This is a genomic window from Cupriavidus sp. FW305-27, from assembly GCF_058787995.1.
This window is the reverse complement of the sequence record NZ_JBYTAG010000016.1, coordinates 56072-104504: the sequence shown is the minus strand read 5'-3', so window position 1 is coordinate 104504 and position 48433 is coordinate 56072. Positions and strand designations below refer to the sequence as shown.

The window sequence follows — 48433 nt, the reverse complement described above, 5'->3', positions numbered from 1 at the left end:
GAGGAAGCGCGCAAGACGCAGATCATCGAGACCTCCTCGGGCGACTTCTACGGCAAGGGCTACCAGGACGTGCAGCACCGCGTGCCGAAGATCGGCAACACCGTCGACGAGCTGGGGTGGGAACCGAGGATAGGGATGGAGGCGTCGCTGCGGCGGATCTTCGAGGCGTATCGCACGCACGTGACGGAGGCAAGGACGTTGGTGAACCAGGGATGAGTTTCGACACGTGTCGCAGGCCCGAGGCACTTGCCTGACCGTGAGTGCTCCCTCTCCCGCAAGCGGGAGAGGGAGCACTCACGCAGCGTGCCCAAGCACCAGGCACGCGCGCAGCCTCAGCCGGCCGACACCTCGATCCGCCGCGGCCTCGCTTCTTCCCTGCGCGGGATCGTAAGCTTCAGCACGCCGTCCTGCAGGTTGGCTTCGATACGCGAAGCGTCGAGATCCGGGCTGAGCGTAAACGTACGCGCATAGCGAGGCTGCCGAATCTCGGCAAGCTGCACGCGCAGGCTCGCGGGCGTCGGCACGACGGCTTCGCCTTCGATGCGCAGGCTGCTGTCGTGCACGTTGACCTCGAGGTTCTCGCGCGGCACGCCGGGCAAATCCGCCCAAAGCGTGACCCCGGCGGGAGTCTCGTAGATATCGACCGCGGGCACCAGCGTCATGGCCTGGGTTTCCGCGCGGCGTTGCGCGACAGCGCCGCCCTGGTCACCCTGGCCGCTTGTGTTCTGGTCGCGCTGGACGACCTGGTTCGAATCGCTCATGGCTTTCTCCTCACGTTAGCTGACGGTGATCGCGCGCGGACGCGACGCTTCGCGCTTGCCTACGCTGATCGACAGGCAGCCGTTGGTATAGCGTGCCTGCACCTTGTCGGGATCAGCCGACTGCGGCAATTCGATCACGCGGCGGAAGCTGCCGAAGAAGCGCTCCTGCGCATAGGGCCGCACCTCGGCTGCGCCTTCCGGCTGCACCTGGGCACGCTCGCCGCTGATGGTCAGCAGGCCCTTGTCGATCGATACCTCGAGCTGGTCCGTCTTGATGCCGGGTGCGAATACCACGATCTCGATCGAGTCATCGGTCGTGCCGATATTCAGCGGAGGGAACCCCCCGAAACGCCCGGAGCGCAGGCTGGTTGGAAACCCGCCGAAGAGATTCGCCATCTGCCGTTGCATCCGGTCGAATTCACTGAACGGGTCGGTCCCGAAAAAGAAGTCACTCATGGTTAGATCCTCCTTCTATGCAGCGGGGAGGCGCAGGACCCTGATGTAGTGCACCTGGTCTCCTGCCAGGCCGCTGCAAACCAACGGAAAACACGCAGTGCCGCGTCGCCGCGACGACTGGGCAATCCATAATTAGTGCTGTCCCGCGCGGATTTCAAGGGGGGCGGATAGCGGGAAAATCGGACGCTGGCAGGTATCGGCCGCGTCACAGCCATCGGTCCGGGATTTCAGGCGCCAGCGCGGTCGAAGCCGGCCTTGCGCGCCAGCACGATCGCCTGCGCGCGGTTTTCCACTTCCAGCTTGGCGAAGATGCTGGTGATGTGGTTGCGCACGGTCTTCTCGCACAGGTCCAGGTGCGCGGCGATCTGGGCGTTGTCGCGGCCCTGCGCGATCAGTTCGACGATATCGCGCTCGCGCCGGGTCAGTGCACTGAAGGCGGGATCTCGCACCGGTTCCGTGGCCGGCAGGAAGGCGCGCACCTCGTCCAGCCAGCGCAGCCATGCGGGCTCGGTTTCCAGCAACAGGTGATTGCCGCTTTCCAGCGGCACGAAGCGCGCGCCGGGAATCTCGCTGGCGATCAGGCGTCCTTCGTCGAACGGCACACGCGCATCGCGCACCGCGTGCAGCACCAGTGTCGGGCACGATACCCGCGGCAGCAGCTTCACCACGTCGATCTCATTGAAGACGCGCATGAAGCGTGCGGCATTCAGCGGCGAGGTAGAGACCCGCTCAAGCTCGTTGAACCATGCATGCTGCTCGGCCGTGCCGCCGGGGATGAACTGGGTGGTAAAGAACTGGCGGAAGGCCGGATTCTCCTGGCCCCAGCCAAGCTCGGCGAGCTTGTTCATCAGCTCGGCCTCTTCCAGCAGGCGCTGGCTCAGGTTGTCGCGCTTCAGGCGCCCGCGCGCGTAACCGCCGTGCAGCACCAGGTGGCTGACACGTTCGGGATGCGCGACCGCGTAGGCGACGGCAATCGATGCGCCCTGCGAGATACCGAGCAGCGGAAAATGGTTGACCCCGGTGGCGTCGACGATGGTCTCCAGGTCGCGCAGCCAGGCATCGAAGGACAGGTCCTCGATCTCCCGGTCAGAGAGCCCGCAGCCGCGTTCGTCATAGCGGATCAGCGTATGCGTGGCGGACAGCGCCGTGATCATGTGGCTCCACACCGGGCTGCCCACGTCGAACTCCAGGTGGCTCATCCAGTTGGCCGCCTTGACCAGCGGTGCACCGCAGCCCGTGATGGCGTACGCAAGGCGAACGCCATCACGGCTGGTGCACAGGCGGAGCTGCTGCTTGAACATCGGCATGTCGGGGCCGCGCGGCACTGGGACGGCCGGCCGGCAGCCGCGGGCCGCGGCCGCCATGCGGGCGCACCGCGTGACTTCCCTAGCTTAGGCAAAGGATGGGCGGCGCAAAAGCGCCGTCGATCGCTCAGGACAGGCATTCCCCGCTGCCGCGTGCATCGCTGCGCGCGCCGTCGCTGAAACCATCGCGGGAACTGGTTCGCGCCCCCTCGGTAAAGGTATCAAAGCGTCCCATGCGCGCGCCATCCATGTAAGGATCAGGCTTGCGCATCGCATCCCGGTTCGGATCAAAGCCACGGACCACGCACACTGACATGCTGCCGCGCGCCACCACGGGCCGCATCGCGGCCTCGGCGGCAGGACTGCGCGCGCCCTCCGTGAAGGCGTCGCGCTGCGCGTTGTGGCGCGGCGCGGCAGCGGCCAGTGCTTCGCCATAGGCACCCGCATGGGCGGCATGACTGAAGCCGGCGGCGAGTGCGGCAGTGGCAAGCAGGGTCTTGGCAAGATTCTTATGCATTGCTATCTCCAACAGGGATGCCGGCGGCATTGCCGCGACGGCACTCCTCATGCAGGCGATCGGCTACGAAACGGCACGGGCCGCACGGGATCGCCTCGACCGTGCCAGCCGTTGCCTGGCGCAAGCCGCTGCCATCCCATCATGGGGCTGCGGCGCAGCGCCTGACTCCTGTATCAGTGGTATGCGGATGCGGGGAAGCGGCCGCCGTGCCTCAGTGCAGCCATGCGAGCATCGCGAACAGCGGTGCCAGCGACGGCAGCAGCCGCGCCGGACTGTGCCCGAGTGCCGCCAGGCACGCCGACCCGCGGTCGGCGGCCAGCAGCACCGCGGCGTGCCAGGCAACCGGATCCGTTGCCTGGCGTCCGCGCAGGGAGCGCGCCAGCGACAACGCGCGTCCCAGCTCGCGCGCCGGCGTGCCGTGATCGTGATTCAGCTCACGCAGTGAGGCGAGGCACGATTCCCAGTTCGCATGTGAATGACAGAGGACGTAGAGCAGCAGGAGCGCCGGCAGCAGCGATGGCAGCCACGGCGGCAACGCCCGTTGCAGTCGACGGATGCGACGGGTACCGTCGGCATGCCGGCTGGACTGGCGAGACCACTGCTGCAACGCGCACATGGCACAGGCTCCTTCTGGAAGGGACCGCCATGAAGGCGGTCAGTGACAAGCTGAGGGTTGCATTGTGTGGCGAGGGGCGGTGCGTACGCATGAGGCCGGTGTCCCGGGTCAGCGTCAGCAATGCGCGACTTCCCGGGACAAGCGCCCCGAGGGACGGGCTGCGGGTGGCGCATGGCAGGCAGGCGGCGCAAGCCGGGCAAAAGCAAAACCCCCGGATCGCCTGGCGGCGTGTCCGGGGGTCGCTGAGGCTCGACGGGAGCGGGCGCCGGGGCCCGCGCGTTCAGATCTCGACCTTGGTGCCCAGCTCCACCACCCGGTTGGCCGGGATCTGGAAGAAGTCCGACGGCTTGGCGCCGTTCTGGTGCATCCAGGCGAACAGGCTCTCGCGCCACATCGGCATGCCCGGCAGCTTGGACGGAATCACCGATTCGCGCGCGATGAAGAATGAGGTCTCCATCAGCTCGAAGTGCATGCCAAGCTTGCGGTCGGCCAGGTCCAGCACCCTCTGCACATCGGGCGTTTCCTTGAAGCCGTATTCGGACTTCAGGATAAAGACGCCGCCGCCAACGTCCTTGCAGCTCAGGCGATGGTCGTCGTCAACGTAGGGGATGTCGCGCGTGACGAAGGTCAGGAACACCACGCGCTCATGCAGCACGCGGTTGTGCTTCAGGTTATGCAGCAGCGACACCGGCACGGACTCGGTATTGCCGGTCAGGAACACCGCGGTGCCCTCAACCCGGTGCGGCGGATGCGCCAGCAGCCCGGCGATAAAGGGCTCGAGCGGGATGCCGTCTTCCAGGCTGCGCGCGCGCAGCAGCTTGCGGCCGCTGTACCAGGTCATCAGCAGGAAGAACGCGGCGCTGCCCAGCAGCAACGGGAACCAGCCGCCTTCGGCAACCTTGAGCAGGTTGGCGGCAAAGAACGACAGGTCCACCACGATGAAGGCCAGCCCGACCACGGCAACCAGCGCGGGGTTCCACTTCCAGACGCTGCGCATGCACACCGCGGCCAGGATGGTGGTGATGACCATGGTGGTGGTCACGGCGATGCCGTAGGCAGCGGCCAGGTTCTCTGACTTCTTGAACGAGATCACCACGCCGATCACCAGCACCAGCAGCAGCCAGTTGATCACCGGCAGGTAGATCTGGCCGATCTCTGCGGCCGAGGTGTAGCGCACGCGCATGCGCGGCAGGAAGCCCAGCTGGATCGCCTGGCTGGTCAGCGAAAACGCGCCGGAGATCACCGCCTGCGAGGCGATCACGGTGGCGCAGGTGGCCAGCAGCACCATCGGGATCTGCAGCAGATCAGGCACCATCAGGTAGAACGGGTTCTCGGCGCCGGCCGGGTTGTGCAGCAGCATCGCGCCCTGGCCGAAGTAGTTCAGCATCAGGCAGGGCATCACCAGCACAAACCAGCCGATGCGGATCGGGCGCGCGCCGAAGTGGCCCATATCGACGTACAGCGCCTCGGCACCGGTCAGCACCAGGAATACCGAGCCCAGCACGATAAAGGCCTGCAGCGCGTGCTCCACCAGGAAGGTGATGGCGTAGTACGGGTTGATCGCCTTCAGGATCTCCGGCGCCTGCACCAGGTGGAGAATCCCCAACCCCCCCAGCGCCAGGAACCAGGCGGTCATGATCGGCCCGAACAGCTTGCCCATGGTCGCAGTGCCATGGCGCTGGATCAGGAACAGCGCCGCCAGGATCATCAGCGTGATCGGTATCACGAACTGCGACAGCTGCGGCGCGGCGATCTCCAGCCCTTCCACCGCCGACAGCACCGAGATTGCCGGCGTGATGACCGCGTCGCCGTAGAACATGCAGGCGCCGAAGATGCCCAGCATCATCAGCACCCTGGCCCTGCCCGAGCGTGGCGCCACGGTGCGCAGCACCAGCGCCATCAGCGCCAGCACGCCGCCTTCGCCGTCGTTGTCGGCCCGCATCACGAAGACCACGTACTTGATCGAGACCACGATGATCATGGCCCAGAACAGCATCGAGATGACGCCCAGCACGGCCTCCGGGCTGAACATGATGCCGTGCTCCTTGCTGAAGCACTCCTTGAGGGCATACAGCGGGCTGGTGCCGATGTCGCCGAAGACGACGCCTACCGCGCCGAGCACCAGGGCGCGCGTGCTCGGGCTCTCGACAAAATAATGGCTGGTTGTGGACTGGGTCATGAAATTGGGTCTGCTCGACCAGGTCGCCGGCAGGTTTGTTGGCTCTGCCGCGGCCCGGTCCCATCCAGCGCAACAGCTTGCTGCGCCCGTTTCCGGTTCTGCTTGCGGTTCTTATTGCATTGCACAAACGCGCGCAATTCTAGATGAACTGTCGACTATCGACCACTGCGGCAAACAGGGATGCCGCTTTCGTGACTTCGCAAGGATGGGAGGGAAGCGGCGGATGGTCAAGCCCTGGAAGAGCAAAACAGAGTGTCCTTGCGCCCGCAAGCGGCGTTGCGGCAGGACAACATGAGCGCCTTATGCGGCGCTTTTCATCTCAAACGCCCAGGTAGCGGTCCAGGGCTTCGGGCTTGCCGGCAAGGTCCGACGCGGGGCCGGCCATCACCACCCGGCCCTTCTCCAGCACCACGGCACGGTCGGCATGCGCCAGCACCGAGCGGAAATTGCGGTCGACCACAACCGAGGCGATGCCAGTGCCACGCACGGTGGCGATGACCTCCCAGATCTCGCGCACGATGCGCGGGGCCAGCCCTTCGGTGGCCTCGTCCAGCACCAGGCAGTCGGGATTGGTCATCAGCGCGCGGCCGATGGACAGCATCTGCTGTTCGCCGCCGGACAGCTGCTGGCCGCCATGGGACAGGCGTTCCTTGAGCCGCGGGAACAGGTCGAGCACGCGCGCCTCGTCCCAGTCGTTGCGGCCACTGCAGCCCTTGCGCGCGGCCATCAGCAGGTTTTCGCGCACCGACAGGCTGGGGAAGATGCCGCGGCCCTCCGGCACGTAGGCCACGCCCAGGCGCGCCACCTCGAACGGCTGCGCGCGCGAGACGTCGCGGCCGGCCACGCGGATCTGCCCCTGGCGCTGGCGCACATGTCCCAGCAGCGTGCGCAGCAGCGTGCTCTTGCCCATGCCGTTGCGGCCCAGCAGCCCGACCGTTTCGCCCACGCCCACGGTAAAGTCGACGTCGCGCAGCACGTGGCTTGAGCCATACCAGGCGTTGATGCCGGTGGCCTCGATCATCGGTGAATTGATCGGTGCGTTCATGCGGCCTCGCTCTCTTCCTCGCCCAGGTAGGCGACCTGGACCTCGTGGTTGGTCCGGATCGCCTCGGGGCTGCCCGTGGCAATCACGGCGCCGTTGACCATCACGGTGATGCGGTCGGCAACCGAGAACACCGCGTCCATGTCATGCTCGACCAGCAGGATGGCGTGGCCCTCGCGCAGGCCGCGCAGCAGCGCCAGCATCCGCGCCGACTCTTCCGCGCCCATGCCGGCCAGCGGCTCGTCCAGCAGCAGCGCGACCGGCTGCGTGGCCAGGCACATTGCCACCTCCAGCTGCCGCTTCTGGCCATGGGCCAGGTCGCTGGCAAGCCGGTCCGCCAGCGGCGCCAGGCCGGCCCGCTCCAGCGCCTCGTCGGCCAGCGTGGCGCTGGTGCGGCAGCCCTGGGCGCTTTCCCACAGCCGCCACGCCCGCTGCGCGCGCGATTGCGCGGCCAGCCGGCAGTTTTCGCGCACCGTCAGCGGCAGGAAGATATTGTTGCGCTGGTAGCTGCGCCCCACCCCATGGCGCGCCAGCCGCGGCTGCGACCAGCCGGTCACGTCCTCGCCCTTCAGGTGCAGGCGGCCGGACGACGGCGCCAATTCGCCGGACAACATATTGATCAGCGTGGACTTGCCCGCGCCGTTGGTGCCGATCACGGCATGGATCTCATGCAGTGACAGCGACAGGTCGACGCCCGCCACGGCGGTCAGGCCGCCGAAGCGCCGGGTCAGTTGCTGCGCCTGCAGGATCGGCGTTCCTTGCGATATCATGCGGCCTCCGTATTGCGGCGTCCTTCGCTGCGGCTGTCCGCAGTGACCGCGGCCTCATCCGTGCCGGTGCCGGCATCGCCATTGCGGCGCCCGCGGCGGCCGTGCCGCAACACCGACGGCAGGCTGACCAGCCCGCGCGGCAGCAGCGCCACCGCGACGATGATGAAGCCGCCCATCAGCAGCTGCCAGTGCTTGGTCAGCGTACTGAACCACTCGGCCAGCAGCACGAACGAGAACGCGCCCAGCACCGCGCCGGCCAGGCTGCCCACGCCGCCCAGGATCACCATCAGCATGGCGTTGCCGGACTGGTGCCACGACGCGATCTCCGGATTGACGAAGCCAAACTGGATCGCATACAGAAACCCAGCCAGTCCCGCCAGCATCCCGCCCGCGACAAAGGCGCCAAGCTGGTAGCGGTAAGTGGCATAGCCCGCCGCGCGCATGCGCTGTTCGTTGTGGCGGATGCCGACCAGCGCGTGCCCGAAGCGCGAGCGCAGCACCAGCGCCAGCACCGCCACCGTCAGCACCAGCCCGAGCCATACCAGCCAGTAGAAATGCGTGGGATCGTTGACCGTCAGCAGGTGCTCGCCGGGCACCGGGAATTCCGGCCGGAAGTAGATATAGGTGCCATCGCTGCCGCCCGCGATGTTGGTGTCGTGGAAGACGAAATACACCATCTGCGCGAACGCCAGCGTCACCATGATGAAATACACGCCGCGGGTGCGCAGCACCAGCGCCCCCACCACCAGCGCCAGCAGCGCCGATGCCGTCAGCGCACCAGCCAGCAGCAGCCAGCCGTTGCCCGGGCCGGCCTGCGGCGCCAGGATTGCGGTGGCATACGCCGCCATGGCGAAGTACGCGGCATGGCCCAGGCTGACCAGCCCGGTGTAGCCGATCAGCAGCTGCAGCGACAGCGCGAAGATCGCCATGATCATCACCTTGCTGAGCAGCTCGATGTAGAACTTGTTGCTGTCCGCGGTCAGCAGCAGCGGCAGTGCCGCCAGCACCGCGAACGCCGCCAGCCAGCCCAGCCCGGTGGCCAGCGTGGCGTTGCGCGAGGAGTGCCGGCGCGCCGGCAATGTCGTCGGAGTCATGTCATCCTGCCTTGAACAGTCCCTGCGGCTTCCACAGCAGGATCACCGCCATCAGCAGGTAGATCAACACGCCGGCCGCCTCCTGCCAGAACACCTTGCCGAAGGTATCGACGAAGCCCAGCAGCAGCGACGCCACCAGCGCGCCCTTGACCGAGCCGATGCCGCCGATCACCACCACCACGAAGCAGACGATCAGCACCTGCGCCCCCATGCCCGGATAGACCGACGACACCGGCGCGGCGATCATGCCGGCCAGCACCGCCAGCGCCACGCCCAGCGCGAACACGAAGCGGTACAGCACCGTGATGTTGATGCCCAGCGACTGCACCATCTCGCGGTTGGTGGCGCCGGCGCGGATCATCATGCCCAGCCGGGTGCGCCGGATCACGTAGTACATCGCCAGCGCCACCACCAGGCATACCGCGGAGATAAAGAGGCGGTACACCGGATAAGTCATGTCGTTGCCGATCGCCAACGCGCCGTCCAGCAGCGCAGGCACCTGCACGCCGTGCACGTCATCGCCGACCAGGATGCTGCGCAACTCCTCGAACACCAGGATCAGCCCGTAGGTCATCAGCACCTGCTGCAGGTGGTCGCGTTCATACAGGTAGCTGAAGAAGGCCCATTCCAGCACGTAGCCGAATGCCACCGCCAGCACGATGCCGAGCGGGATGGCGATAAACAGGTTGCCGGTCAGGCCGGCAAGCGTGAAGGCCAGGTAGGCGCCCAGCATGTAGAAGCTGCCGTGGGCGAGATTGATCACGCCCATGATGCCGAAGATCAGCGTCAGGCCGCTGGCCACCAGGAACAGCAGCAGGCCGTACTGGACACTGTTCAGGCACTGGATCAGGAAGGAGACGATATCCATGCGGGGTAATGCATCAAATTACCTACAGCGCCACACATGCCGGTGGCAGGCCCCCCTCTCCCGCGCGCGGGTGAGGGGTTGGGGAGAGGGCCGGGCTTGCGGGATGCGAAGGCCTTCACTTCGTGGGGACTCCTGCCCTCTCCCCCGCCCTCTCCCGCAGGCGGGAGAGGGGAGCAAACCGACTGGCCGGGATGGCCTTACAGCCGGCAACCGCGCGCAGGATCAGCCAGCGCCTTCACCGCCACCGAGCTGACCTTGTTCTCGCGTCCGTCGACCTTGCGCAGGTAGAAGTCCTGCACCGGGTTATGCGCCTTGGACAGCGTGAAGGCGCCGCGCGGGCTGTCGATCCTGGCGGCGCCCATGGCCTTGTACAGGTCGGCCTTGCGCGTCATGTCGCCCTTCACCGCCGTGGCGCCGGCCGCCAGCAGCTGGGCGGCATCGTAGCCCTGCACTGCGTACACGTCGGGCTGCAGCTTGTAGGTCTTGGCGTAGTCCAGGCGGAAATTCTTGTCGCGCGGGTTGGTCAGGCCATCGGCGTAATGCAGCGTGGTTTCCAGGCCCTGCGCGGCAGTGCCCTGTGCTTCGAGCGTGCCGTCGGTCAGGAAGCCCGAGCCGTACAGCGGGATCTTGTCCTTGAGCCCGGCCGCCGCCCAGTCCTTGACGAACTTGACCGCGCCGCCGCCGGCAAAGAACACGAACACGGCGTCAGGCTTGAGCGACGCCACTTCGGTGATCAGCGCCTGGAACTCGACATTGGGGAACGGCAGGTTCAGTTCCTTCACCACCTTGCCGCCCTTGGCCTCGAACGCCTCCTTGAAGCCCTTTACCGACTGTTCGCCTGCGGCGTACTTCCAGGTCAGCGTCACCACCTTCTTCAGGCCGCGCTCGCCCAGCACCTGGCCCATGGCGTAACCCGGCTGCCAGTTCGAGAACGAAGTGCGGAAGATATTGGGGCCGCACAGCGGACCGGTGGCCTCGTCCACGCCGGCATTAGGAATGATCAGCAGCGTGTTGTTCTCCTTGGCCACCTTGACGATGCCCATCTGCACGCCCGAATGCACCGTGCCGACCACCACGTCGACCTGGTCGCGCTTGACCAGCTTGGTGGCGTTCTCCGGCGCCTTGGCCGGATCGGATTCATCGTCGACCTTGAAGTACTCGATGTCGCGTCCGCCGAGCTTGCCGCCCTGCTGCTGCACGTACATGCGGAAGCCGTTTTCGATGGCCGTACCCAGGGCCGCGTAGGTGCCGGTGTACGGCAGCATGAAGCCGACCTTGATCTTGCCCCCCGGCGCAGCGGGTGCGGGGGCCGCCGGCTGCGCGGACGCGCCGGCCATGGCAAAGACGGTGGCGACGGCAAGGCAGGCAGGCGCAAGCCTGCGCGAGGTGAAGCGACGCATGGTGTCTCCTGGTGGTCAAGCCGGTGGCTCGCTGGACCGTTGCCGGTCACCCCTGCCCTTGCCGTGTCCCGCGCCGGCGCATGCACCGTGAGGACCCTTCGCAACAGGCGGGAAGCCGAATTATTTTAGGTTTGAAGTATATGCGTTTATATGCCGAACCGCGGCCAACGTCAACGGATCTTTTTGGTCGCGATGTGGCGAATGTCCACATCGCGCGAGTTTAAGCAAGGTGGTCTGGGGGGCATATCGATGGATACCCTCGATCTGCGCCATGGTGCCGTATTCGTCGTCCTCGCCCTGCACCGCCAGTACCGGGCAGCGCAGCCCGGACAGCAGCGGACGCAGGTCCCACTGACGGAATTCGGGGTCGAGCCAGATATTGTTCCAGCCCCAGAAGGCCGAATCGACGTCGTCATGATGGCGCGCCAGCCGCTGGCGCAAGTCGGTTTCCAGGTAAGCCTGGCGCGTGCCCGCGATGCTGCGCACCGACAGATCTTCCACCACGATATGCGGCGCCAGCACAATGATGCCGGCAACCGCCTGCGGAAAGCTGGCGGCGTGGATCAGCGCGATCGAGCCGCCGTCGCTGTGGCCCAGCAGCCAGGGCATGCCATGCGCGCGGCCGGGACCGATGTCGAGCGCGTCGAACAATGCGGGCATCGCCTCGCGTGCCTGGCGATGCATGAAGTCGGGACGCCATTTTTCCTCGTGCGGCCGCGGCGTCGAACGTCCGTAGCCATAGCGCGAGAACACCAGGCCGCGATAGTCGCCGGCTTCGCAAAATTCGCGCGGAAAATCGCGCCACATGCTGACCGAGCCCAGCCCCTCATGCAGGAACACCACCAGCGGGCGCCGCGCGCGTTCAGGCCGCAGCCACTGGTACTCGATCCGGATACGGCGGTTGTCGAAGGGAATTTCCACCAGGCTGCTTTGCATGGGCACGTTGTTGTCTTGCATCGGTTCAGAAGGGATATCCGGCGGTTACGGGCGCTTCATTGCGCCGCCTCCCGCGCGGCCTGCTCGCGCTGGCGCAGGCGGAAGCGCTGGATCTTGCCGGTCGCGGTCTTGGGCAGTTCGGGCACGCATTCGATCTGGCGCGGGTACTTGTACGGCGCGAGGCGCGACTTGATAAAGGCCTGCAGTTCCGCCGCCATGCCGTCATGCCATTGCTGGCCGGGCCGGAGCACGACAAAGGCCTTGGGCTTGACCAGTTCGTCGGCATCCGTGACGCCGATCACCGCCGCCTCCAGCACGGCCGGGTGCTGCGCCAGCGCGGCCTCGACCTCGAACGGCGACACGTAGATGCCGCCGACCTTGAGCATGTCGTCGCTGCGGCCGGCATAGGTGTAGTAGCCATCGGCATCGCACAGGTACTTGTCGCCGCTGCGCGTCCACTCCCCGACAAAGGTATCGCGGCTCTTGTCGCGGTTGCACCAGTACATCAGTGCGGCACTGGGGCCCTTGATATAGAGGTCGCCGATCTCGCCGGGCGCGCACGGCTCGCCGCGCTCGTCCAGCAGCTTCAGCGCGTAGCCTGGCACCGGCTTGCCGGTGGTGCCGTAGCGCACCTCGCCCGGCCGGTTCGACAGGAAGATATGCAGCATCTCGGTGGAGCCGATGCCATCCAGGATGTCGCAGCCGAAATGCGCCAGGAAGCGTTCGCCGATATCGCGCGGCAGGGCCTCGCCGGCAGAGGTGCATACGCGCAACGCCACCTCGGCGCGCGGCGGCAGCTCAGGCGCCGCCAGCATGCCCGCAAACAGCGTGGGCACGCCGCAGAACACCGTGGGCCGCTGCTCGCGCAGCCGCCTGAACACGGCCGCCGGCGTGGGCCGTTCGGCCATCAGCACGGTGGTGGCGCCGACCGACATCGGAAAGGTCAGCGCATTGCCCAGCCCGTAGGCAAAGAACAGCTTGGCGGCCGAGAACACTACGTCGTCCTCGCGGATGCCCAGCACCTGGCGGGCATACAGGTCAGCCGTATGGAACAGGTTGCCATGCGTGTGCACGGTGCCCTTGGGCCGTCCGGTCGAGCCCGACGAATACAGCCAGAACGCCATGTCGTCCGGGCCGCTGCGCACGGTCTGCGCGGGAGAACGCGTGCGCGCCAGCATCGCGCCCACGCTGCACGCCGGCGCGCCGTCGGCATGCGGCGCCGCCTGGATCACCATCGGCGCCAGCCCGCTCTTGTCGATGGCGGCCTTCATCACCGGCAGCAGCGGCTCCGACACCACCACGGCGCGCGCGCCGCTGTGGCCAAGCATGTAGGCGTAATCGTCCGCGGTCAGCAGGGTATTGACCGCCACCGGCACCACGCCCGCCAGCAGGCAGCCGAGAAATACCGTGGGGAAATCAATGGTATCGAGCGCGCACAGCAGCAGCCGCTCTTCCTGGCGCAAGCCCGCGTCGCGCAGCGCGCCGGCAAAGCGGCGGGCACGGGCATCGAGCTCGGCGTAAGTCAGCGAGGCGGTGTCGTCGATGTAGGCTGTCCTGGCCCCGCGCCCGGCCGCGAGATTGCGCGACAGCAGGTCCTCGGCGGCGTTGTAGCAGGTGGGCAGTGCCGCCACGGCATCGGTAGCGGGTGGAACAGCCGGCGGCACGGGCGATGCTGCCGCTGGCATGCCGGCGGCGGTATTGGGGGGCGTCATTGTCTCCACTCCTTGGGGTCGCGCCGCGGGCCATGGGCGCCGCGCCAGCGTCAGTCCAGTCGCTGTTCTGCTTGCCGATGTCCGCCAACGTGCATGCCGGCATCCGCTTGTTGATGCATTTTATTTCATATCAACTATTATGCAAGCGAGGGGATGCACTATAGGACAGGCTTTATCGAAGCGACTGCCTGCCGCGCCACTTGGCTCACCAAGGCTGCTCGTATAATGCGCCCTTGCTTTTTCTGCCGGTCAACCCGAAACCACCACCATGCGCCGCGATCCCGCCCCGCTGCCCGCCAACGAGACCGAAGCCGACACGCGCCCCGCCGGGGATGCGCCCGCAGCCGCCAACGCCGAGCGCGACCCCTACCTGACGCTGCTGGGCGAGCGCATCCGTTCGCTGCGGGCCTCGCGCGGCATGTCGCGCAAGGACCTGGCGCGCGGCGCCGGCGTGTCCGAGCGCTACCTGGCCAACCTGGAAACCGGCACCGGCAATGCGTCGGTGCTGCTGCTGCGCCAGGTGGCGCGCGCGCTCGACGTGCCGCTGCCGGTGGTGCTGGCCGAAGTGGACGGCCTGAACGGCGAGCAGGCCACCGAGTTTGCGCAGATGGTGCAATGGCTGGCGCAGTTGCCCGCGGGCGACCTGGCGCGCGTGCGTGAAGCCTGCCGCCATGCACTGGCCCCCGCAGAGTCCGGCGATGCGCGCCACCGCCGCATCGCGCTGATCGGCCTGCGCGGCGCCGGCAAGTCGACCCTGGGCCGCGCGCTGGCAGCGGCCAGGGACGTGCCCTTTGTCGAACTGAACACCGTGATCGAGCAGGAGGCCGGCGCCAGCCTGTCGGAAATCCATTCGCTCTACGGCCAGGCGGCCTACCGCCGCTACGAAATGCGCGCGCTGGAACGCACCCTGCGCGAGCACGACCGCCTGGTGCTGGCCACGCCGGGCAGCCTGGTCTCTGAACCCGCCACCTTCAACCTGCTGCTGTCGCAGTGCTACACCATCTGGGTGCGCACCTCGCCGGAGGAACACATGGCGCGCGTGGTGGCCCAGGGCGACATGCGGCCGATGGAAGGCAACCGCGAGGCCATGGCCGACCTGCGCCGCATCCTGCAGGCTCGCGCGCCGCTCTATGACCGCGCCGATATCTCGATCGACACCAGCGGCCAGGACGCCGCCGCCTCGCTGCAACAATTGCGCGCCCAGCTCCAGGCCGCCGGCGCGTGACTACCCCGCCGGCCGCGCGCGGGTGACAAAGACATTGCGCCAGCCGTCTCCATGCACTATATTTCATCAAAAGCCGCAAGGCACTATAGTGCACTCAGGAGACAGCCATGTCCGCGCCGGCAACCGCCCCACTGCGTCCTGACCAGTCAGCCGCCCCGTCAGACGCACCCATCACCTTCGAGCGTCATCCCGACCAGTACCGCCACTGGAAACTGAGTTTCGACGGCCCCGTCGCCACGCTGGCGATGGACGTCGACGAGGAAGGCGGACTGCGCCCCGGCTACGCGCTGAAACTCAATTCCTACGACCTTGGCGTCGATATCGAACTGCACGACGCGCTCCAGCGCATCCGCTTCGAGCACCCCGAAGTGCGCACCGTGGTGCTGACCAGCGCGCGCGACCGCATCTTCTGCTCGGGCGCCAATATCTTCATGCTGGGGCTGTCGTCGCATGCGTGGAAGGTCAACTTCTGCAAGTTCACCAACGAGACCCGCAATGCCATCGAGGATGCCAGCCGGCACTCAGGGCTGAAGTTCATTGCCGCCTGCAACGGCACCACCGCCGGCGGCGGCTATGAACTGGCGCTGGCGTGCGACGAGATCGTGCTGGTCGATGACCGCTCGTCCGCGGTAAGCCTGCCCGAGGTGCCGCTGCTGGGCGTGCTGCCCGGCACCGGCGGCCTGACCCGCGTGACCGACAAGCGCCACGTGCGCCGCGACCACGCGGATATCTTCTGCACCACCACGGAAGGCGTGCGCGGCCAGCGCGCCAAGGACTGGAAGCTGGTTGACGAAGTGGTCAAGCCGGCACGCTTTGCCGAGCATATCGCCGAGCGCGCGGCGGCGCTGGCGGCCACCAGTGACCGGCCGCAGGGCCACCACGGCATCACGCTGACACCGCTGTCGCGCACCATCGAGCCCGACGGCTACCGCTACGAGACCGTGCGCGTGCATGTCGATGCCGCGACGCGCAAGGCCACGCTGACCGTATTCGGGCCCGACAAGCACCAGCCCGCGGATCTCGCCGGCGTGGTCGCGGCCGGCGCGCAATGGTGGCCGCTGAAGATGGCGCGCGAGCTTGACGACGCCATCCTGACGCTGCGCGCCAACCACCTGGATATCGGCATCTGGGTGCTCAAGACCGATGGCGACGCGGCCGCGGTGCTGGCCGCCGATGCGCTGCTGCAGGCGCATGCCGGCCACTGGTTCGTGCGCGAGACCATCGGCATGCTGCGCCGCACGCTGGCGCGGCTGGATGTATCGTCGCGCAGCCTGATCGCGCTGATCGAAGCCGATTCCTGCTTTGCCGGCACGCTGCTGGAACTGGCGCTGGCCGCCGACCGCAGCTATATGCTGCACCTGCCCGACGCTCCGGACGACGCACCGCGCGTGTTCGTCTCCGCGCTCAACTTCGGCCACTATCCCATGCCCAACGGGCAAACCCGGCTGGCGGCGCGCTTCTATGGCGACGAGGCCGCGCTCACGGCGGTGCGCGAGCACATCGGTGCGCCGCTGGATGCGCTCAGCGCCGATTCGCTCGGGCTGATCACCGCCGCGCCCGACGATATCGACTGGGAGGACGAAATCCGCATCGCCCTGGAAGAACGCGCCAGCCTGTCGCCGGATGCACTGACCGGGATGGAAGCCAATTTGCGCTTCGGCGGCGCCGAGACCATGGAAACGCGCATCTTCGGCCGCCTGACCGCGTGGCAGAACTGGATCTTCCAGCGCCCCAACGCCGTCGGCGAGAACGGCGCGCTGAAGGTCTTCGGCAGCGGCAACAAGGCACGCTTCGACTGGGACCGGGTGTAGCGCCCGCCCCGCGCCAGACAACAAGGAGACAGCACGTGAGCATCGACTACAGCCAGAAGATCCCCAACAACGTCAACCTGTCCGACGACCGTGCGCTGCAGCGCGCGCTGGAACACTGGCAACCGGCGTTCCTCGACTGGTGGCGCGACATGGGGCCGGACGGCTCGCACAACTTCGATGTCTACCTGCGCACCGCGGTGTCGGTCGATCCGTCGGGCTGGGCGCACTTCGACCACGTCAAGATGCCGGACTACCGCTGGGGCATCTTCCTGCAGCCGGCCGACCCCGAGCGCAGGATCCACTTCGGCGAGCACAAGGGCGAAGCCGCCTGGCAAGACGTGCCGGGCGAGCACCGCGCCAACCTGCGCCGCATCATCGTGACGCAGGGCGACACCGAGCCCGCCTCGGTCGAGCAGCAGCGCCACCTGGGCCTGACCGCGCCGAGCCTGTACGACCTGCGTAACCTGTTCCAGGTCAATGTGGAGGAAGGCCGCCACCTGTGGGCGATGGTGTACCTGCTGCACCGCTATTTCGGCCGCGACGGCCGCGAGGAAGCCGAGGCGCTGCTGGAGCGCCGCTCCGGCGACCAGGACAACCCGCGCATCCTCGGCGCCTTCAACGAGCGCACGCCGGACTGGCTGGCGTTCTTCATGTTCACCTACTTCACCGACCGCGACGGCAAGTTCCAGCTGTGCGCGCTGGCCGAATCCGGCTTCGATCCGCTGGCGCGCACCACGCGCTTCATGCTGACCGAGGAAGCGCACCACATGTTCGTGGGTGAATCGGGCGTGTCGCGCGTGCTCCAGCGCACCTGCGAGGTGATGCGCGAACGCGGCATCGAAGACCCCGCCGAAGTGCGCGCCGCCGGGGTGATCGACCTGGAGACCATCCAGCGCTACCTGAACTTCCACTACAGCGTCACCATCGACCTGTTCGGCGCCGACCAGTCGTCCAACGCCGCCACCTTCTACAGCGCCGGCCTGAAGGGCCGCTTCGAGGAAGGCAAGCGCGCCGACGACCACGTGCTCAAGAGCGATGTCTACCGCGTGCTGGAAGTGCGCGACGGGCACCTGGGCGAGCGCGAGGTGCCGATGCTCAATGCGCTCAATGAAGTGCTGCGCGACGACTACATCAAGGACAGCTTGGGCGGCGTGGCGCGCTGGAACAAGGTCATCGAAAAGGCCGGCATCGCATTCCGCCTGACCGTGCCGCACAAGGCCTTCAACCGCAAGATCGGCACGCTGGCCAATGTGCATGTCTCGCCCGAGGGCCAGCTGATTTCCGAAGCGGAATGGCAGGCTAACGAACGCAAGTGGCTGGCCACCGACGAAGACCGCGCCTTTGTTGCCTCGCTGATGGGCCGCGTGGTGGAGCCCGGCAAGTACGCCAACTGGATCGCGCCTCCGGCGGTGGGCATCAACCGCCAGCCGATGGATTTCGAGTACGTGCGTTTCAACTGAACCAGAAGCACAGGACAGGCCAGGAGCCACCGGAGACACGCCATGGGCGCCCCCGACATCATCAAGCAGCACCTGATCGATCCGGAAATCTGCATCCGCTGCAATACCTGCGAGGACACCTGTCCGATCGATGCCATCACCCACGACGACCGCAACTACGTGGTCAGGGCGGACGTGTGCAACGGCTGCAACGCCTGCCTGTCGCCCTGTCCGACCGGAGCCATCGACAACTGGCGCACCATGCTGCGCGGCCAGGCCTACCCGATCGAGGCGCAACTGCTGTGGGACGAGTTGCCGGCCGAGGTGCCGCTGCCGGAACTGGCCGACCTGGGCGAGGCGCCGCAGGCAACCCTCGGCACCGGCACGGCAAGCGGCGCCGCACCCGACGCCGCCATCCAGTCCGTGGAAACCAGCCGCCACACCTCGCCGCGTGCGCCGTGGTCGGCGGCCCATCCCTATGTGAACCTGCATGGCGTGCGCGCGCCGGTCACGGCGACCGTGGCCGGCAACTACCGGCTGACCGCAGAAGACGCATCCAGCGACATCCACCATATCGTGCTGGATTTCGGCACGCACTTCTTCCCGATCCTGGAAGGCCAGTCGATCGGCATCGTGCCGCCCGGCACGGATGCGTCGGGCAAGCCGCACTACATTCGCATGTACTCGGTGGCCAGCCCGCGCGACGGCGAGCGCCCGGGCTACAACAACCTGGCGCTGACCGTCAAACGGGTCGACCAGGACCACGATGGCAAGCCGGTGCGGGGCGTCGCGTCCAACTACCTGTGCGACCTGGCCAAGGGCGACAGCGTACACGTGGTGGGCCCGTTCGGATCGACCTTCCTGATGCCCAACCATGCCGAGGCCAGCATCATGATGATCTGCACCGGCACGGGCTCAGCCCCGATGCGCGCCATGACCGAGCGCATGCGCCGCAACATGGCGCACTTCGGCGGGCGCCGGCAGCTGTTCTTCGGTGCGCGCAACGCCAACGAACTGCCCTACTTCGGCCCGCTGCTGAAGCTGCCCAAGGATTTCCTCGACATCCATTTCGCCTTCTCGCGCGATCCCGCCGCGCCGCGCCGCTACGTGCAGGACGCGATCCGCGAAGCCGCTGACAGCGTCGCCGCGCTGCTGGCCGATCCCAACGGCCATATCTATATCTGCGGACTGAAGGGCATGGAGGCAGGCGTGCTCGAGGCATTCGAAGCGGTGTGCGCCGGCTCCGGGCACGCGTGGCCCGAGATCGAGGCCGCAATGAAGGCGGAGGGCCGGCTTCATATCGAGACCTACTGACGCCGCCGTAGTTTGCTGGTTTTTCAGCAATCGCTTCCCTTCTGAAAGGCATCGCCTATAATATTTCTGAAGAAACAGGAGTTATGGCGATGCAATCCAGGCGGATTCCGGAAACCGATCCCGCCGGCGGCCCCGACCCCGGCACCACGCTGACCAAGGCGGTGATGCGCGCCGCCGGCTTCCTCGGCATCAGCCAGGCCGTGGTGGCAAGCGTGCTGGGCATCAGCACGGCATCGGTATCGCGCATGGCATCTGGCGGCTATGTGCTCGATGCGCACCGCAAGGAGTGGGAATTCGGCGTGCTGTTCGTGCGCCTGTTCCGATCGCTCGATGCCATCCTGGGCCACGGCGACCAGGCCCGGCTATGGCTGACCAATGAAAACCTGGCGCTGGGCGGCAAGCCCCTTGAAATGATCCGCACAACGGAAGGTCTGGTCCGTGTCGTTCACTACCTGGACGCCACCCGCGGTCGCATCTGAGCGCAGGCAGTTCGCGCTCACGCTGTGGCGGGCGGTGGAGGCCCAGCACGTCGTATCCACCATGCCGCTGGTCGACAGCCTGGAAGAACAGGCTGTGCTGGAAGCCGTGCTCGACGCCGGCAAACCCGCAGTGCCCGCCGAGGCACGCCATCTGCACTACCTGCTGTTCACCCCGTTCCGCTATCCGCCCTCGCCCTGGGGCTCGCGCTTTCGCGCCAGCCAGGATCCGGGCGTGTTCTACGGCGCCAACGAGATCCGCACCGCCTGCGCCGAACTCGGCTACTGGCGCTGGCGCTTCCTCAACGACAGCCCCGCGCTGCCGCGCATCGACGCCCGCGCGCAGACGTTGTTCGAAGTGCGCGTCGATACCTGGGGCGTGGCACTGGACACACCGCCGTTCGACCAGGACCATGCCATCTGGACCGATCCCGACCACCACGAGCCCTGCCAGGCCTTCGGCCGCATCGCGCGCGAGGCCGGCCTAGGCATGATCCGTTACACCTCCGTGCGCGATCCCCGGCATGGCCCCTGCGGCGCGGTGCTGACCCCGCACGCGTTCTCCCACCCGGCGCCGCTGGCCACCACCACCTGGATGCTGACGGTGCGCCGCGACCGCGTGATCTGGCAGCGCGACGACCTGCAGCAACGCGACAGCTTCGAGTTCGAGGCCGCGCTGTGGCAGCGCACAACCGATAGCACTGGCACGGGCTGAACCTCTGCCCCGTGCCGGCGATCTAATCGTTATGGCAGGCGGCGATGCGCACCGCTGGAAGGTATTTTTAAACAGGTGTTGCATTGCGCAACCAGATGCCATATAATCTTTTCTTCGACGGACGCGGGGTGGAGCAGTTGGCAGCTCGTCGGGCTCATAACCCGAAGGTCGCAGGTTCAAGTCCTGCCCCCGCAACCAACCGCATGATGCGTATCATGCGGCACCGTCAAAGCAGATAAACCCGCCTCTGGCGGGTTTTTTGTTTTCTGCTGCTCCGGCACTGGCACCCCGATGCTGCCCTCCGTGCAGCACCAGACTGCGTTGACCGATGGTGCCCCACCGCCCCAATCATGCCTGCCGGCCCCCTCTGCGAGGGTGATACACTTTCGCCATTCCTCCCGGACGCCCCTCATGAAATTCTGCTCGAACTGTGGTCATGCGGTCGTGTTGCGCGTGCCTGACGGCGACAACCGCCCGCGCAGTGTTTGCGACAACTGCGGCACCATCCACTACGTCAATCCACGCAACGTCGTTGGCACGATTCCGGTGTGGGAAGACAAGATCCTGCTGTGCAAGCGCGCCATCGAGCCGCGCTACGGTTTCTGGACCCTGCCTGCGGGCTTCATGGAGATTGGCGAAACCACCGCGCAGGCTGCCTCGCGCGAGACGCTGGAAGAAGCCGGCGCGCGCGTGCAGGTCGGAGAACTGTTCTCGATCCTGAACGTGCCGCATGTGCACCAGGTGCATCTTTTCTACCTGGCCACGCTGGACGACCTGGATATCGCCCCCGGCGAGGAAAGCCTGGAGGTCAAGCTGGTCGAAGAGGCCGATGTGCCCTGGGATGAACTGGCGTTCCCCACCGTGATCCACACCCTGCGCTGCTTCTTTGCCGACCGCGCCGCCGGCCGGCTGCAGGACGGCAGCTTCCGGCTGCACAGCCTGGATATCGACAAGCCCATGCGCCCGCTGACCAGCCGGGCCACGGTCACGCCCTGAGCGGCGCGGCCGCCGCGCATCGCCCTACGGCGCAGCCCGCATGATTGCCTGGCTGGACCCGCAAGACCCGTTTCCGCCGGTTGACGAGGCGCTCGGGCCCGATTCCGAAGCCCCCGGCCTGCTGGCGGCCAGCCGCGACCTGTCGCCCCAGCGGCTGCTGCTGGCGTACCGCCAGGGCATCTTCCCGTGGTATTCGAGCGGCCAGCCGGTGCTGTGGTGGAGCACCGATCCGCGCATGGTGCTGGCCCCGCCGGCGCTGCGCGTCTCGCTCAACCTGCGCAAGACCCTGCGCCGCGTGCTGCGCGACGCTGACTGGGAGATCCGCGTCGACGACGACTTCCTGGCGGTGATGCGCGCCTGCGCGACCACCCCGCGCGACGGCCAGGACGGCACCTGGATCACCGACGATATCATTGCCGCGTACGGTACGCTGCACCGCAACGGCATGGCCCATTCGGTCGAAAGCTGGTACCGCGGCGAACGCGTGGGCGGCCTGTATGGGGTGGCGCTGGGGCGGATGTTCTTCGGCGAATCGATGTTCGCGCACCGCACCGATGCCTCAAAGATCGCACTGGCGGCACTGTGCGCGTTCCTCGGCAATCACGGCGTGGCGATGATAGACTGCCAGCAGGAAACCGACCACCTGGCCTCGCTGGGTGCGCGCCCGATCCCCCGCGCAGAGTTCGTGGCCCATGTGCGGGCGGCGACGGCGCTGCCGGCGATCAGTCCGTGGCGGTTCGACAAATCGGTGCTGGAGCGCTGGGCCGGGACGCCAGCCGCGCCGGCCGGCTGAAACCTGGCACGGGACGCCCCGCTGACTGCGCGTCCGGCCGCATCGTCCCGCCCGGAGCCCCCTGAGTCATGAGCAAGCTGAAGGAACTTCCGCTCTCCGCGCTGCAGTTCTATGCCACGGCGCCCTACGCTTGCAGCTATCTCGACGGCCGCATGGCACGCTCCCAGGTCGCCACCCCGGCGCACCTGATCAATGCCGACGTCTATTCACGCCTGGTGCGCGCCGGCTTTCGCCGCAGCGGCATCTTCACCTACCGGCCGTATTGCGACGAATGCCACGCCTGCACGCCATGCCGCGTGGTGGTGGACCAGTTCGTGCCGGACCGCTCGCAGCGCCGCGCCTGGAGCCGCCACCAGCACCTGCAGGCACTGGTGGCACCGCTGACCTATGTCGAAGAGCATTATTCGCTGTACCTGCTGTACCAGTCGATGCGCCACGCCGGCGGCGGCATGGACCAGGACAGCCGCGACCAGTACGAACAGTTCCTGCTGCAGAGCCGCGTCAACTCGCGCCTGGTGGAATTCCGCGAACCGCCGGGCTCGCCCGAGGCCGGGCGCCTGCGCATGGTCAGCATGATCGACGTGCTCGACGACGGGCTGTCGTCGGTCTACACCTTCTACGATCCGCTCGAACGCAACGCCAGCTACGGCACCTACAACATCCTGTGGCAGATCCGCCAGACGCGCGAGCTGGGCCTGCCGCACCTCTACCTGGGCTACTGGATCGCCGACAGCCGCAAGATGGCCTACAAGGCACGCTTCCGGCCGCTGCAGGTGCTGACCGGCAACCACTGGCATGCGTTCGAGGACGAGGCCGGGGATGCGGCCAGCCCCGCGCCTGCATCCAACCGGGACTAGCCGGGTCGCGGCATCCGGCCGCGCACCGACCGGGTATGCGGCCCAGCCGCTACAATGCGGGGCTGGTATTCACTCTGCCCTGCCCCCCCGTGCTCAACGCGCTCTACCCCCTGGTTCGCCCCGCCCTGTTCTCGATGGATGCCGAGGACGCCCACCATTTCACGCTGAACAACCTGCTGCGCGCCCATCGCATGGGCCTGGCGGGCTGCATCGGCAACAGGATTGCCGACGACCCGCGCACGGTCATGGGGGTGCGGTTCCCCAACCCGGTCGGCCTGGCCGCGGGGCTGGATAAGGACGGCGCCTATATCGACGGGCTGGCCGCGTTCGGCTTCGGCTTTATCGAGGTGGGCACGGTCACGCCGCGCGCGCAGCCGGGCAACCCGCGCCCGCGCATGTTCCGGCTGCCGCAGGCGGATGCGCTGATCAACCGCATGGGCTTCAACAATGGCGGCGTCGATGCCTTTGTCGCCAATGTGCGGGCCTCGCGCTGGAAGGCCGAGGGCGGCGTGCTGGGGCTGAACATCGGCAAGAACGCCGATACGCCGATCGAGCGCGCCAACGACGACTACCTCTACTGCCTGGAACGCGTCTACCCGCACGCCAGCTACGTGACGGTCAATATCTCGTCGCCCAACACCAAGAACCTGCGCCAGCTGCAAGGCGCGAGCGAGCTGGACAGCCTGCTGTCGACGCTGAAGGATGCGCAGCAGCGCCTGGCCGACCAGCACAAGCGCTACGTGCCGCTGGCGCTGAAGATCGCGCCGGACCTGGATGCCGACCAGATCGGCAATATCGGCGACGCGCTGGTGCGGCACAAGATCGACGGCGTGATCGCCACCAACACCACCATCTCGCGCGAGGCGGTCAAGGGCCTGCCGCATGCCGAGGAAGCCGGAGGCCTGTCCGGCCGCCCGGTGTTCGAGGCCTCGACCCGGGTGGTGCGCGCGCTGCACGGCGTGGTCGGCGACGCGGTGCCGATCATCGGCGTGGGCGGCATCTTCGGCGGCGCCGATGCGCGCGCCAAGATCGACGCCGGCGCGAAGCTGGTGCAGGTCTACAGCGGCCTGATCTACCGCGGCCCGGCGCTGGTGCGCGAGTGCGCCGCGGCGCTGCGCGGCTGAGTCCCTCCTGCGCCAACGACACGCAAACCGCCATGGAAACCATCCGACTCGGCCGCAGCGACCTGCAGGTCTCGCGCATCTGCCTGGGCACCATGACCTTCGGCGAGCAGAACACCGAGGCCGAAGGCCACAGCCAGCTCGACTACGCCTTCGCGCGCGGCATCAATTTCATCGACACGGCCGAGATGTACCCGGTCAAGCCGAGGGCCGGCACCTACGGCCAGACCGAGCGCATTGTCGGCACCTGGCTCAGGCGCCAGCCGCGCGACCGCGTGGTGCTCGCCACGAAGGTGGCCGGCCCGGGCCGCATGCCGTGGATCCGCAATGGCGACGACCTGACGCCGGCTGGCATCCGCGCCGCGGTGGACGAATCGCTGCGCCGGCTACAGACCGACTATATCGACCTGTACCAGATCCACTGGCCGGCGCGGAATGCGCCGATCTTCGGACAGCTCAGCTTCGATCCTGCCAAGGAGCGCGAGTGCACCTCGATCCAGGCCCAGCTCGAAGTCATGGACGAACTGGTGCGCGCCGGCAAGATCCGCTACGTGGGCGTGTCGAACGAGACCCCGTGGGGCGTGGCCGAATTCGTGCGCCTTGCCGAGCAGCACGGCCTGCCGCGCATCGCCACCGTCCAGAACCCGTACAACCTGGTCAACCGCAGCTTCGAGCAGGGACTGGATGAAGCGTGCTTCCGTACCGATGTCAGCCTGCTGGTGTACAGCCCGCTGGCGTTCGGGCAACTGACCGGCAAATACCTGGCGGGCGATGCAGCCAACCCGGTCTTCAATGCCGAGGCCAAGGGCCGGCTGTCGCGCTTCCCCGCCGACTGGAGCCCGCGCTACATGCGCCCCGAGACCATGGCGGCCTCGGCCCGCTATGTCGAACTGGCGAAAAGCGCCGGCCTCTCCCCTGCCACGCTGGCGCTAGCCTGGTGCTACTCGCGCTGGTTCGCCGCCAGCACCATCGTCGGCGCCACCACGCTGGCCCAGCTCGAGGAAAACCTCGACGCCTGGAACGCGCAATTGCATGAAGACCTGGTCGCCGCAATCGGGGTAATCCACAAGCAAATCATGAATCCCGCGCAATAAAATGCGCCTCGATGGCGGATAGTGGGCGTCTGGCAGCATCCGATGCCCCACTTCCGCATGATGACTGTCCATATCGTGCGCGAGAAATGGTATCCTCGCAGGCTTATCGCTGTCGCATCCGACGCGCCCGCGCACGCTCCCTCCAGCCGCAGGAAGCCGCCGCGCCCGCCCGGACCGGCCCCGTACGCCAGCATGCGCGCGGGCCAGGACGGCGGACCGAACCATCCGCGGCCGTATCCAATCCAGAACCGAGTTTCGGGGGAGAACAGACAATGAAGTCCATCAAGGGTCTCGCAGCAACCAAGTCCATCCTGGGCGGCGCCGTGGCGCTGGCACTGCTGTACGGCGGCGCCGTGCAGGCCCAGACCGTCAAGGTGCTGTCGATCGTCGACCATCCCGCGCTGGACGCCATCCGCGACGGCGTGCGCGCCGAGCTGAAGGCCGCCGGCTATGACGCCGACAAGAGCCTGAAGTGGGAATACCAGAGCGCCCAGGGCAACACCGGCACCGCGGCGCAGATCGCCCGCAAGTTCGTCGGCGACAACCCGAACGCCATCGTTGCCATCGCCACCCCGTCGGCCCAGGCCGTGGTTGCCGCCACCAAGAGCGTGCCGGTGGTGTACTCGGGCGTGACCGATCCGGTCGCCGCGCAGCTGGTCAAGAGCTGGTCGGCCTCGGGCACCAACGTTACCGGCGTGTCAGACAAGCTGCCGCTGGACAAGCAGGTCGCGCTGATCAAGCGCGTGGTGCCCAAGGCCAAGACCGTGGGCATGGTCTACAACCCGGGCGAAGCCAACTCGGTGGTCGTGGTCAAGGAACTGAAGGAGCTGCTGGCCAAGGACGGCCTGACGCTCAAGGAAGCTGCCGCGCCGCGTACCGTTGACATCGGCCCGGCCGCCAAGAGCCTGATCGGCAAGGTCGACGTGATCTACACCAACACCGACAACAACGTGGTGTCGGCGTATGAGTCCCTGGTCAAGGTCGCCAACGAATCCAAGATCCCGCTGGTGGCCGCCGATACCGACAGCGTCAAGCGTGGCGCCGTGGCCGCACTGGGCATCAACTATGGCGACCTCGGCCACCAGACCGGCAGGGTCGTGGTGCGCATCCTGAAGGGCGAGAAGCCGGGCGCGATCGCCTCGCAGACCAGCGACAACCTGGAGCTCTTCGTCAACACGGGCGCCGCCGCCAAGCAAGGCGTCACGCTGTCGCCGGAGCTGGTCAAGGAAGCCAAGACGGTCATCAAGTAAGCAACAGCGAAGCACTGCCCCCTGCCGCCACACGACGGCGGGTGCCCCGTCGGGCCTATCCGGCCCGACGGGACAGAACAGGGCGAGGCGGCCGGCAGCCCCACACAGGCGCGCCGGCCCACCCGCCCCGAAGGCGGCGCCAAGGCAGCCGCCAGCCCCTGCAACAGGATTCCCCCATGTCCCTCTTTTCCCTTCTGGGCGCCCTGGAGATCGGCCTGATCTTCAGCCTGGTGGCGCTCGGGGTGCTGATCTCCTTCCGCATCCTCAACTTTCCCGACCTGACCGTTGATGGCAGCTTTCCGCTCGGCGGCGCCGTCGCCGCGACGCTGATCGCCGCCGGCCAGGACCCGTTCATGGCCACTGCCGTTGCGATCGCTGCCGGCGCGCTGGCAGGCTTCATCACCGGCTGGCTCAATGTGCGCCTGAAGATCATGGACCTGCTCGCCAGTATCCTGATGATGATCGCGCTGTACTCGATCAACCTGCGCATCATGGGCCGCCCCAATGTGCCGCTGATCACCGAGCCCACGCTGTTCACCATCCTGCAGCCCGAATGGCTGCCTGACTACGTGCTGCGCCCGCTGGTGCTGCTCGTGGTGGTGGTGGTGGCCAAGGTCGGCCTGGACTGGTTCTTCAGCTCGCAGCTGGGTCTGGCGATGCGCGCCACCGGCGCCAACCCGCGCATGGCCCGCTCGCAGGGCATCCCCACCGGCCGCGCCACGCTGGCCGGCATGGCACTGTCCAATGCGCTGGTGGCACTGGCCGGCGCGCTGTTCGCGCAGACCCAGGGCGGCTCCGATATCTCCATGGGCATCGGCACCATCGTGATCGGCCTGGCCGCGGTGATCATCGGCGAAACCATCCTGCCGGCACGCCGCCTGATCTGGACCACGCTGGCCGTGGTGCTGGGCGCCATCCTGTACCGCTTCTTCATCGCGCTGGCGCTGAACAGCGACTTCATCGGCCTCAAGGCGCAGGACCTGAACCTGGTGACCGCCGCGCTGGTGACGATCGCGCTGGTGCTGCCGGCGACCCGCAAGAAGCTGTTCGCCCGCAAGAACGGAGGTGCCTGAGATGCTGCGCGCACAAGACCTGAAACTCACCTTCAACCCGGGCACCCCGATCGAGACCCGCGCCTTGCGCGGCCTCAGCCTGGAGATCCCGAGCGGCCAGTTCGTGGCTGTGATCGGCTCCAACGGCGCCGGCAAATCGACCTTCCTGAACGCGATCAGCGGCGACCAGATGGTCGACTCGGGCCGCATCACCATCGATGACACCGACGTCACGCGCCAGCCCGCATGGGACCGCGCCCACCTGGTGGCCCGCGTGTTCCAGGACCCGATGGCCGGCACCTGCGAGGCGCTGACGATCGAGGAGAACATGGCCCTGGCCATGGCCCGCGGCAGCCGCCGCGGCTTCCGCCCGGCGCTGAACCGCACCTCGCGCGAGCTGTTCCGCGAGAAGCTGCGCCTGCTCAACCTGGGCCTGGAAAACCGCCTGACCGACCGCATCGGCCTGCTCTCCGGCGGCCAGCGCCAGGCGGTGAGCCTGCTGATGGCTTCGCTGCAGCCGTCGCGCATCCTGCTGCTGGACGAGCACACCGCCGCGCTGGACCCGAAGACCGCGGCCTTCGTGCTGGAGCTGACCGCGCGCATCGTCGAGGAGAGCAAGCTGACCACGATGATGGTGACGCACAGCATGCGCCAGGCGCTGGACTATGGGCAGCGCACGGTGATGCTGCACCAGGGGCAGGTGGTGCTGGACGTGTCGGGCGACAAGCGCAAGGGCCTGGATGTGCCGGACCTGCTGAAGATGTTTGAGCAGACGCGGCACGAGCAGCTGGATGATGATGCGCTCTTGCTGGGTTGAAGACGGCGGGCAATGAAGACGGGGAGCCAGGCGGCTCCCCTTTTTCATGCCAGTGCGCGACGCTTCAGTCGATAGTGATATGCCGCTGCCGAATCACGCCGGCCCAGCGCGCGCTTTCCTTCTGGATGGTGGTGGCAAGCTGCTGCGGCGTGCCGCCGGCCGCTTCCATCCCCAGCGTTGCCAGCTTTTCCTTCAGCGTCGCATCAGCCAGCACTGCATCAACATGCTGACTGAGCTTGCGCACGATCTCCGCGGGCGTACCGGCCGGGGCCATCAGCGCATACCACGACAACGCCTCGAACTTCGGAAAGCCCTGTTCGGCGATGGTCGGTACATCGGGCAGCACCGCCGAGCGCTTGGCGCTGGCCACACCCAGCGGGCGCAGCTTGCCGGCCTTGATATAGGGCAGCGCCGCCGACATCTGCGCGAACATCATCGTCACCTGGCCGCCGACCACATCGGTCATGGCCGGGCTGATGCCCTTGTACGGCACGTGGTTCAGCTTGACATGGGCATCCAGCTGCAGCAGTTCGCCGGCCAGGTGCGCCTGGCTGCCGGCGCCGGGCGAAGCAAAGCTCAGCTCACCCGGCTTCTGCCCGGCCAGCTTGAGCAGTTCCGCCAGCGATTTGACTGGCGTGGCCGCATTGACCACCAGCACGTTCTCGGCGGTGGCCAGCATCGCCACCGGCGCCAGATCGGCCGGCTTGTACGGCAGGTTCGGCATCAGCGTGGGGTTCACCGCGATATTGCCGACCGGCACCAGCGCCAGCGTATAGCCGTCGGGCGCGGCCTTGGCCACCATGTCGACGCCGATGGTGCCGGCAGCGCCGGCCTTGTTCTCCACCAGCACGCTCTGGCCGGTGGCCTTGGCGATGCCTTCGCCAACCGCGCGGCCGAGCACATCGGCGGGCCCGCCGGCGGCGAACGGCACCACGATGCGCACCGGCTTGGCGGGGTACCCAGGCGGCTGGGCCAGCGCGGGTGCGGCAGCGAGCCACGGGGCGCAGGCCGCGATGCAGGCAAGCATGCAGCGCATGGCCATGCGTCGAAGGACAGGTTTTACGGCGGGCTTCACGGCAGCTTCCACATCAGGTTTCACAGCGGTCTTCATGACGGTTTCCCCTATTTGGCAGTGATCAGGCTTGGCTCCCCCACCGCGCCGGCAGTCTAGTTATCGTGCTTGGCCGTGCCCGGTCCGGCATCGGTCAGCGCAAACCCCGCCTGGTCCGCTTCGCGTGCGAGTTCAGGCAGAACGGCATAGTCGGCCGGTTGCACCGGCGCAAAGCGCGCCAGCCCCAGCATGGACAGCAACGCGGTCCCCGTTGCACCCTCATGCAGCGTCAGCAGCGCGGCACGCACGTACGCGCACTCGTGCGGGTCGGCCTGCGCCGAGGCGACCAGCGGCGGGATCGGCGCGGCCGGGGTCACCTCCAGCGTTTTCAGCCGGCCCGCGAGCCCGGGTTCGAAGCGGCGCAGCAGGTCCAGCACATAGCTATCGACCACTCCCGCCTCGGCGTCCCCGCCGATGACCGCGTCAATGACCTCGCGCGGTGTCGGCGTGGGTGCGGCGGCAGGCCGGTACAGCGCACGGGTGCCGGCCGGCGCCAGCCGCATCAGGTGATGGCGCGGCGCGTTGTAGCCCGAGTTGGACTCAGGCAGCATGCATGCCAGCCGAGCGCCGAAGGTCTGCGCCAGCGCCTGCACCGGCGCGTCAGCACGCACGATGAATTCGCTGAAGTAGACCGGGCGCCCGCCGTAGCGCGCCAGCGCCGGCACCGGCGCGGCCAGCAATTGCGGCGTTACCGGCGCGCTGGCATAGGGATAGCCGCACATGAATACGCAGCCGCAGTCCGGCCGCGCCCACAACGCGTTGACCGGGGCCGGCGCGGGATGTTCGACATACGGCAGGTCCACGCCTGCGCGGTCGGCCACGTGCACCAACAGCGCTCGCCACGCCTGCTCCACCGGCGCGCTGACCGAGTACATGCGGGCGTTGGCGATCATGCGTAGAGCAACCTCTGGCCCAGGCCGCGGCTCTCGGCCTTCTTCAGGATGGCGTGGCCCAGCGCGATATCGCTCAGCGACAGGCCGCGGTGCCAGAACAGGTTGGTCTCGTCGTCGCTCTGGCGGCCCGGCTTGCGCCCGGCGACGATCTCGCCCAGCTCGGCATAGAGCGTCTGTTCCGACAGCTTGCCGGCTTCCACATGCGCGCGCAGCGAGCCGAACATGCCGCCCTTGCACTGGCCCCAGTCATCCACCACCATCCTGGTCATGATGTCGGTCAGCGACAGCTCGACCGCGCTCATGGTGCCGTACGGCACGACAAAGGCGCCGGGCTTGATCCACTCGGTCTTCAGCATCGGCGTCGGCCGCTCCAGGCGCGAAGCCTCGATCACGATATCGGCACCGCGCACGCACGACTCCCAGTCTTCGGTGACGACGATCTTCTTGCCCAGATCGCGCTCCAGCCTCGCGGCGAAGGCATTGCGGCTTTCGGGGCGGCGCGAGTGCACGCGGATCTCGTCGAAGTCGAACAGGCTGTCGAGCAGGCGCACATTCCAGTAGGAGGTGCCGCGCGCGCCGATATGGCCCAGCACCTTGCTGTTGCGGCGCGCCAGATGCTTGGCGCCGAGCGCGGTCAGCGCGCCGGTGCGGGCATCGGTAATGAAGGTGGCATCGATCATCGCCACCGGCATGCCGGTGCGCGGATCGAACAGGTTGAGCATCGCCATTTCCGATGGCAGCCCGAGCTTGTAGTTGTCGACGAAGTCGCCGACGATCTTGACGCCTGCCAGCCCCAGCGGCGCCACATAGCCGCGCAACACGTTGAAGTGGCCGTTGAAGGCGGGGTCGGGAATCAGGTGCACGCGTGGCTCGATCACGGTCTGGCCGTTGCCCTGCGCCACCAGCGCCTGCTCGACCGCGTCGAGGATCTCGGCGTCGGTCATTTCCAGGCGCGCGATGTCCTTGCCGTTGATGTAGGTGAGATGGATGTCGCTCATACAGTCTCCTGCCTCCGGGATGGAAAACCCTGCACATCGCTGGTGCGTGCCCTGCGGCGCGCGGCGTGTGTCGATGGAGTTCAGTGTAGGTATGGCGCCATTGACTGTCATATGCTTATATGTCCGCCAGCCTTAACATCAGGTTAATGCCATGAAAATGAACCTGCGCCAGATCGAGGTGTTCCGCGCGGTCATGCTGACCGGCTCGATCAGCGGTGCGTCCAAGCTGCTGTACGTGTCGCAGCCGGCCATCAGCCGGCTGATGTCGCACACCGAGCAACGCCTCGGCCTGGAGTTATTCCGCCGCACCAAGGGGCGCCTCTACCCTACGCCGGAAGCGCGGCGCCTGCTGGGCGAGGTGAATGCGGTCTACGAAGGGATCGAGCGCGTCAACGAGATCGCCGAGGACCTCGCGGCCAACCGCACCGGCAGCCTGCGCCTCACATGCAGCCCCAACCTGGGCCAGACCGTGCTGCCGCGCGCCATCGCGAGCTTTCGCGCCGCGCACCCGGCGGTGCGCGTGGTGGTGCGAACGCAGATCCCCGGCAATATGCTGCGCGCGTTACTGTCGGGACAGGTGGACCTGGCCGTGTCGAACATGCCGCTGGTGCACCCCAACCTGGAGGCGCGCCTGCTGGTAAAGAACGCGATCGTGGCACTGGTGCCGGTGGATCACCGGCTGGCCACGCGGACTTGGGTGCGCCCGGCCGAGCTGGTCGGAGAAGACCTGATCGGCTACGGACCGGACGTCCCGTTCGGATTGCTGGTCCGCGAGATGTTCGGCAGCGAGGGCAACCAGCCCGATATGCGGGTGCAGGTGGAGCAGGCGCACGTGGCGCGCGCGCTGGCGCAGGCCGGCGCCGGCATCGCGCTGGTCGATGCCATGACCGTGTTCGGCCAGAGCTGGCCCAATATCGTTGCGGTGCCGATACGCACCAAGGTCAATGCCTCGGTGCAGATCTTCCATGTGCAGACCGAACCGCTGTCGCGGCTGTCGCTGGAATTCGTGGATACGCTGACGGGGATGATGAAGGGCTAGTGGTTCTTTACTGAAGCCTCAGACCGTTGCCGCCTTGTCCAGCCAGCGCGTCAGCTGGTCCGTCACCGCCGAACTCGAAAACGAGCAGCTATCCTGCGCGAACACTGCCGACATCTCGAGCCGGCGCAGCAGCTCTTCCATCGCCTGCCCGTAGACCGGCGGCAGCGCCAGCCCGGTACCGGCTTCGCGCCATGCGCGCACCAGGTCGCCAGCGGGCATCGATCCGGCCAGGTGCTGGTCCAGTGCGGCACGCATGTGCGCCAGTGCTTCGTTGTTGGCGGCGCTCATAAACGTGCCCTCCTTTCCTTGTACAGTTCGCGGAACGTGCGGCCCGACGGGGCCGGCATGTCGCGGGTTTCGGTCCAGCCCTTGCCCGCCATCGGCAGGCTGGCAATCAGCTTGTTGCTGCCACCCATGCGGCCCAGCAGCCAGGCGCCGATGCGGGTGGCAAAGGCATACAGCTCCGGGCGTTTGGCGACGTAGCCCCACGCCTGCAGCGCGAAGCGCTCCTGCCATGGGCGCAGCCCGCGCTCCATCTGCTTCTCGCGCAGCTTGCGCAGCAGGTCCGACAGCGGGATCGATGCCGGGCACACGCGGTTGCACTCGCCGCACATGGTCGCCGCCTGCGGCAGGTCGATCGCATTGGCCAGGCCGACGTAGCTGGGCGTCAGCACGCTGCCCATCGGGCCCGGATAGACCCAGCCATACGCGTGGCCGCCGATCTTCTGGTAGACCGGACAGTGGTTCATGCAGGCGCCGCAGCGGATGCAGCGCAGCATCTCCTGGAAGTCGCCGCCGATCAGCCCGGTGCGGCCGCCATCGACCAGCACGAAGTACATGTGCTCGGGGCCGTCGCGCTCGCCCTCGGCGCGCGGGCCGGTCAGCAGCGAGAAGTAGTTCGAGATGGCCTGGCCGGTGGCCGAGCGCGGCAGCAGGCGCATCACCGTGGCCAGGTCTTCCAGCGTCGGCAGCACCTTTTCGATGCCGGTCACGGCCACGTGCACGCGCGGCATCACCGTGCACATGCCTTCGTTGCCCTCGTTGGTGACCACCGCCACCGAGCCGGTCTCGGCAATGATGAAGTTGCCGCCGGTGACGCCCATGTCAGCGCTCAGGAACTCGGGGCGCAGCACTTCGCGCGCCTCGCGCGTCATCTCCGGGATCTCGGTCAGCCGCGGCTTGTGGTGGACCCTGGCGAACAGGTCGGCGATCTCGTCCTTGTCCTTGTGCACCACCGGCGCAATGATGTGCGACGGCGGTTCCGAGTCGTTGATCTGCAGGATGTATTCGCCCAGGTCGGTCTCGATGCTCTGCACGCCCATCTCGCCCAGCACCTGGTTCAGCCGCATTTCCTCGGTCACCATGGACTTGCTCTTGATGACCTTCTTCACGCCATGCTTCTGCGCGATCTCGGCCACCAGGCGCGCGGCATCGGCAGTGGTCTCGGCAAACAGCACCGTGGCGCCGCGCTTCGTCGCGTTCTCTTCGAAGGTGGCCAGCCAGACGTCGAGGTTTTCCAGCGCGCGGTCGCGGCGCTCTTTCAGGGCCTCGCGCGTGGCGTCGAAGTCGATATCGCGGATCGCGTCGGCGCGGGCCGTGACGAACTTGGTCGAAAGCTTCTTCAGGTTCTGCTGCAGGCGCTGGTCGGCCAGCTTCTGGCCGGCGCGCGCCTTGAATTCCATGCTGTGGACTTGCATCGTGGCGATTCCCCGGATTTCAGCGGATGTCAGGCGTCGCCCGCCAGCACCTGGGCGATATGCAGCACGCGCGTGCTGCTGTCGCCGGTGCGGCGCAGGCGGCCTTCGATATTGAGGATGCAGCCCAGGTCGCCCAGCACCACCGTATCGGCGCCGCTGGCCTTGATGTTGGCGCACTTCTCGTCGACGATCGCGGTCGAGATATTGCCGTACTTGACCGAGAAGGTGCCGCCAAAACCGCAGCAGGCTTCGCAATCCTTCATTTCGGTCAGCTGCACGCCCGGCAGCCGCGACAACAGCTCGCGCGGCTGCTGCTTGACGCCCAGCTCGCGCAGGCCGGAACAGGAATCGTGATAGGTGACATGGCCCGAGAACGACGACGGCAGCGTCTGCACCCTGGCCACGTTGACCAGGAAATCCGTCAGCTCGAACACGCGTTCGCGCAGGCGCTCGTAGCGGCCGTTGAGTTCGGGATCGTTGTGCAGCAGGTCGCCGTAGTGCTGGCGGATCATGCCGCCGCAGCTGCCCGACGGCACCACGATGTAGTCGAACATCTCGAACTCGCGCAGGAATTTCTCCGCCAGGTCGCGCGACACCGCGCGCTCGCCCGAGTTGTAGGCCGGCTGGCCGCAGCAGGTCTGCGCCTCGGGCACCATGACCTCGTAGCCGGCGGCTTCCAGCAGCTTGAGCACCGAAAACCCGATTTCCGGACGCATCAGGTCCACCAGACAGGTGGCGAACAGACCAACTCGCATTGTCGACTTCTCCAGACCCGAAACCCCGCAATTATGCGCGTTTGCGTCGCGCGTGGCGCACAAACCGTTCAGCAAGGGCGTGAATCCGGTGCAATGCACATCACTTCCGGTGAGCAACATCACCAGCCGTTTCTTACGGTAATGTCATTTCACCTATTGAAATTTTCACAATGTGAGATAGAATCGGGCAGACGCTTAAAAATGCCGCAAGCAACATTTCTCTTTTTTCCATCTATGTCCGACGCAGACAAGTCACCCGGCAAGACGTCCATCCAGGTCATCGAGCGCATGATGACCCTGCTGGACGCGCTCGCGCAGCACGCCGACCCGGTCAGCCTGAAAGAGCTGTCACTGGCCACGGGGCTGCATCCCTCCACCGCCCACCGCATCCTCAACGACATGGTGGCCTGCCGCTTTGTCGACCGTTCCGATCCCGGCAGCTACCGGCTCGGCATGCGGCTGCTGGAACTGGGCAACCTGGTCAAGGCACGCCTGTCCGTGCGCGACGCGGCGCTGGCGCCGATGCGCGCGCTGCACCGCGTCACCGGCCAGACCGTGAACCTGTCGGTGCGCCAGGGCGACGAGATCGTCTACATCGAGCGCGCCTACAGCGAGCGCTCGGGCATGCAGGTGGTGCGCGCCATCGGCGGCCGCGCGCCGCTGCACCTGACCTCGGTCGGCAAGCTGTTCCTGGCAGCGGACGAAGCCGCGCGCGTACGCAACTACGCCACCCGCACCGGGCTGGCCGGACATACCCGCACCTCGATCACCGACCTGACCAAGCTCGAGCGGGAGCTCAGCTGGGTGCGCTCCAACGGCTATGCGCGCGACAACGAAGAGCTGGAACTGGGCGTGCGCTGCATTGCCGCCGGCATCTATGACGACTCGCGCCGGCTGGTGGCCGGGCTGTCGCTGTCGGCACCGGCCGACCGGCTGCAGGACAGCTGGCTGCAAAACCTGAAGGACACGGCGCTGCAGATCTCGCGCGGCATGGGCTACGTGACCGAAGCCGCCGCCTGAAGGCCGAATCGCCAGCCGCCGCCAACGCGCGGGCTGCCATCATGGCAGTCCGCGCGTTTTGCTTTGGGACTGCGGTCGTCTCAATTCCATGGTTTACGCTTAGTTTTCAGATAACCAGCAAACCATATAATTGGCACCCATGCGAACCCGTGCCGTCACCCTCACCGAACAGGTCACCCGCCAGCTGCGCGCCGATATCGAAAGCGGCGCCTACCCGGTCGGCAGCCGGTTGCCGACCGGCAGGCAGCTGTCCGAGCAGTACGGCGTCAGCGCCGCGGTGATCCGCGAAGTCACCGAGCACCTGCGTTCGCAGGGCTTCGTCGAGTCACGCCAGGGCGTCGGCTGCACGGTGCGCTCGCGTACCGGCTCGGCGGGATTCCAGCTGCCGCGCGAACCCGATATCGACGCCAGCGGGCTGGCCGACCTGTACGACCTGCGCATCGACCTGGAAGGCGCCGCCGCGGCGCTGGCCGCCGTGCGCCGCACCGATGAGGACGTGGCCGCACTGAGTGCACTGCTGCAGCGGCTGCGCGCTCATCTCTATGACCCGCAGCCGGCCGCCGATATCGACGCCGCCTTCCATATCGGCATTGCCGCCGCCACGCACAACCCCTACTACCGCCAGCTGCTGCAGTACCTGAACCTGCAGCTGCACCAGGCCGTGGCCACCGCGCGCGCCAATACGCTGCGCCAGGCAGGCCTGGCCGAGACCGTGCATGCCGAGCATGAAGCGATCGTCGATGCCATCCGCCGTGGCGATGCCGCGGCAGCCCGCGCGGCCGCGGTGACGCACCTGCAATGCGCGGCGCGCCGGCTTGGCTTGGTGCTGCGCACGCGCGCCGATGAAGCGTCGACAGCGCGCGTAGCCAGCTCCCCTTCCCTTTCCTGAGACGACACCACCATCATGCAAACCGGCCAATTCGCCCAGCGGCTCACCGAGGCCCTCGGCGCCGACACCGTCCTGACCAACCCCGACGACATCGCCCCGTGGCTGTCCGACTGGCGCGGCATCTACCGCGGCCAGGCCCAGGCCGTGCTGCGGCCGCGCACCGTGGACGAAGTCTCGCGCGCCCTGGCGTTGTGCCAGCAGGCCGCGGTGCCGGTGGTGCCGCGCGGCGGCAATACCGGCCTGTGCGGCGGCGCCACGCCCGATGCGCAGGCGCAGAACGTGGTGCTGAGCCTGGACCGCATGAACGCGGTGCGCTCGCTCGACACCATCGCCAACACCATGGTTGCAGAGGCCGGCTGCATCCTCGGCAACCTGCGCCGCGCGGCGCAAGACGCCAACCGGCTGCTGCCGCTGTCGCTGGCCGCCGAAGACTCATGCCAGATCGGCGGCAACCTTGCGACCAATGCCGGCGGCGTGAACGTGGTGCGCTATGGCATGGCGCGCGAACTGGTGCTGGGCGTGGAAGCGGTGCTGCCCAACGGCGAGGTCTTCCATGGCCTGCGCACGCTGCGCAAGGACAATACCGGCTATGACCTGAAGCAGCTGCTGGTCGGCTCCGAAGGTACGCTCGGCGTAATCACCGCGGCCGCGCTGCGGCTGTTCCCGCGTACCGACACGCGCAGTGTGGTGCTGGCGGCGGTGGCCTCGCCGGCGCAGTCGCTGGCACTCTATGAACTGCTGTTTGAACAATGCGGCGCGCGCCTGCAGGCGTTCGAATTCTTTACCGGCGATTGCCTGGACTTGGTGCTCACGCACGCAGAGGGCGTGCAGGAGCCGTTCGCGCAACGCTACCCCGCCTACGTATTGGTGGAACTGGCCGACACCACGGACGAAGATGCGCTGAACGCGCTGCTCGAACGCGTTATCGGCGAAGCGCTGGAGCGCGAGCTGTGCCTCGATGCAGCCGTGTCTGCCTCGCTCGCACAATTGCAGGCGCTGTGGAAACTGCGTGAGGAAATCTCCGAGGCGCAGCGCGCCGACGGCCCGCACCTGAAGCACGACATCTCGCTCCCGATCGAGCAGATTCCGGCCTTCATGACCTCGATGGAAACGCGGCTGCGTGGGCTCGATCCCGCCATCCGGCCCTTTATCTTCGGGCACTTCGGCGACGGCAACCTGCACTACAACCTGTCGCGCCCGGCCGGCGCGCCCAAGGACTGGGCGGCCACGCAAGGCGATGCGGTGACCGACGCGGTGCTGGACGAAGTGATGCGCTACGGCGGCAGCATCAGCGCCGAGCATGGCATCGGCCAGCTCAAGCGCCATGCCTTCCTGACCATGAAGGACCCGCTGGAACTGCGGCTGATGCGCGAGATCAAGGCCGTGTTCGACCCGGCCGGGATCATGAACCCAGGCAAGCTGCTCTGACGGCCGCGGCCGCCAGAACGAAAAACGCGCCGTGGCACGGCGCGTTTTTTCCCGGTCAGGCGTTCCGTATCAGATGCCGCGCGACTGTTGCGAGGCCAGGATCGCGTGCGCGCCGCCCGGAGCCTGCGTCAGGTTCGGCGACGACGGGAAACCACGCTGCGGCGACGATGGCGACGGCGCATGCTCCAGCCAGTCCTTGACGCGGTTGGCATCGGCAAAGCGCGACAGCTTGCCGGCCGAGTCCAGGAACACCATCACCACGTTGCGGCCCTGGACCTTGGCCTGCATCACCAGGCACTGGCCGGCCTCGGAGATAAAGCCGGTCTTCTGCAGGCCGATCTCCCAGTTGCCGCCGCGCACCAGGCGGTTAGTGCTGACGTAGTGCTGGGTGCGGCCCAGCACGTTGACCTCATGCTCGGTCTGCGTCGAGAACTCGCGGATGGTCGGGTTGCGATACGCCGCGTTGACCATGCGCACCAGGTCCGTCGCGCTCGACACATTGCTGCTCGACAGCCCGCTGGAATCGACGAAGTGGCTGTCGTTCATGCCCAGCTCGCGGGCCTTGCGGTTCATCGCCTGGACAAAGGCCGGCAGGCCGCCCGGGTAGTTGCGGCCCAGCGCCGACGCGGCGCGGTTCTCGGACGACATCAGCGCCAGCAGCAGCAATTCCTGGCGCGTCAGCTGCGTACCAAAGCGCAGGCGCGAGCCGCTGTGCTTTTCGGTGTCGCGGTCTTCCTCGGAGATGGTCAGCACTTCGTCCATCGGCAGGCGGGCGTCCATCACCACCAGCGCGGTCATCAGCTTGGTGATCGAAGCGATCGGCAGCACCGCACTGGCGTTCTTCTGGAACAGCACCTCGTTGGAATTCTGGTCCATCACCAGTGCCACGCTGGAGCGCAGTGCCAGCGCGTCGTCAGTGTCACGCAAGCCCATGGCTTCGCCCAGCGACGGCTTGGCCGGGGTGAAGGCGGCGCGCACGGGTGCGGCACGCTGGGCTACGACGGTATGGCGCTTGCCATTTTTCAGCACCACCACTTTGCGTGTGCTGCTTGCTTCGCGCTTGGCGACCTTGCCGCTACGCGAGCTCTTGGCAACAATCTTCGAAGCACCCTTTTTCTCGGCGTTAACCGATTTTACCTGCTTTTTCGACGTTTTTTGGGTAGTTGCGGACTTGGTGGCCGCTTCGGCCACAGGTGCCGCGACCATCGACACCGATACCAGGACCGCGGTGGCAACAGCGGACAGGGGTGCGGAGCCGAAGAATCTGGAAAAAATGGAATCAGACCGGAACATGATTCGTTCAGCGCATAGGAATGGCGCTAGTGTAGGAAAGAAAGAAATTGTTAGCAAGATTAAAGACTTACAGACGCTCCTTAAAGTTCGATTTGCAAACATTTCCACATTGCGGAAAAAGCAACCAAAAGGTCACGTTTGCATGCGAACCGCCTCTGGCTTGCCCCAGGCGTACCCGGGTTCACCTTGCTGCCCCTTGGAACACTCCCAGCCAATACACGGACGTCGTCTTGTATATCGGCACTCATCGTTACACATTGATACAAACTTTTCTCAAACTTTGCTATGAGAGGAAACGCGCGAACCCGCTGACCGGCTCACGTTCCGTGGTCAGCTGGTTCTCGATCGCTTCCGGGTCGGCAAAACCCAGTGACATGCCGCATACCACCATTTCCTCCGGTGGCAGCCGCAGGTGGCTGCCAATAATCTTGTGGAACTGCGTGAACGCCGCCTGCGGACAGGTATCAAGCCCGCGCGCCCGGGCGGCGACCATGATGCTTTGCAGGAACATGCCGTAGTCCAGCCAGCTGCCCTGCTCCATGATGCGGTCGATGGTGAAGATCATCCCCACCGGCGCATCGAAGAAACGGAAATTGCGCGCGTGCTGCTCATGCATGCGCGCCTTGTCTTCGCGGCTGATCTCAAGCAGTCCGTACAGGTCCCAGCCCACCTTGCGCCGCCGCGACAAGTAGGGGTCGGCCCACTCGCGCGGGTAGTACGGATACTCTTCCAGGTACTTGCTGTCGCGCTCGGGGTCTTCGTAGGCGCCCAGCACATCGGCGCACAGCTTGGCCTTCGCCTCGCCGGACAGCACATAGACGCGCCACGGCTGCGTATTGGTGCCCGACGGCGCACGGCTGGCTACGGCCAGGATTTCCTCGACGGTCCGGCGCGGCACCTGCGTATCGAGAAAGGCCCGCACCGAACGCCGCGTCAGGATCGCGCGATCCACGCAGTCCACGGCATCCTGCGAACCGAATTGCACCTCGTGGGACATCTTGTTCATCTCCTGTTGCCCCGTTCCTACCCTTGCCCGCCCGTCACCGCGTCGGCCATCACCAACGGCAGCAGCGCCTCGCGCAGCGGCTCCGGCAACGGCACCGGCCGGCGCGTGGCGCGATCGACATAGACGTGGATGAAATGCCCCTGCGCGGCGGCAGTCTCGTTGTCGCCGCTGAACAGCCCGACCTCATAGCGCACGCTCGACGTGCCCAGTCTTGCCACGCGCAGGCCGGCCACCACGGTCTCGGGAAAGCTCAGCGACGAGAAGTAGTTGCACTGCGTCTCGATCACCAGCCCGATCGTGTCGCCCGACGTGACATCGAGCACGCCCTGCCGGATCAGGTAGGTATTCACCACGGTATCAAAGTAACTGTAGTAGACAACGTTGTTAACGTGGCCATAGACATCGTTATCCATCCAACGCGTGGTGATCGGCTGGAAGTACGGATAGGCACTGCGCGACTCGGCTTGCGGTTTCATGAGACGTGGACGGGACAGGATGGGATAGGAATATTCTGAAGTAGCCGCATACGCGACACTACCGGCGGATGACAAGTGCGACACCAAGCGCCGCGAGCACCATGCCGGCAGCGGCCAGCGGCGGAAAGCGCTCACCGAAGAGCAGCCACGCCATCACCGCGGTAGTGGGCGGCGTCAGGTACATCAGGCTCGACACCTTGGTGGCCGCGCCCCGCCGGATCAGCAGGAACAGCAGCGAGATGGCGCCGATCGACAGCGCCACCACCGACCACGCCATGGCACCAAGCATCGCGGCACTCCACTGCACCGCGCGGGTCTCGAACAGGAACATGAACGGCACGCACGCAAGTGCCGCCGCGGCGAACTGGATCACCGAGCCCATGCGCAGGTCGAACACCGGGCAGAAGTGCTTCTGGTAGACCGTGCCGACGGTGATGCTGAGCAAGGCGCCACCCGCCAGTGCCAGGCTTGCCGGCGTGAGTCCGCTGGCACCCAGCTTGTTGGCCACCACCAGCGCCACGCCAGCGATGCCGAGCAGCAGGCCCAGCCACGCGTGCGCGCCGATGCGCTCACCCATGCGCGTGGCGATCAGCGCGGTCAGGATCGGCTGCATGCCGACGATCAGCGCCGATACGCCGGCAGGCATGCCAAGCTTGATCGCAGCCCAGACGCCACCCAGGTAGCCCGTCTGCAGCAACAGCCCCGCTACGGCGATATGGCCGACCGCGGACCAGTCCGTTTGCGCCTTGCCCGGCAGGCGCGGCAGCGGCACGCGCGCCAGCAGCACGAATGGCACCATCAGCACCACCACGCCGGCAAAGCGCAGGAACAGGAAGGTCATCGGCTCCGCGTACGGCATGCCGTATTTGGCAACGATAAAGCCGGTGCTCCAGATCAGCACGAACAGCCACGGCATCGACGCCACCCACAGCGCGGCGCGGGCGCTTGACGCTGCTGCGCCGCCTTGCTCCATCACGCCGCTCATGTGGCCAGCAGCGCCTGTGCATGGCGCGCGTGATATTGTGCGGCCACGCTTACCGTCTGCGCGTGGACCGCAACCGTGTCCTCGATCTGGTTGCCGTAGCCGCCCGCCATCGCCACCGCCACCGGCAACTGGCGTGCATGCGCGGCATCGAACACCAGCCGGTCGCGCCGTGCCAGGCCCGCCAGGGTCAGCCTGAGCCGCCCGAGGCGATCGCCCTCATGCGGATCGGCGCCGGCCAGGTAGATGATCAGCTCGGGATCGAAGCGGCTGAACAGCGTGTCCAGCGCCGCCTGCAGCGCCTGCGCATAGGTGTCGTCGTCGCAGCCGTCCGGCAGGCCGACGTCCAGGTCGCTGGCCTCTTTGCGGAACGGATAGTTCTTCTCGCCATGCAGCGACAACGTGAACACGGACGGATCGCCTTGCAGGATCGACGCGGTACCGTTGCCCTGGTGCACATCCAGGTCGACCACGGCCACGCGGCGCACGGCGCCATCGCGCTGCAGCACGCGCGCCGCAATCGCGGCATCGTTGAACACACAGAAGCCGCCGCCCTTGTCGGCATACGCATGGTGGGTGCCGCCCGCCAGGTTCACGGCAATGCCTTCGCGCAGCGCCGTCCGGCAGGCCTCGATGGTGGCGCCTGCGGAGCGCCGCGAGCGTTCCACCATGGCCTCGGACCACGGGAAGCCGATCTCGCGCCGGCGCGCCGCGTCGAGGGTGCCGGCTGACGCGGCCTGCACGTACCCGGGCGTGTGCGCCAGCAACAAGGCATCGTCGCCCGCGCGCGGCGCCTCAACCAGGCGCAGCCCCGGCACCTGCGCCGCGACGGCATCGCGCAGCATGCTGTACTTGCGCATCGGGAAACGGTGCCCGGGTGGCAGTGGCAGCACAAAATGGTCGGCATAGAAAGCGAGCATGGAAGTGGCCTGGGCGGTTCTGTTCACGTCTTTGTTGGTTCCCGGCGCGGCCATCCGTGCGGGCGCGGGCAATCCGCGATGGTAGCACCCCTGCATGGCCCTCGCCGGAGCGCCCCGGAGTGGCGTCACAGCCGCTCCCGTGTATCGCCAGCAACGTTGTTTGTGCATTGCACAAAATCCACTTGACATTGGATCTGGCGCCCCTAAAATAGGAATTGTTGCGGCGCACCAAATAAGAAATGCGCCTTGACCCACCCACACGCCTGGGCTGGCCGAATCGGGCACAACACCGTCACGGCCCTGACATCTAGGCGGCTTAATTTGCTAGACCTTGAAGTTCACCACTGGAGACCAGCAATGATCCTCACCCCGGAACAAGTTGCAGCAGCGCAAAAGGCCAACCTCGAAACGCTGTTCGGCCTGACCACCAAGGCGTTTGAAGGCGTCGAAAAGCTCGTCGAGCTGAACCTGCAGGTCGTCAAGACTTCGTTCGCAGAAGGCGTTGACAACGCCAAGAAGGCGCTGTCGGCCAAGGACGCACAGGAACTGCTGGCCATCCAGGCCGCAGCCGTGCAGCCGGTTGCCGAAAAGACCCTGGCCTACACCCGCCACCTGTATGAAATCGCTTCGGAAACCCAGAGCGAGTTCACCAAGGTAGCCGAGGCTCAACTGGCCGAAGGCTCGAAGAACGTGCAAGCGCTGGTCGAGAACCTCGCCAAGAACGCCCCGGCCGGTTCGGAATCGACCGTGGCCATCGTGAAGTCGGCGATCTCCGCTGCCAACAACGCCTACGAGTCGGTGCAGAAGGCGACCAAGCAAGCGGTCGAAATCGCTGAAACCAACTTCCAGGCTGCGGCTACGGCTGCCACCAAGGCTGCCCAGCAAGCCAGCGCCACGGCCCGTACGGCCACGGCAAAGAAGACGACGGCTGCCTGATAACTGCCTGCGTTGAAGATGGACCGGCTGCGGCCGGTCCGTTGGCAAAGCATATCGACGCCTGGCGTTTGCGGTGTGTTTTGCCAACGATGAAGGTAGTGCCCTGACTGAGTTGCATCGGTGCTGCCTTGTCCGCCGATGTCTCCTCGGTACCGCGGTCTCCTTGTCCAAAGGTATCGTTAAACCCGACCTCTACAGGTCGGGCTTTTTTTTTGCTCTTCACCTTTCCATCAGGTTGGTCCCGGTGAACAGCGGCCGTGGGCCCCGAGCATGCATGCCGGCCTATTCTCCGATGCGCACAGGAATTCGCCGCCGCCCGAACTGACGCTCAAAATTCCCGAAACGTCCCGCAATCTGTGCAAAGCAGTCTGGGCAAGTTCCCGTGGGAGTCAGGCGATAGCTTTCGATCGCGTGCCAGTCGCGCACGATGAGCTGCGCGCGGCAAGCGGGGCAATGGGTGGTGGCACCGGCGGTGTCGTGCACGTTGCCGGTGTAGACGTAATGCAGTCCCTCCGCCAGCGCGTGCTTGCGGGCGCGCGCAAGGGTGGAACATGGTGTCGGCGGCACGTCGCGCATCTTGTAGTCCGGATGGAATGCGGTGAAGTGCAGCGGCACGTCGGGACCAAGCTCCCTGGCGATCCACCGGGCCTCGGCGCGAATCTCGTCATCGCTGTCGTTCTTGCCGGGAATGAGCAGCGTCGTGATCTCGAGCCAGACATCGGTTTCGTGCTTCAGGTACTGGAGCGTCTCCAGTACCGGCTGCAGGTGCGCCCCGGTGAAGGCAACATAGAACGCGTCGCTGAAGCCTTTCAGGTCGACGTTTGCCGCATCCATCCTGGCGTAGAAATCACGCCGCGCCTCGGCGCCCATATATCCTGCGGTCACCGCCACCGTCCTGATGCCCAGTTGGTGGCAGGCATCGGCTACGTCCATGGCGTACTCGGCGAAGATCACCGGGTCGTTGTAGGTGAAGGCCACGCTTTTGCAACCGTGCGCCGCCGCCGATGCGGCGATCGCTTCGGGCATGGCCGCATCGGCCAGGGTCTCCATCTCGCGCGATTTACTGATATCCCAGTTCTGGCAGAACTTGCAGGCCAGATTGCAGCCGGCTGTGCCGAACGACAGGACGGCGGAGCCCGGGTAGAAGTGGTTGAGCGGCTTCTTTTCGATCGGGTCGATGCAGAAGCCCGACGAGCGGCCATAGGCGGTCAGCACCATCCGATCGCCGACCCGCTGGCGCACGAAGCAAGCGCCGCGCTGCTCGCCATGCAGGCGGCAGTGGCGCGGGCACAGGTCGCATTGCATGCGGCCGTCATCCAGGAAATGCCAGTAGCGGCCGGCATAGCTCCCTGAACCGGGCACATCCTTCATGAATGGTCCTTGTGCGGCTTGCTGATCACGGTTACCGACAATACATCCAGGTCGAAGAACGGGCTGTCAGCCGGAGGCGGGGGCAATCCGGCACCCCATCCGGCGATGGCATGCTTGATGTACTCTGCCATCTGCTCGTCGGCAACGTCCCTGGGCTGGTCGATCATCACGACATAGCGGCGAGTGCTCATGGCAGATCCTTTATGGCGCCCATGACAGGCAACCATGGTGGCATCACGAACGTATCCGGTGTCATCAATGCCGGCGACCCCATTCACGCGACGTCTAGCGATAGACCAGCACCGGAATCTTGCTGTGGGTCAGTACCTTCAGGGTTTCGCTGCCGATCAACAGCGCCTTCACACCCCGGCGCCCATGAGACGCCATGACAATCAGGTCACAATCGTTTTCTTCTGCAGCCTTGATGATGGCATCGTAGGGATGATCGTCGACCACGCTGCTGGTGTCGCAGGGCACGCCTGCCGCGGCGGCCTCTCGCGCGATGCCGTCGAGGTATTTCGATGCGTCCTCGAGGACAGCCTCTTCGAACTGCTCTCGCGTGTCGGTGAGCATTTCGGTGTGGTAAGTCGTGACGTGGAAATCCGGGCAGGCGCGCAGCGCCGTAATGCTGGCCTGCGTCTCCTGCGCGAACTCCAGTGCCTTGCGAAAGGCCGCTTCGGCCAGAGCGGAGCCATCTACCGCAACAAGAAGATGCCTGAACACGTCGTGCCTCCTTGTCAGCTGAACGGTAGCCACCGGGGGCCACCGGATCCCGCCAGCAGACATCCGGCAGCGATCGGCCGCGCGCGAATATGCAGCGCCGGCCTCGGTCGCCTTGGGGTGCATGGCGGCTGAATTCAGTATAGGCAGCGAAGGTCTTGCACCGCTCCTGTCGCAATCTGCACCTTGGCTGCCGACGCGAGCGGTACTGGCAGGCAGACCTCGCGGACGCCGGCAAATTATGGCGGTTAATTGCATAATTGGCAATGAAAAAGCCCGCCTGGGCAGGCGGGCTTTCTCGCTTGCAGCGAACGGCGCTCAGCGCTTGCGCGGCGGCGGCACGTCAGTACACGTGCCTTCATAGATCTCCGCCGCCATGCCGATCGATTCACCCAGCGTCGGGTGCGGATGGATGGTCTTGCCGATATCCACCGCATCGGCGCCCATCTCGATCGCCAGGCAGACCTCGCTGATCAGGTCGCCTGCATGCGTGCCGACGATGCCGCCGCCGATCACGCGATGGGTTTCCTCGTCGAAGATCAGCTTGGTGAAGCCTTCGTCGCGGCCGTTGGCGATGGCGCGGCCCGATGCCGCCCAGGGGAACACGCCCTTGCTGTACTTGATCCCCTTCTCCTTGCACTCGTCTTCGGTCAGGCCGGCCCAGGCCACTTCCGGATCGGTGAAGGCCACCGACGGGATCTGCTTGGCATCGAAGTAAGCCTTCTCGCCATGCGCGGCCTCAGCGGCAACGTGGGCTTCATGCACCGCCTTGTGCGCCAGCATCGGCTGGCCGACGATATCGCCGATCGCAAAGATATGCGGCACATTGGTGCGCATCTGCTTGTCGACGTTGATAAAGCCGCGCTCGCTCACGGCCACGCCGGCCTTCTCTGCGCTGATGCGCTTGCCGTTGGGCGAGCGGCCCACCGACACCAGCACCAGGTCGTAGCGCTGTGGCTCGGCCGGCGCGGCCTCGCCTTCGAACTTGACGTAGATGCCGTCCGGTTTGGCTTCCACGCCGACGGTTTTGGTCTTCAGCATGACCTTGCCGAAGCGGTCCTTGTTCTTCTTTTCCCAGACCTTGACCAGGTCGCGGTCAGCACCGTTCATCAGGCCGTCGAGCATTTCCACGACATCGATGTCGGCACCCAGCGTGCTGTACACCGTGGCCATTTCCAGGCCGATGATGCCGCCGCCGATGACCAGCATCTTGTTGGGCACTTCGGGCAGCTCCAGCGCGCCGGTCGAGTCGACGATGCGCGGATCTTCCGGGATGAACGGCAGTTTCACCGCCTGGCTGCCGGCAGCGATGATGGCCTTCTCGAAGCGGATCACGGTCTTCTTGCCGGTGCTGCGCTTGCCCTCGCCTTCGGTCAGCTCGACCTCCATGTGATGCGGGTCGAGGAAGTTGCCGATGCCGCGCACCACCTGCACCTTGCGCGCCTTGGCCATGCCGGCCAGGCCGCCGGTGAGCTTGCCGACCACCTGGTTCTTGTAGTGGCGCAGGCCGTCCAGGTCGATCTTGGCTTCGCCGAACAGGATGCCGTGGGCGGCCAGCGCCTTGGCTTCGTCGATCACGGCGGCGTTGTGCAGCAGCGCCTTGGACGGGATGCAGCCCACGTTCAGGCAGACGCCGCCAAGCGTGCTGTAGCGCTCCACCAGCACGGTATTCATGCCCAGGTCTGCGGCGCGGAAGGCGGCCGAGTAGCCGCCGGGGCCGGCGCCCAGCACCAGCGTCTCGCACTGGATATCGGCGCCACCGCTGTGGCTGGCGGCAGCAGGAGCCGGTGCCGGAGCCGCCGCCGCGGGTGCGGGTGCGGGAGCCTGCGCCGGTGCCGGAGCTTGCGCGGGCGCCGGGGCGGCCGCGGCCTGCTGGGCCTCGATGGTGCAGATCACCGCGCCCTGGCCGACCTTGTCGCCGACCTTGACCTTGACCTCAACCACCTTGCCGGCGGCCGACGACGGCACGTCCATGCTGGCCTTGTCGGATTCCAGCACGATCAGGGACTGTTCCACCTCGACCGTGTCGCCGGCCTTGACCAGCACCTCGATCACTTCCACCGCGTCGAAATCGCCGATATCCGGCACCTTGACTTCGATCACACTCATGTTTGCTCCTCTATGCGCGCCCGCCTCTCGGCTTCAGGGCGCGCCGTCGTTGTTGGTTGCCGCGCTGTCGGGTGCCGTACTGCCGGTTGCCGGATTGCCGCCCGAGGCACCGCCAGCCGCCGGCGCCGGTGCGGCGTCACCCTCGTGCAGCCGCACGGTGTGCACCTCGATCGGC

At 66.5% G+C, this 48433-nt stretch carries 48 protein-coding genes, 1 tRNA gene and 1 pseudogene (1 of these 50 only partly in view); 21 read left to right on the top strand and 29 right to left on the bottom strand.

The genetic code is table 11. From position 1 onward, the window contains the following. Positions 1 to 216 (top strand): annotated as a pseudogene (locus AC3WRI_RS10610) (bifunctional UDP-4-keto-pentose/UDP-xylose synthase); the annotation flags it as partial. A 116-nt stretch (positions 217 to 332) separates the two neighbouring features. Here AC3WRI_RS10610 and AC3WRI_RS10605 read toward each other — a convergent pair. The 13 genes from AC3WRI_RS10605 to AC3WRI_RS10545 form a co-directional block, all read right to left on the bottom strand. Further along, the gene (locus AC3WRI_RS10605) at positions 333 to 761 is read right to left on the bottom strand and encodes an Hsp20/alpha crystallin family protein (protein WP_492293296.1); all 429 of its coding nucleotides are present in this window, start codon (positions 759 to 761) and stop codon (positions 333 to 335) included. Positions 762 to 776: 15 nt separating this feature from the next. Beyond that, on the bottom strand, positions 777 to 1217 hold the full coding sequence (locus AC3WRI_RS10600) for an Hsp20/alpha crystallin family protein (protein WP_011615075.1): 441 nt from the start codon (positions 1215 to 1217) through the stop codon (positions 777 to 779). A 227-nt stretch (positions 1218 to 1444) separates the two neighbouring features. Further along, complete coding sequence (locus AC3WRI_RS10595) at positions 1445 to 2581, bottom strand: alpha/beta fold hydrolase (RefSeq protein ID WP_011615074.1); 1137 nt, start codon at positions 2579 to 2581, stop codon at positions 1445 to 1447. 67 nt (positions 2582 to 2648) lie between these two features. Continuing rightward, positions 2649 to 3038 carry a hypothetical protein gene (locus AC3WRI_RS10590; RefSeq protein ID WP_058698896.1) on the bottom strand — a complete coding sequence of 130 codons (390 nt, stop codon included), beginning with the start codon at positions 3036 to 3038 and terminating at the stop codon, positions 2649 to 2651. Between the two features lie 211 nt (positions 3039 to 3249). Beyond that, on the bottom strand, positions 3250 to 3654 hold the full coding sequence (locus tag AC3WRI_RS10585) for a hypothetical protein (protein WP_011615072.1): 405 nt from the start codon (positions 3652 to 3654) through the stop codon (positions 3250 to 3252). 280 nt (positions 3655 to 3934) lie between these two features. Continuing rightward, positions 3935 to 5833: a potassium transporter Kup gene (locus AC3WRI_RS10580; protein ID WP_011615071.1), complete on the bottom strand. Its 1899-nt coding sequence runs from the start codon at positions 5831 to 5833 to the stop codon at positions 3935 to 3937. Between the two features lie 319 nt (positions 5834 to 6152). Further along, the gene (locus AC3WRI_RS10575) at positions 6153 to 6878 is read right to left on the bottom strand and encodes an ABC transporter ATP-binding protein (protein ID WP_011615070.1); all 726 of its coding nucleotides are present in this window, start codon (positions 6876 to 6878) and stop codon (positions 6153 to 6155) included. Then, a complete protein-coding gene (locus AC3WRI_RS10570; protein WP_011615069.1) occupies positions 6875 to 7645 on the bottom strand; it encodes an ABC transporter ATP-binding protein in 771 nt (256 codons plus the stop codon). The genes AC3WRI_RS10575 and AC3WRI_RS10570 overlap by 4 nt, the downstream gene beginning before the upstream one ends. Beyond that, complete coding sequence (locus AC3WRI_RS10565; RefSeq protein WP_011615068.1) at positions 7642 to 8739, bottom strand: branched-chain amino acid ABC transporter permease; 1098 nt, start codon at positions 8737 to 8739, stop codon at positions 7642 to 7644. The genes AC3WRI_RS10570 and AC3WRI_RS10565 overlap by 4 nt, the downstream gene beginning before the upstream one ends. 1 nt (position 8740) lies before the next feature. Beyond that, positions 8741 to 9607 carry a branched-chain amino acid ABC transporter permease gene (locus AC3WRI_RS10560; RefSeq protein WP_011615067.1) on the bottom strand — a complete coding sequence of 289 codons (867 nt, stop codon included), beginning with the start codon at positions 9605 to 9607 and terminating at the stop codon, positions 8741 to 8743. Between the two features lie 197 nt (positions 9608 to 9804). Next, positions 9805 to 11007: an ABC transporter substrate-binding protein gene (locus tag AC3WRI_RS10555; protein WP_011615066.1), complete on the bottom strand. Its 1203-nt coding sequence runs from the start codon at positions 11005 to 11007 to the stop codon at positions 9805 to 9807. Positions 11008 to 11127: 120 nt separating this feature from the next. Next, complete coding sequence (locus tag AC3WRI_RS10550) at positions 11128 to 11964, bottom strand: alpha/beta fold hydrolase (protein WP_492293294.1); 837 nt, start codon at positions 11962 to 11964, stop codon at positions 11128 to 11130. A 35-nt stretch (positions 11965 to 11999) separates the two neighbouring features. Continuing rightward, the gene (locus AC3WRI_RS10545; RefSeq protein ID WP_058698890.1) at positions 12000 to 13655 is read right to left on the bottom strand and encodes a benzoate-CoA ligase family protein; all 1656 of its coding nucleotides are present in this window, start codon (positions 13653 to 13655) and stop codon (positions 12000 to 12002) included. A gap of 268 nt (positions 13656 to 13923) precedes the next feature. On the opposite strand from AC3WRI_RS10545, the gene AC3WRI_RS10540 reads away from it, so the two are divergent. The 15 genes from AC3WRI_RS10540 to AC3WRI_RS10470 all read left to right on the top strand — a co-directional run bounded on the left by AC3WRI_RS10540 (position 13924) and on the right by AC3WRI_RS10470 (position 28615). After that, positions 13924 to 14880: a helix-turn-helix transcriptional regulator gene (locus AC3WRI_RS10540; protein WP_439671580.1), complete on the top strand. Its 957-nt coding sequence runs from the start codon at positions 13924 to 13926 to the stop codon at positions 14878 to 14880. 107 nt (positions 14881 to 14987) lie between these two features. Continuing rightward, the gene (gene boxC / locus AC3WRI_RS10535) at positions 14988 to 16691 is read left to right on the top strand and encodes a 2,3-epoxybenzoyl-CoA dihydrolase (RefSeq protein WP_492293292.1); all 1704 of its coding nucleotides are present in this window, start codon (positions 14988 to 14990) and stop codon (positions 16689 to 16691) included. Between the two features lie 35 nt (positions 16692 to 16726). Next, the gene (gene boxB, locus AC3WRI_RS10530) at positions 16727 to 18151 is read left to right on the top strand and encodes a benzoyl-CoA 2,3-epoxidase subunit BoxB (RefSeq protein ID WP_058698887.1); all 1425 of its coding nucleotides are present in this window, start codon (positions 16727 to 16729) and stop codon (positions 18149 to 18151) included. A gap of 42 nt (positions 18152 to 18193) precedes the next feature. Then, entirely contained in the window at positions 18194 to 19444 is a 1251-nt protein-coding gene (gene boxA / locus AC3WRI_RS10525) for a benzoyl-CoA 2,3-epoxidase subunit BoxA (protein ID WP_439671579.1), read from the top strand. Positions 19445 to 19533: 89 nt separating this feature from the next. Continuing rightward, entirely contained in the window at positions 19534 to 19923 is a 390-nt protein-coding gene (locus AC3WRI_RS10520) for an MbcA/ParS/Xre antitoxin family protein (RefSeq protein ID WP_035815700.1), read from the top strand. After that, positions 19883 to 20635, top strand: coding sequence for an RES family NAD+ phosphorylase (locus tag AC3WRI_RS10515; RefSeq protein WP_011615058.1), 753 nt, complete (start codon positions 19883 to 19885; stop codon positions 20633 to 20635). Before AC3WRI_RS10520 ends, AC3WRI_RS10515 begins: the two co-directional genes overlap by 41 nt. Positions 20636 to 20757: 122 nt before the next feature. Next, positions 20758 to 20833: transfer RNA gene (locus tag AC3WRI_RS10510), tRNA-Met, on the top strand. Between the two features lie 213 nt (positions 20834 to 21046). Next, positions 21047 to 21631 (top strand): NUDIX hydrolase, encoded by a 585-nt coding sequence (locus tag AC3WRI_RS10505; protein ID WP_011615057.1) that lies wholly within the window; start codon positions 21047 to 21049, stop codon positions 21629 to 21631. Positions 21632 to 21671: 40 nt separating this feature from the next. After that, positions 21672 to 22424, top strand: coding sequence for a leucyl/phenylalanyl-tRNA--protein transferase (aat, locus tag AC3WRI_RS10500; protein ID WP_011615056.1), 753 nt, complete (start codon positions 21672 to 21674; stop codon positions 22422 to 22424). Between the two features lie 68 nt (positions 22425 to 22492). Then, positions 22493 to 23281 carry an arginyltransferase gene (locus AC3WRI_RS10495; protein ID WP_011615055.1) on the top strand — a complete coding sequence of 263 codons (789 nt, stop codon included), beginning with the start codon at positions 22493 to 22495 and terminating at the stop codon, positions 23279 to 23281. A gap of 89 nt (positions 23282 to 23370) precedes the next feature. Then, positions 23371 to 24405 carry a quinone-dependent dihydroorotate dehydrogenase gene (locus AC3WRI_RS10490; RefSeq protein WP_011615054.1) on the top strand — a complete coding sequence of 345 codons (1035 nt, stop codon included), beginning with the start codon at positions 23371 to 23373 and terminating at the stop codon, positions 24403 to 24405. 32 nt (positions 24406 to 24437) lie between these two features. Further along, the gene (locus tag AC3WRI_RS10485) at positions 24438 to 25496 is read left to right on the top strand and encodes an aldo/keto reductase (protein WP_058698899.1); all 1059 of its coding nucleotides are present in this window, start codon (positions 24438 to 24440) and stop codon (positions 25494 to 25496) included. Between the two features lie 272 nt (positions 25497 to 25768). Continuing rightward, positions 25769 to 26746, top strand: a complete 978-nt coding sequence (locus AC3WRI_RS10480; RefSeq protein WP_492293290.1) for an ABC transporter substrate-binding protein — start codon at positions 25769 to 25771, stop codon at positions 26744 to 26746. Positions 26747 to 26922: 176 nt separating this feature from the next. Next, positions 26923 to 27819 (top strand): ABC transporter permease, encoded by an 897-nt coding sequence (locus tag AC3WRI_RS10475; protein ID WP_011615051.1) that lies wholly within the window; start codon positions 26923 to 26925, stop codon positions 27817 to 27819. Position 27820: 1 nt separating this feature from the next. Beyond that, positions 27821 to 28615 carry an ABC transporter ATP-binding protein gene (locus tag AC3WRI_RS10470; protein WP_011615050.1) on the top strand — a complete coding sequence of 265 codons (795 nt, stop codon included), beginning with the start codon at positions 27821 to 27823 and terminating at the stop codon, positions 28613 to 28615. A gap of 64 nt (positions 28616 to 28679) precedes the next feature. On the opposite strand, the gene AC3WRI_RS10465 is transcribed toward AC3WRI_RS10470, so the two are convergent. From AC3WRI_RS10465 to AC3WRI_RS10455, 3 genes are read right to left on the bottom strand one after another with little or no spacing between them, the layout of a single operon-like run. Next, positions 28680 to 29726, bottom strand: coding sequence for a tripartite tricarboxylate transporter substrate binding protein (locus AC3WRI_RS10465; protein WP_011615049.1), 1047 nt, complete (start codon positions 29724 to 29726; stop codon positions 28680 to 28682). A 56-nt stretch (positions 29727 to 29782) separates the two neighbouring features. After that, positions 29783 to 30619: a phosphate/phosphite/phosphonate ABC transporter substrate-binding protein gene (locus AC3WRI_RS10460; RefSeq protein ID WP_011615048.1), complete on the bottom strand. Its 837-nt coding sequence runs from the start codon at positions 30617 to 30619 to the stop codon at positions 29783 to 29785. Continuing rightward, positions 30616 to 31617, bottom strand: a complete 1002-nt coding sequence (locus tag AC3WRI_RS10455; RefSeq protein WP_011615047.1) for an ornithine cyclodeaminase family protein — start codon at positions 31615 to 31617, stop codon at positions 30616 to 30618. The genes AC3WRI_RS10460 and AC3WRI_RS10455 overlap by 4 nt, the downstream gene beginning before the upstream one ends. Positions 31618 to 31768: 151 nt before the next feature. On the opposite strand from AC3WRI_RS10455, the gene AC3WRI_RS10450 reads away from it, so the two are divergent. After that, entirely contained in the window at positions 31769 to 32656 is an 888-nt protein-coding gene (locus AC3WRI_RS10450; protein WP_011615046.1) for a LysR substrate-binding domain-containing protein, read from the top strand. Between the two features lie 18 nt (positions 32657 to 32674). Here the strand turns inward: AC3WRI_RS10450 and AC3WRI_RS10445 are convergent, their stop codons facing one another. From AC3WRI_RS10445 to AC3WRI_RS10435, 3 genes are read right to left on the bottom strand one after another with little or no spacing between them, the layout of a single operon-like run. Then, complete coding sequence (locus AC3WRI_RS10445; RefSeq protein ID WP_492293289.1) at positions 32675 to 32944, bottom strand: hypothetical protein; 270 nt, start codon at positions 32942 to 32944, stop codon at positions 32675 to 32677. Beyond that, on the bottom strand, positions 32941 to 34353 hold the full coding sequence (locus AC3WRI_RS10440) for a LutB/LldF family L-lactate oxidation iron-sulfur protein (RefSeq protein ID WP_011615044.1): 1413 nt from the start codon (positions 34351 to 34353) through the stop codon (positions 32941 to 32943). Before AC3WRI_RS10440 ends, AC3WRI_RS10445 begins: the two co-directional genes overlap by 4 nt. Positions 34354 to 34382: 29 nt before the next feature. Further along, a complete protein-coding gene (locus tag AC3WRI_RS10435) occupies positions 34383 to 35108 on the bottom strand; it encodes a (Fe-S)-binding protein (protein WP_011615043.1) in 726 nt (241 codons plus the stop codon). A gap of 234 nt (positions 35109 to 35342) precedes the next feature. On the opposite strand from AC3WRI_RS10435, the gene AC3WRI_RS10430 reads away from it, so the two are divergent. From AC3WRI_RS10430 to AC3WRI_RS10420, 3 genes are all read left to right on the top strand, one after another. Further along, positions 35343 to 36128, top strand: a complete 786-nt coding sequence (locus AC3WRI_RS10430; RefSeq protein ID WP_013956405.1) for an IclR family transcriptional regulator — start codon at positions 35343 to 35345, stop codon at positions 36126 to 36128. 139 nt (positions 36129 to 36267) lie between these two features. Further along, positions 36268 to 37017: a FadR/GntR family transcriptional regulator gene (locus AC3WRI_RS10425; protein WP_011615041.1), complete on the top strand. Its 750-nt coding sequence runs from the start codon at positions 36268 to 36270 to the stop codon at positions 37015 to 37017. A gap of 15 nt (positions 37018 to 37032) precedes the next feature. After that, positions 37033 to 38445, top strand: coding sequence for an FAD-binding oxidoreductase (locus tag AC3WRI_RS10420; protein ID WP_011615040.1), 1413 nt, complete (start codon positions 37033 to 37035; stop codon positions 38443 to 38445). A 69-nt stretch (positions 38446 to 38514) separates the two neighbouring features. On the opposite strand, the gene pbpG is transcribed toward AC3WRI_RS10420, so the two are convergent. The 5 genes from pbpG to AC3WRI_RS10395 form a co-directional block, all read right to left on the bottom strand. Next, positions 38515 to 39738 (bottom strand): D-alanyl-D-alanine endopeptidase, encoded by a 1224-nt coding sequence (pbpG, locus tag AC3WRI_RS10415; RefSeq protein ID WP_136227756.1) that lies wholly within the window; start codon positions 39736 to 39738, stop codon positions 38515 to 38517. 283 nt (positions 39739 to 40021) lie between these two features. Continuing rightward, the gene (locus AC3WRI_RS10410) at positions 40022 to 40744 is read right to left on the bottom strand and encodes a nitroreductase (protein WP_081050391.1); all 723 of its coding nucleotides are present in this window, start codon (positions 40742 to 40744) and stop codon (positions 40022 to 40024) included. A 17-nt stretch (positions 40745 to 40761) separates the two neighbouring features. After that, positions 40762 to 41220, bottom strand: a complete 459-nt coding sequence (locus tag AC3WRI_RS10405) for an acyl-CoA thioesterase (protein ID WP_011615037.1) — start codon at positions 41218 to 41220, stop codon at positions 40762 to 40764. A 58-nt stretch (positions 41221 to 41278) separates the two neighbouring features. Continuing rightward, on the bottom strand, positions 41279 to 42196 hold the full coding sequence (locus tag AC3WRI_RS10400) for a DMT family transporter (RefSeq protein ID WP_492293298.1): 918 nt from the start codon (positions 42194 to 42196) through the stop codon (positions 41279 to 41281). 5 nt (positions 42197 to 42201) lie between these two features. After that, positions 42202 to 43122, bottom strand: a complete 921-nt coding sequence (locus AC3WRI_RS10395) for a histone deacetylase family protein (RefSeq protein WP_492293288.1) — start codon at positions 43120 to 43122, stop codon at positions 42202 to 42204. A gap of 357 nt (positions 43123 to 43479) precedes the next feature. Between AC3WRI_RS10395 and phaP1 the strand changes: the two genes are divergently transcribed. Beyond that, on the top strand, positions 43480 to 44058 hold the full coding sequence (phaP1, locus tag AC3WRI_RS10390) for a TIGR01841 family phasin PhaP1 (protein ID WP_011615034.1): 579 nt from the start codon (positions 43480 to 43482) through the stop codon (positions 44056 to 44058). 282 nt (positions 44059 to 44340) lie between these two features. Here the strand turns inward: phaP1 and amrS are convergent, their stop codons facing one another. The 5 genes from amrS to AC3WRI_RS10365 form a co-directional block, all read right to left on the bottom strand. After that, positions 44341 to 45429: an AmmeMemoRadiSam system radical SAM enzyme gene (gene amrS, locus AC3WRI_RS10385; RefSeq protein WP_058696844.1), complete on the bottom strand. Its 1089-nt coding sequence runs from the start codon at positions 45427 to 45429 to the stop codon at positions 44341 to 44343. Further along, positions 45426 to 45620, bottom strand: a complete 195-nt coding sequence (locus AC3WRI_RS10380; protein ID WP_011615032.1) for a hypothetical protein — start codon at positions 45618 to 45620, stop codon at positions 45426 to 45428. The genes amrS and AC3WRI_RS10380 overlap by 4 nt, the downstream gene beginning before the upstream one ends. Positions 45621 to 45714: 94 nt before the next feature. Further along, on the bottom strand, positions 45715 to 46152 hold the full coding sequence (locus AC3WRI_RS10375) for a universal stress protein (RefSeq protein WP_011615031.1): 438 nt from the start codon (positions 46150 to 46152) through the stop codon (positions 45715 to 45717). A gap of 315 nt (positions 46153 to 46467) precedes the next feature. Continuing rightward, a complete protein-coding gene (gene lpdA, locus AC3WRI_RS10370) occupies positions 46468 to 48258 on the bottom strand; it encodes a dihydrolipoyl dehydrogenase (RefSeq protein ID WP_492293286.1) in 1791 nt (596 codons plus the stop codon). Between the two features lie 33 nt (positions 48259 to 48291). Beyond that, positions 48292 to 48433 carry the 3' end of an Ntn hydrolase family protein gene (locus tag AC3WRI_RS10365; RefSeq protein ID WP_058696845.1) on the bottom strand. Its footprint extends 536 nt past the window's final position, so 142 of the gene's 678 nt are visible here — the last part of the coding sequence; its start codon lies beyond the right edge, outside the window; its stop codon occupies positions 48292 to 48294.

What these genes read in the sequence shown, in the direction of transcription:
- AC3WRI_RS10410 (WP_081050391.1), bottom strand. Translation starts at nt 40,744, where the DNA reads ATGAACAAGATGTCCCACGAGGTGCAATTCGGTTCGCAGGATGCCGTG.
- lpdA (WP_492293286.1), bottom strand. Translation starts at nt 48,258, where the DNA reads ATGAGTGTGATCGAAGTCAAGGTGCCGGATATCGGCGATTTCGACGCG.
- AC3WRI_RS10450 (WP_011615046.1), top strand. Translation starts at nt 31,769, where the DNA reads ATGAAAATGAACCTGCGCCAGATCGAGGTGTTCCGCGCGGTCATGCTG.
- boxA (WP_439671579.1), top strand. Translation starts at nt 18,194, where the DNA reads ATGGGCGCCCCCGACATCATCAAGCAGCACCTGATCGATCCGGAAATC.
- AC3WRI_RS10505 (WP_011615057.1), top strand. Translation starts at nt 21,047, where the DNA reads ATGAAATTCTGCTCGAACTGTGGTCATGCGGTCGTGTTGCGCGTGCCT.
- pbpG (WP_136227756.1), bottom strand. Translation starts at nt 39,738, where the DNA reads ATGTTCCGGTCTGATTCCATTTTTTCCAGATTCTTCGGCTCCGCACCC.
- AC3WRI_RS10475 (WP_011615051.1), top strand. Translation starts at nt 26,923, where the DNA reads ATGTCCCTCTTTTCCCTTCTGGGCGCCCTGGAGATCGGCCTGATCTTC.
- amrS (WP_058696844.1), bottom strand. Translation starts at nt 45,429, where the DNA reads ATGAAGGATGTGCCCGGTTCAGGGAGCTATGCCGGCCGCTACTGGCAT.
- AC3WRI_RS10555 (WP_011615066.1), bottom strand. Translation starts at nt 11,007, where the DNA reads ATGCGTCGCTTCACCTCGCGCAGGCTTGCGCCTGCCTGCCTTGCCGTC.
- phaP1 (WP_011615034.1), top strand. Translation starts at nt 43,480, where the DNA reads ATGATCCTCACCCCGGAACAAGTTGCAGCAGCGCAAAAGGCCAACCTC.
- AC3WRI_RS10570 (WP_011615069.1), bottom strand. Translation starts at nt 7,645, where the DNA reads ATGATATCGCAAGGAACGCCGATCCTGCAGGCGCAGCAACTGACCCGG.
- aat (WP_011615056.1), top strand. Translation starts at nt 21,672, where the DNA reads ATGATTGCCTGGCTGGACCCGCAAGACCCGTTTCCGCCGGTTGACGAG.
- AC3WRI_RS10405 (WP_011615037.1), bottom strand. Translation starts at nt 41,220, where the DNA reads ATGAAACCGCAAGCCGAGTCGCGCAGTGCCTATCCGTACTTCCAGCCG.
- AC3WRI_RS10430 (WP_013956405.1), top strand. Translation starts at nt 35,343, where the DNA reads ATGTCCGACGCAGACAAGTCACCCGGCAAGACGTCCATCCAGGTCATC.
- AC3WRI_RS10460 (WP_011615048.1), bottom strand. Translation starts at nt 30,619, where the DNA reads ATGATCGCCAACGCCCGCATGTACTCGGTCAGCGCGCCGGTGGAGCAG.
- AC3WRI_RS10565 (WP_011615068.1), bottom strand. Translation starts at nt 8,739, where the DNA reads ATGACTCCGACGACATTGCCGGCGCGCCGGCACTCCTCGCGCAACGCC.
- AC3WRI_RS10580 (WP_011615071.1), bottom strand. Translation starts at nt 5,833, where the DNA reads ATGACCCAGTCCACAACCAGCCATTATTTTGTCGAGAGCCCGAGCACG.
- AC3WRI_RS10480 (WP_492293290.1), top strand. Translation starts at nt 25,769, where the DNA reads ATGAAGTCCATCAAGGGTCTCGCAGCAACCAAGTCCATCCTGGGCGGC.
- AC3WRI_RS10420 (WP_011615040.1), top strand. Translation starts at nt 37,033, where the DNA reads ATGCAAACCGGCCAATTCGCCCAGCGGCTCACCGAGGCCCTCGGCGCC.
- AC3WRI_RS10605 (WP_492293296.1), bottom strand. Translation starts at nt 761, where the DNA reads ATGAGCGATTCGAACCAGGTCGTCCAGCGCGACCAGAACACAAGCGGC.
- AC3WRI_RS10545 (WP_058698890.1), bottom strand. Translation starts at nt 13,655, where the DNA reads ATGACGCCCCCCAATACCGCCGCCGGCATGCCAGCGGCAGCATCGCCC.
- AC3WRI_RS10560 (WP_011615067.1), bottom strand. Translation starts at nt 9,607, where the DNA reads ATGGATATCGTCTCCTTCCTGATCCAGTGCCTGAACAGTGTCCAGTAC.
- AC3WRI_RS10600 (WP_011615075.1), bottom strand. Translation starts at nt 1,217, where the DNA reads ATGAGTGACTTCTTTTTCGGGACCGACCCGTTCAGTGAATTCGACCGG.
- AC3WRI_RS10380 (WP_011615032.1), bottom strand. Translation starts at nt 45,620, where the DNA reads ATGAGCACTCGCCGCTATGTCGTGATGATCGACCAGCCCAGGGACGTT.
- AC3WRI_RS10595 (WP_011615074.1), bottom strand. Translation starts at nt 2,581, where the DNA reads ATGGCGGCCGCGGCCCGCGGCTGCCGGCCGGCCGTCCCAGTGCCGCGC.
- boxC (WP_492293292.1), top strand. Translation starts at nt 14,988, where the DNA reads ATGTCCGCGCCGGCAACCGCCCCACTGCGTCCTGACCAGTCAGCCGCC.
- AC3WRI_RS10585 (WP_011615072.1), bottom strand. Translation starts at nt 3,654, where the DNA reads ATGTGCGCGTTGCAGCAGTGGTCTCGCCAGTCCAGCCGGCATGCCGAC.
- AC3WRI_RS10520 (WP_035815700.1), top strand. Translation starts at nt 19,534, where the DNA reads ATGCAATCCAGGCGGATTCCGGAAACCGATCCCGCCGGCGGCCCCGAC.
- AC3WRI_RS10445 (WP_492293289.1), bottom strand. Translation starts at nt 32,944, where the DNA reads ATGAGCGCCGCCAACAACGAAGCACTGGCGCACATGCGTGCCGCACTG.
- AC3WRI_RS10540 (WP_439671580.1), top strand. Translation starts at nt 13,924, where the DNA reads ATGCGCCGCGATCCCGCCCCGCTGCCCGCCAACGAGACCGAAGCCGAC.
- AC3WRI_RS10425 (WP_011615041.1), top strand. Translation starts at nt 36,268, where the DNA reads ATGCGAACCCGTGCCGTCACCCTCACCGAACAGGTCACCCGCCAGCTG.
- AC3WRI_RS10590 (WP_058698896.1), bottom strand. Translation starts at nt 3,038, where the DNA reads ATGCATAAGAATCTTGCCAAGACCCTGCTTGCCACTGCCGCACTCGCC.
- AC3WRI_RS10495 (WP_011615055.1), top strand. Translation starts at nt 22,493, where the DNA reads ATGAGCAAGCTGAAGGAACTTCCGCTCTCCGCGCTGCAGTTCTATGCC.
- AC3WRI_RS10575 (WP_011615070.1), bottom strand. Translation starts at nt 6,878, where the DNA reads ATGAACGCACCGATCAATTCACCGATGATCGAGGCCACCGGCATCAAC.
- AC3WRI_RS10455 (WP_011615047.1), bottom strand. Translation starts at nt 31,617, where the DNA reads ATGAGCGACATCCATCTCACCTACATCAACGGCAAGGACATCGCGCGC.
- AC3WRI_RS10550 (WP_492293294.1), bottom strand. Translation starts at nt 11,964, where the DNA reads ATGCAAGACAACAACGTGCCCATGCAAAGCAGCCTGGTGGAAATTCCC.
- AC3WRI_RS10485 (WP_058698899.1), top strand. Translation starts at nt 24,438, where the DNA reads ATGGAAACCATCCGACTCGGCCGCAGCGACCTGCAGGTCTCGCGCATC.
- AC3WRI_RS10465 (WP_011615049.1), bottom strand. Translation starts at nt 29,726, where the DNA reads ATGAAGACCGCTGTGAAACCTGATGTGGAAGCTGCCGTGAAGCCCGCC.
- AC3WRI_RS10440 (WP_011615044.1), bottom strand. Translation starts at nt 34,353, where the DNA reads ATGCAAGTCCACAGCATGGAATTCAAGGCGCGCGCCGGCCAGAAGCTG.
- AC3WRI_RS10435 (WP_011615043.1), bottom strand. Translation starts at nt 35,108, where the DNA reads ATGCGAGTTGGTCTGTTCGCCACCTGTCTGGTGGACCTGATGCGTCCG.
- AC3WRI_RS10395 (WP_492293288.1), bottom strand. Translation starts at nt 43,122, where the DNA reads ATGCTCGCTTTCTATGCCGACCATTTTGTGCTGCCACTGCCACCCGGG.
- AC3WRI_RS10470 (WP_011615050.1), top strand. Translation starts at nt 27,821, where the DNA reads ATGCTGCGCGCACAAGACCTGAAACTCACCTTCAACCCGGGCACCCCG.